At 43.8% G+C, this 44,782-nt stretch carries 52 protein-coding genes and 2 other annotated features (1 of these 54 cut by a window edge); all 52 genes read right to left on the reverse strand.

What is annotated here, in order from left to right; all coding sequences use genetic code 11:
- Positions 1–41, reverse strand: the 5' end (the start) of a protein-coding gene (gene rpmD / locus BK582_RS04485) for a 50S ribosomal protein L30 (protein ID WP_078593176.1). The gene continues 148 nt to the left of window position 1, outside the view; the window shows 41 of its 189 coding nt (coding positions 1–41); its start codon is at positions 39–41; its stop codon lies off the left edge, out of view.
- 13 nt (positions 42–54) lie between these two features.
- Complete coding sequence (gene rpsE / locus BK582_RS04490; protein ID WP_078593177.1) at positions 55–552, reverse strand: 30S ribosomal protein S5; 498 nt, start codon at positions 550–552, stop codon at positions 55–57.
- Between the two features lie 28 nt (positions 553–580).
- Positions 581–943 (reverse strand): 50S ribosomal protein L18, encoded by a 363-nt coding sequence (gene rplR, locus BK582_RS04495; protein WP_078593178.1) that lies wholly within the window; start codon positions 941–943, stop codon positions 581–583.
- Positions 944–976: 33 nt separating this feature from the next.
- On the reverse strand, positions 977–1,513 hold the full coding sequence (rplF, locus tag BK582_RS04500) for a 50S ribosomal protein L6 (RefSeq protein WP_078593179.1): 537 nt from the start codon (positions 1,511–1,513) through the stop codon (positions 977–979).
- A 29-nt stretch (positions 1,514–1,542) separates the two neighbouring features.
- On the reverse strand, positions 1,543–1,941 hold the full coding sequence (rpsH, locus tag BK582_RS04505) for a 30S ribosomal protein S8 (RefSeq protein WP_078593180.1): 399 nt from the start codon (positions 1,939–1,941) through the stop codon (positions 1,543–1,545).
- Between the two features lie 27 nt (positions 1,942–1,968).
- Entirely contained in the window at positions 1,969–2,154 is a 186-nt protein-coding gene (locus BK582_RS04510) for a type Z 30S ribosomal protein S14 (RefSeq protein ID WP_078593181.1), read from the reverse strand.
- 29 nt (positions 2,155–2,183) lie between these two features.
- A complete protein-coding gene (gene rplE / locus BK582_RS04515) occupies positions 2,184–2,723 on the reverse strand; it encodes a 50S ribosomal protein L5 (protein ID WP_078593182.1) in 540 nt (179 codons plus the stop codon).
- A 29-nt stretch (positions 2,724–2,752) separates the two neighbouring features.
- Positions 2,753–3,064: a 50S ribosomal protein L24 gene (gene rplX / locus BK582_RS04520; protein WP_078597788.1), complete on the reverse strand. Its 312-nt coding sequence runs from the start codon at positions 3,062–3,064 to the stop codon at positions 2,753–2,755.
- Positions 3,065–3,120: 56 nt separating this feature from the next.
- A complete protein-coding gene (gene rplN, locus BK582_RS04525) occupies positions 3,121–3,489 on the reverse strand; it encodes a 50S ribosomal protein L14 (RefSeq protein ID WP_078593183.1) in 369 nt (122 codons plus the stop codon).
- A 42-nt stretch (positions 3,490–3,531) separates the two neighbouring features.
- Positions 3,532–3,795: a 30S ribosomal protein S17 gene (gene rpsQ, locus BK582_RS04530; RefSeq protein ID WP_078593184.1), complete on the reverse strand. Its 264-nt coding sequence runs from the start codon at positions 3,793–3,795 to the stop codon at positions 3,532–3,534.
- Between the two features lie 21 nt (positions 3,796–3,816).
- Positions 3,817–4,020 (reverse strand): 50S ribosomal protein L29, encoded by a 204-nt coding sequence (gene rpmC / locus BK582_RS04535; protein WP_078578514.1) that lies wholly within the window; start codon positions 4,018–4,020, stop codon positions 3,817–3,819.
- Positions 4,010–4,444 (reverse strand): 50S ribosomal protein L16, encoded by a 435-nt coding sequence (gene rplP, locus BK582_RS04540; protein ID WP_078593185.1) that lies wholly within the window; start codon positions 4,442–4,444, stop codon positions 4,010–4,012. Before rplP ends, rpmC begins: the two co-directional genes overlap by 11 nt.
- Before the next feature lie 2 nt (positions 4,445–4,446).
- Entirely contained in the window at positions 4,447–5,106 is a 660-nt protein-coding gene (rpsC, locus tag BK582_RS04545) for a 30S ribosomal protein S3 (RefSeq protein WP_078593186.1), read from the reverse strand.
- 2 nt (positions 5,107–5,108) lie between these two features.
- Entirely contained in the window at positions 5,109–5,450 is a 342-nt protein-coding gene (gene rplV / locus BK582_RS04550; protein ID WP_078593187.1) for a 50S ribosomal protein L22, read from the reverse strand.
- A 22-nt stretch (positions 5,451–5,472) separates the two neighbouring features.
- Complete coding sequence (gene rpsS / locus BK582_RS04555) at positions 5,473–5,745, reverse strand: 30S ribosomal protein S19 (RefSeq protein ID WP_078593188.1); 273 nt, start codon at positions 5,743–5,745, stop codon at positions 5,473–5,475.
- A 63-nt stretch (positions 5,746–5,808) separates the two neighbouring features.
- Positions 5,809–6,639 carry a 50S ribosomal protein L2 gene (gene rplB / locus BK582_RS04560; protein WP_078593189.1) on the reverse strand — a complete coding sequence of 277 codons (831 nt, stop codon included), beginning with the start codon at positions 6,637–6,639 and terminating at the stop codon, positions 5,809–5,811.
- Positions 6,640–6,667: 28 nt separating this feature from the next.
- Entirely contained in the window at positions 6,668–6,958 is a 291-nt protein-coding gene (rplW, locus tag BK582_RS04565; RefSeq protein ID WP_078593190.1) for a 50S ribosomal protein L23, read from the reverse strand.
- Positions 6,958–7,581: a 50S ribosomal protein L4 gene (gene rplD / locus BK582_RS04570; RefSeq protein ID WP_078593191.1), complete on the reverse strand. Its 624-nt coding sequence runs from the start codon at positions 7,579–7,581 to the stop codon at positions 6,958–6,960. The genes rplW and rplD overlap by 1 nt, the downstream gene beginning before the upstream one ends.
- A gap of 27 nt (positions 7,582–7,608) precedes the next feature.
- Positions 7,609–8,241 carry a 50S ribosomal protein L3 gene (gene rplC / locus BK582_RS04575; RefSeq protein WP_078593192.1) on the reverse strand — a complete coding sequence of 211 codons (633 nt, stop codon included), beginning with the start codon at positions 8,239–8,241 and terminating at the stop codon, positions 7,609–7,611.
- 36 nt (positions 8,242–8,277) lie between these two features.
- Complete coding sequence (gene rpsJ / locus BK582_RS04580) at positions 8,278–8,586, reverse strand: 30S ribosomal protein S10 (RefSeq protein WP_088036589.1); 309 nt, start codon at positions 8,584–8,586, stop codon at positions 8,278–8,280.
- A gap of 641 nt (positions 8,587–9,227) precedes the next feature.
- Positions 9,228–10,418, reverse strand: coding sequence for an elongation factor Tu (gene tuf / locus BK582_RS04585; RefSeq protein ID WP_078593194.1), 1,191 nt, complete (start codon positions 10,416–10,418; stop codon positions 9,228–9,230).
- Positions 10,419–10,543: 125 nt separating this feature from the next.
- Positions 10,544–12,622 carry an elongation factor G gene (gene fusA, locus BK582_RS04590; RefSeq protein ID WP_078593195.1) on the reverse strand — a complete coding sequence of 693 codons (2,079 nt, stop codon included), beginning with the start codon at positions 12,620–12,622 and terminating at the stop codon, positions 10,544–10,546.
- A gap of 138 nt (positions 12,623–12,760) precedes the next feature.
- Positions 12,761–13,231 carry a 30S ribosomal protein S7 gene (gene rpsG, locus BK582_RS04595; RefSeq protein WP_078593196.1) on the reverse strand — a complete coding sequence of 157 codons (471 nt, stop codon included), beginning with the start codon at positions 13,229–13,231 and terminating at the stop codon, positions 12,761–12,763.
- 65 nt (positions 13,232–13,296) lie between these two features.
- Positions 13,297–13,710, reverse strand: a complete 414-nt coding sequence (gene rpsL / locus BK582_RS04600; RefSeq protein ID WP_078593197.1) for a 30S ribosomal protein S12 — start codon at positions 13,708–13,710, stop codon at positions 13,297–13,299.
- A 112-nt stretch (positions 13,711–13,822) separates the two neighbouring features.
- Complete coding sequence (locus tag BK582_RS04605) at positions 13,823–14,071, reverse strand: 50S ribosomal protein L7ae-like protein (RefSeq protein WP_078593198.1); 249 nt, start codon at positions 14,069–14,071, stop codon at positions 13,823–13,825.
- 84 nt (positions 14,072–14,155) lie between these two features.
- Positions 14,156–17,767, reverse strand: coding sequence for a DNA-directed RNA polymerase subunit beta' (gene rpoC / locus BK582_RS04610; RefSeq protein ID WP_078593199.1), 3,612 nt, complete (start codon positions 17,765–17,767; stop codon positions 14,156–14,158).
- Positions 17,768–17,803: 36 nt separating this feature from the next.
- Complete coding sequence (rpoB, locus tag BK582_RS04615) at positions 17,804–21,343, reverse strand: DNA-directed RNA polymerase subunit beta (protein WP_078593200.1); 3,540 nt, start codon at positions 21,341–21,343, stop codon at positions 17,804–17,806.
- 383 nt (positions 21,344–21,726) lie between these two features.
- Entirely contained in the window at positions 21,727–22,335 is a 609-nt protein-coding gene (locus BK582_RS04620) for a class I SAM-dependent methyltransferase (RefSeq protein WP_078593201.1), read from the reverse strand.
- Positions 22,336–22,535: 200 nt separating this feature from the next.
- Entirely contained in the window at positions 22,536–22,901 is a 366-nt protein-coding gene (gene rplL / locus BK582_RS04625) for a 50S ribosomal protein L7/L12 (RefSeq protein ID WP_078593202.1), read from the reverse strand.
- A gap of 74 nt (positions 22,902–22,975) precedes the next feature.
- Complete coding sequence (rplJ, locus tag BK582_RS04630) at positions 22,976–23,476, reverse strand: 50S ribosomal protein L10 (RefSeq protein ID WP_078593203.1); 501 nt, start codon at positions 23,474–23,476, stop codon at positions 22,976–22,978.
- 35 nt (positions 23,477–23,511) lie between these two features.
- Positions 23,512–23,665: a sequence feature (ribosomal protein L10 leader region), on the reverse strand.
- A gap of 56 nt (positions 23,666–23,721) precedes the next feature.
- Positions 23,722–24,417 (reverse strand): 50S ribosomal protein L1, encoded by a 696-nt coding sequence (gene rplA, locus BK582_RS04635; protein ID WP_078593204.1) that lies wholly within the window; start codon positions 24,415–24,417, stop codon positions 23,722–23,724.
- Between the two features lie 135 nt (positions 24,418–24,552).
- Entirely contained in the window at positions 24,553–24,978 is a 426-nt protein-coding gene (rplK, locus tag BK582_RS04640) for a 50S ribosomal protein L11 (RefSeq protein ID WP_139368211.1), read from the reverse strand.
- Positions 24,979–25,162: 184 nt separating this feature from the next.
- Entirely contained in the window at positions 25,163–25,696 is a 534-nt protein-coding gene (gene nusG / locus BK582_RS04645) for a transcription termination/antitermination protein NusG (RefSeq protein WP_078593205.1), read from the reverse strand.
- A 152-nt stretch (positions 25,697–25,848) separates the two neighbouring features.
- Complete coding sequence (gene secE / locus BK582_RS04650; protein ID WP_078593206.1) at positions 25,849–26,043, reverse strand: preprotein translocase subunit SecE; 195 nt, start codon at positions 26,041–26,043, stop codon at positions 25,849–25,851.
- Positions 26,044–26,070: 27 nt separating this feature from the next.
- Positions 26,071–26,220: a 50S ribosomal protein L33 gene (gene rpmG / locus BK582_RS04655; RefSeq protein ID WP_078593207.1), complete on the reverse strand. Its 150-nt coding sequence runs from the start codon at positions 26,218–26,220 to the stop codon at positions 26,071–26,073.
- Positions 26,221–26,390: 170 nt separating this feature from the next.
- On the reverse strand, positions 26,391–27,041 hold the full coding sequence (gene sigH / locus BK582_RS04660; RefSeq protein WP_078593208.1) for an RNA polymerase sporulation sigma factor SigH: 651 nt from the start codon (positions 27,039–27,041) through the stop codon (positions 26,391–26,393).
- A 153-nt stretch (positions 27,042–27,194) separates the two neighbouring features.
- On the reverse strand, positions 27,195–27,710 hold the full coding sequence (locus BK582_RS04665; protein ID WP_078593209.1) for an NYN domain-containing protein: 516 nt from the start codon (positions 27,708–27,710) through the stop codon (positions 27,195–27,197).
- Between the two features lies 1 nt (position 27,711).
- Complete coding sequence (rlmB, locus tag BK582_RS04670; protein WP_078593210.1) at positions 27,712–28,464, reverse strand: 23S rRNA (guanosine(2251)-2'-O)-methyltransferase RlmB; 753 nt, start codon at positions 28,462–28,464, stop codon at positions 27,712–27,714.
- Positions 28,457–28,879 (reverse strand): Mini-ribonuclease 3, encoded by a 423-nt coding sequence (locus BK582_RS04675; protein ID WP_078593211.1) that lies wholly within the window; start codon positions 28,877–28,879, stop codon positions 28,457–28,459. The genes rlmB and BK582_RS04675 overlap by 8 nt, the downstream gene beginning before the upstream one ends.
- A gap of 2 nt (positions 28,880–28,881) precedes the next feature.
- Positions 28,882–30,282, reverse strand: coding sequence for a cysteine--tRNA ligase (gene cysS, locus BK582_RS04680; protein ID WP_078597792.1), 1,401 nt, complete (start codon positions 30,280–30,282; stop codon positions 28,882–28,884).
- Between the two features lie 14 nt (positions 30,283–30,296).
- Entirely contained in the window at positions 30,297–30,959 is a 663-nt protein-coding gene (cysE, locus tag BK582_RS04685) for a serine O-acetyltransferase (protein WP_078593212.1), read from the reverse strand.
- A gap of 90 nt (positions 30,960–31,049) precedes the next feature.
- Positions 31,050–31,276 (reverse strand) — a binding site (T-box leader).
- 72 nt (positions 31,277–31,348) lie between these two features.
- On the reverse strand, positions 31,349–32,806 hold the full coding sequence (gltX, locus tag BK582_RS04690) for a glutamate--tRNA ligase (RefSeq protein ID WP_078593213.1): 1,458 nt from the start codon (positions 32,804–32,806) through the stop codon (positions 31,349–31,351).
- Positions 32,807–32,899: 93 nt separating this feature from the next.
- Positions 32,900–33,379 carry a 2-C-methyl-D-erythritol 2,4-cyclodiphosphate synthase gene (ispF, locus tag BK582_RS04695; RefSeq protein WP_078593214.1) on the reverse strand — a complete coding sequence of 160 codons (480 nt, stop codon included), beginning with the start codon at positions 33,377–33,379 and terminating at the stop codon, positions 32,900–32,902.
- Entirely contained in the window at positions 33,376–34,071 is a 696-nt protein-coding gene (gene ispD, locus BK582_RS04700; protein WP_078593215.1) for a 2-C-methyl-D-erythritol 4-phosphate cytidylyltransferase, read from the reverse strand. The genes ispF and ispD overlap by 4 nt, the downstream gene beginning before the upstream one ends.
- Before the next feature lie 128 nt (positions 34,072–34,199).
- Positions 34,200–35,297: a PIN/TRAM domain-containing protein gene (locus BK582_RS04705; RefSeq protein WP_078593216.1), complete on the reverse strand. Its 1,098-nt coding sequence runs from the start codon at positions 35,295–35,297 to the stop codon at positions 34,200–34,202.
- Between the two features lie 199 nt (positions 35,298–35,496).
- Positions 35,497–36,579, reverse strand: a complete 1,083-nt coding sequence (gene disA, locus BK582_RS04710) for a DNA integrity scanning diadenylate cyclase DisA (protein WP_078593217.1) — start codon at positions 36,577–36,579, stop codon at positions 35,497–35,499.
- Positions 36,554–37,960, reverse strand: coding sequence for a DNA repair protein RadA (gene radA / locus BK582_RS04715; RefSeq protein ID WP_078593218.1), 1,407 nt, complete (start codon positions 37,958–37,960; stop codon positions 36,554–36,556). The genes disA and radA overlap by 26 nt, the downstream gene beginning before the upstream one ends.
- 154 nt (positions 37,961–38,114) lie before the next feature.
- Positions 38,115–40,562, reverse strand: a complete 2,448-nt coding sequence (clpC, locus tag BK582_RS04720; RefSeq protein ID WP_078593219.1) for an ATP-dependent protease ATP-binding subunit ClpC — start codon at positions 40,560–40,562, stop codon at positions 38,115–38,117.
- A 24-nt stretch (positions 40,563–40,586) separates the two neighbouring features.
- Positions 40,587–41,657, reverse strand: coding sequence for a protein-arginine kinase McsB (locus BK582_RS04725; RefSeq protein ID WP_078593220.1), 1,071 nt, complete (start codon positions 41,655–41,657; stop codon positions 40,587–40,589).
- Positions 41,658–41,659: 2 nt separating this feature from the next.
- Positions 41,660–42,190: a protein-arginine kinase activator protein McsA gene (locus tag BK582_RS04730; RefSeq protein ID WP_078593221.1), complete on the reverse strand. Its 531-nt coding sequence runs from the start codon at positions 42,188–42,190 to the stop codon at positions 41,660–41,662.
- Between the two features lie 13 nt (positions 42,191–42,203).
- Positions 42,204–42,680, reverse strand: coding sequence for a CtsR family transcriptional regulator (locus BK582_RS04735; protein ID WP_078593222.1), 477 nt, complete (start codon positions 42,678–42,680; stop codon positions 42,204–42,206).
- A 209-nt stretch (positions 42,681–42,889) separates the two neighbouring features.
- Positions 42,890–43,603, reverse strand: coding sequence for an MgtC/SapB family protein (locus BK582_RS04740; RefSeq protein ID WP_078593223.1), 714 nt, complete (start codon positions 43,601–43,603; stop codon positions 42,890–42,892).
- Positions 43,604–44,782: the final 1,179 nt, after the last annotated feature.

Consider the following 44,782-nt stretch of genomic DNA (forward strand, 5'->3'; position numbering starts at 1 on the left):
ATCAGACTGCGTGTGAGGGTGATTTCTAATTTCTTTGCCATTCCAAATCCCTCCTTAACCTAGCAACTCTTCTACAGATTTGCCTCGTAGTTTCGCTACGTCTTCAGGACTCTTAACTGACTTAAGCCCTTCCATCGTTGCACGCACCATATTAATAGGGTTGTTTGATCCTAAGGATTTGGACAGGATGTCACCTACACCTGCTAATTCCAATACCGCACGTACAGGACCTCCCGCGATTACTCCAGTACCTTCAGATGCTGGCTTAAGCAGTACGCTTCCTGCACCGTAGTTACCTGTAATCTGGTGTGGGATAGTTGTTCCTTGGATTGGTACGTTGATTAAGTTTTTCTTAGCGTCCTCAATTGCTTTACGGATAGCTTCAGGTACTTCAAGTGCTTTACCCATACCAAAGCCGACATGTCCGTTTTTATCGCCAACTACAACCAGTGCAGCAAAGCGGAATCGACGTCCACCTTTAACTACTTTTGCGACACGGTTGACAGTAACAACTCTCTCTTCAAGTTCCAATTTATTTGGATCGATACGCATGAATGAATTTCCCTCCTTCTAGCCTTGATTAAAACTTCAGACCAGCTTCACGTGCTGCGTCTGCAAGTTCTTGTACCCGACCGTGATACAGATATCCGCCACGATCAAATACTACAGTTTCATGACCTTTTTCCAGGGCACGCTTTGCTACAAGTTCGCCAACTTGGCGCGCTGCTTCTTTATTTCCGCCGTTTTCAAGTTTTAGTTCTTTATCTAAGCTTGAAGCACTAGCTACTGTAACGCCTGCTACATCATCGATCAGCTGTGCATAGATATGCTTAGAAGAACGGAAAACATTCAAACGAGGACGTTCAGCAGTCCCTGTGATCGAACGACGAACGTGTGCGTGTCGTTTCTTACGTACCGCATTCTTGTTTGTCTTAGTGATCATTGAACGTCATTCCTTTCCTTCCGTTATTTAAACTTATTTACCTGTCTTACCTTCCTTACGTCGTACATATTCACCTTCATAGCGAATTCCTTTTCCTTTGTAAGGTTCAGGTTTTCTTACAGCGCGAATATTAGAAGCCAACGCTCCTACGCGTTCCTTGTCAATTCCTTTAACAGTGATTTGCGTATTAGCTGGAACTTCGATTTCTAAACCGTCTTCCGGTACAAATTCCACCTGGTGGGAAAGACCCACGTTAAGAACAAGCTTGTTTCCGGATTTTTGTGCTCTGTAACCTACACCAACAAGCTCAAGTTTCTTTTCGTAACCTTTAGTTACTCCCTCAATCATGTTGTTGATTACACTGCGTGTTGTACCATGCAGGGCACGGTGATCTTTATGATCAGAAGGACGTTCAACAACGATTTGATTATCTTCATGCTTCACAGTCATATCAGCATGAAGCTCTCTGTTCAACTCGCCTTTAGGTCCTTTTACAGTAATGTTGTTTCCTTCGAGTTTCACTTCAACTCCTGAAGGAAGCTCTATAGGTTTTAAACCAATACGAGACATACCTTACACCTCCATTCTTCCGTACGATATTACCAAACGTAGGCTACTACTTCTCCCCCAACCTTTTGTTGGCGGGCTTCTTTATCTGTAATCATTCCATTAGATGATGAAATGATAGCGATTCCCAATCCTCCAAGTACACGTGGAAGCTCATCAGCTTTTGCGTATACACGAAGTCCTGGCTTACTGATTCTCTTAAGTCCAGTGATTACACGCTCGTTGTTAGCACCATACTTAAGGAAAATACGAAGGATACCTTGTTTGTTATCCTCAATAAATTCATAGTCGCGCACGAAACCTTCACGCTTTAAAATCTCAGCAACTTCACGCTTAATCTTTGAAGCTGGAAGCTCCAAACTATTGTGGCGGACCATATTCGCATTTCGAATTCTAGTCAGCATATCAGCAATTGGATCTGTCATGACCATCGTATTTACCTCCTTCCCTAAACGGAATTACCAGCTAGCTTTTTTGACGCCCGGAATTTGACCTTTGTACGCAAGTTCACGGAAGCAGATACGGCAAAGCTTGAACTTACGAAGTACACTGTGTGGTCGTCCGCAGCGTTCGCATCGAGTATATTCTTGCACCTGAAACTTTTTCGGTCTTTTTGCTTTAGCGATCATTGATTTTTTCGCCAAGGTCGTCACTCCTCTCTTTTGGCAGTTTGTTATTTTTGAAACGGCATGCCCATTTGAGTGAGTAGTTCACGTGCTTCTTCGTCTGAATTGGCCGTTGTAACGATGACGATATCCATACCGCGAACTTTATCAACTTTATCGTACTCAATCTCTGGGAAAATCAGCTGTTCTTTAACACCTAATGTATAGTTACCTCGTCCGTCAAAGGCCTTTTTAGATACACCACGGAAGTCACGTACACGTGGTAAAGAAACACTTACAAGTTTATCAAGGAAATCATACATACGCTCTCCGCGCAGCGTTACTTTCGCGCCGATTGGCATACCTTCACGAAGCTTAAAGCCCGCGATTGATTTCTTTGCTTTTGTAATTAAAGGTTTCTGACCGGAGATAGCTGTAAGTTCCTCAACTGCTTTATCAAGCACTTTTGAGTTTTGTACAGCATCACCAACACCCATGTTAATTACGATCTTCTCAACCTTAGGTACTTCCATTACAGAAGCATAATTGAATTTATCAGCTAATGCAGGAACAATTTCCTGTCTGTATTTCTCTTGCAGACGATTCATTGAGTTAACCTCCTTTCAACCACCAGCGATTACTTATCAAGAACTTCGCCGGACTTTTTAGCGACTCTGACTTTTTTTCCGTTTTCCTCTTTATACCCGACACGTGTTGGCTCGTTTGTTTTTGGATCAAGTGGCATTACGTTTGAAACGTGAATTGGAGCTTCTTGATTCAAAATACCGCCTTGCGGGTTAGCTTGTGATGGCTTAGAATGCTTCTTCACCATGTTTACACCTTCAACAAGTACACGGGACTTGCTTGGGTAAGCTTCAAGGATTTTACCTTCCTTGCCTTTGTCTTTTCCAGAGATAACTTTAACAGTATCTCCTTTTTTGACATGCATTTTTACCTGAGACATAAGGGCACCTCCTTAAGACCTATATTTCCGTTCATTTATGATTAAAGTACTTCAGGAGCTAAAGACACGATCTTCATAAACTGATTGTCACGCAGTTCACGTGCAACCGGGCCGAAGATACGTGTGCCTCGAGGGCTCTTATCGTCACGTACAATTACTGCCGCATTTTCATCAAATTTGATATAAGATCCGTCTGGACGGCGAGCACCGCTCTTAGAACGAACGATTACTGCGCGTACAACTTCACCTTTCTTGACAACGCCACCGGGTGTTGCCTGCTTTACAGAACAGACAATAATGTCTCCAATGTTTGCAGTCTTACGGCCGGTGCCTCCAAGAACTTTAATGCACTGTACTTCACGAGCTCCAGAGTTATCAGCTACTTTTAATCGGCTTTCTTGTTGAATCATTGATTCTTTACCTCCCTTCAGGTAAGCAAACGTAAACTTCTATTAGATAATTACCGCTTCTTCAATAACTTCTATGAGACGGAAACGCTTATCCTTTGATAGCGGACGAGTTTCCATAATGCGTACGATATCTCCAGTTTTAGCTGTATTGTTTTCATCATGAGCCTTAAACTTTTTAGAATATCTTACACGTTTCCCATAGAGCGGCGCTTTTTTGTAAGTTTCTACAACAACTGTAATGGTTTTGTCCATCTTATCAGATACGACGCGACCAGTATAAGTCTTGCGGTTGTTACGTTCTGTCATTGCGCAAGCCTCCTCTCAGGATTATTCGTTCGTAATTCCCAGTTCTCTTTCACGCAATACCGTTTTTGCACGAGCGATTGCTTTCTTTACTTCACGAATGCGGGCTGGATTGTCTAACTGTCCAGTCGCAAGCTGAAAGCGTAGGTTGAAAAGCTCTTCTTTAAGAGACTTAGACTTTTGTTCAATCTCGGCAGTGGTAAGGTTGCGAATCTCATTAGCTTTCATTTGCGTCACCACCCACTTCTTCGCGTTTTACAAATTTAGTTTTAACCGGTAGTTTATGAGAAGCAAGACGCAGTGCTTCACGGGCAACTTCTTCAGAAACCCCAGCGATTTCAAACATGATTTTCCCTGGCTTTACTACTGCAACCCATCCTTCAGGAGCACCTTTACCGGAACCCATTCGTACTTCTAGTGGCTTGGCAGTATAAGGCTTATCTGGGAAAATTTTGATCCATACTTTACCTCCACGTTTCATATAACGTGTCATTGCAATACGTGCTGATTCAATCTGACGGTTTGTAATCCATGATGCTTCCAGTGCTTGCAAACCGTATTCACCGAAAGACACTTCCGTTCCGCCTTTCGCACGGCCGCGCATTTTTCCACGATGTTCTCTGCGGTATTTTACACGTTTAGGCATTAGCATGATTATTTTCCTCCTTCCTCTTGTTTCGTTCCTTTCGTTGGAAGGACTTCACCACGATAGATCCATACTTTAACTCCAAGCTTACCGTAAGTGGTATCTGCTTCAGCAGTACCATAGTCGATGTCTGCTCTTAAAGTATGAAGTGGAACTGTTCCTTCGCTGTAAGATTCAGAACGAGCGATATCTGCTCCGCCAAGACGACCGGAAACCTGAGTTCTAATACCCTGAGCTCCAGAACGCATTGTACGTTGAATTGTTTGTTTCATCGCACGACGGAATGAAATACGATTTTCAAGCTGGCGGGCAATGTTGTCAGCAACAAGACGAGCATCCATATCAGGGCTCTTAACTTCATTAATGTTGATGTGCACACGCTTGCCAGTTAATTGATTTAATGCTTTTCTTAATGCTTCTACTTCTGATCCACCTTTTCCGATTACCATCCCTGGCTTACCAGTGTATATTGTAACGTTAACGCGATTAGCTGCACGCTCAATTTCAACTGTGGATAAAGATGCATCTTTTAAACGCTTCTCCAGGTATTCACGAATTTTAATATCTTCGTGAAGCAGGTCAGCATAGTCTTTGTCAGAGTACCATTTAGACTCCCAGTCACGGATAATTCCGACACGGAGTCCGATAGGATTTACTTTTTGACCCACACTTATCCCTCCTTCTTTTCTGTTAGAACAACCGTAATATGGCTAGTACGTTTGTTGATTCTGCTCGCACGTCCCATTGCACGTGGGCGGAATCTTTTCAGTGTAATTCCTTCGTCTACAAAAATTTTATCAACAACCAGGCTGTCTGGTTCCATTTCATAGTTATGCTCAGCGTTCGCGATTGCAGAGTTGAGTAACTTCTCAACAACTGGAGATGCTTTTTTCGGTGTATGACGCAGGATAGAAATTGCTTCTCCTACTCCCTTACCGCGAATTAAGTCAACCACTAGGCGAACTTTACGAGGAGCAATGCGCACTTGTTTCGCAACTGCTTTTGCTTCCATGGAAAGTACCTCCCCTCTTTAATTAACGTCTTGTTTTCTTATCGTCTGCTGCATGGCCTTTATAAGTTCTTGTAGGTGCAAACTCACCTAGCTTATGTCCAACCATATCTTCAGAAATATAAACTGGTACGTGTTTACGTCCGTCATAGACGGCAATTGTATGTCCGATGAATTCCGGGAAAATAGTAGAGCGACGAGACCAAGTTTTTATTAATCTCTTGTCATCTCCCATTGCTTCTACTTTCTTCATTAAATGTTCATCGACAAAAGGTCCTTTTTTCAGGCTGCGACCCATGATTGTACCTCCCTTCGTGATTGACCTACGGCTCTGCCACTTGAGAACCGTAGCACAATCCCGTTATTTTTTGCGACGACGCACAATGTATTTATCCGTGTCTTTGTTTTTCTTACGTGTTTTGTATCCAAGAGTTGGTTTACCCCATGGAGACATAGGTGATTTACGTCCGATTGGCGCACGGCCTTCACCACCACCGTGTGGGTGATCAACAGGGTTCATAACGGAACCACGTACTGTTGGGCGCTTACCTAACCAGCGTGAACGACCAGCTTTACCAATGTTCACAAGTTCGTGCTCAACGTTACCTACCTGGCCGATAGAAGCGCGGCAAGTAGAAAGGATTAAACGAGTCTCACCGGAACGAAGACGAACCAGTACATAATCTCCTTCTTTACCTAAAAGCTGAGCTTCCGCACCTGCAGAGCGCACTAATTGTCCACCTTTGCCAGGACGAAGTTCGATGTTGTGAATGACAGTACCAACTGGAATGTCTCTTAACTGAAGAGCATTACCAATTTTAATGTCAGCATCTTTACCTGACATGATTTCCATGCCTACTTTTAGTCCTTTCGGAGCTAAGATGTAACGCTTCTCACCATCTGCATAGTTGATTAAAGCGATATTAGCAGAACGGTTCGGATCGTATTCGATCGTAGCAACGCGGCCTGGAATTCCATCTTTATCACGTTTAAAGTCAATAACACGATATTGACGCTTATGTCCGCCACCTTGATGACGTACAGTTAATCTACCTTGGTTGTTACGTCCGCCTTTTCTCTTAACTGGTTCAAGCAGAGATTTTTCTGGCTTGTCTGTAGTGATTTCCTGGAAATCAAGTACAGTCATTCCACGGCGGCCGTTAGATGTCGGTTTGTACTTTTTAATAGCCATCAGCTTTCCCTCCTTCTCTTAAAACTTTTTATACACCTTCAAAGAATTCTAGTTCTTTGCTGTCTGGTGTAAGTTGTACAATGGCTTTCTTGCGCTTGCGAGTGTAGCCTGTATGACGTCCGAAACGACGGAACTTACCTTTGTAATTCATAGTGTTAACTTTAGCAACAGTAACTCCGAAGATTTCCTCGATAGCATTTTTGATCTCAGTCTTGTTTGCGCGAGGGTCTACTTCAAACGTGTACTTTTGCTCAGTCATTAGATCAGTAGAACGTTCTGTTATAACGGGGCGCTTAATAATATCACGTGCGTCTGCCATTATGCAAGCACCTCCTCTACCTTTTTCACAGCATCCTGAGTAATGATCAGCTGATCATGGTTAAGAAGATCAAGAACATTAACTCCCTCTGCAGTGATGAATTTTACGCCTGGGATGTTGCGTGCAGATAATGCCACAGCATCGTTGTAATCTGCAGTTACAACAAGCGCCTTTTTCTCCACAGAAAGTCCGCTTAATGTGTTAAGCATTTCTTTCGTCTTAGGAGTTTCAAAGTTTAATCCTTCCAGTACGCGAATTTCTTCTGAATTCACTTTGGAAGAAAGAGCAGATTTCAACGCCAGACGACGTTGTTTTTTCGGTAATTTATATGCGTAGCTGCGTGGTGTTGGTCCGAATGCAACTCCACCGCCAACCCAAATTGGTGAACGGATAGATCCGTGACGCGCACGGCCTGTTCCTTTTTGTCGCCATGGTTTACGTCCGCCGCCGCGAACATCAGAACGACCTTTTACGGCATGTGTACCTTGTCGTTGAGATGCTTGTTGCATCACAACAGCGTCAAACATAACACTTTCATTTGGTTCGATTCCGAACACGTTATCTGAAAGTTCAATATCGCCTACTTGTGAGCCAGCTTGATTGTACAAAGTAACTTTAGGCATCTGGGGCTCCTCCTTTCCTTAACGGTCTTATTGAGCTGCCTTTACTGCTGATTTAACTGTAACAAAGCTCTTCTTAGCTCCTGGTACATTTCCTTTAACAAGCAGTAAGTTGCGCTCTGTATCTACACGAACGATTTCTAAGTTTTGGATAGTCACTTGCTCTCCACCCATACGTCCAGGTAGTAATTTACCTTTTCTAACGTGCATTGGGTCTACAGGACCCATTGAACCAGGACGACGGTGATAACGGGAACCGTGGGACATTGGTCCGCGGGACTGGTTGTGGCGTTTGATTGCGCCGGCAAAACCTTTACCCTTGGATGTTCCGGTTACGTCCACGATATCTCCTTCTGCAAATGTATCAACTTTGACTTCCTGACCAATTTCATATTCCGTTGCTTCTACATTACGGAATTCCTTAACGAAGCGCTTAGGATTTGTCTTCGCTTTCTCCGCATGACCTTTTTGAGGTTTGTTACGGTGGCTTTCTTTCTTGTCAGCAACACCAAGCTGGATAGATTCGTATCCATCGCTCTCAACTGTTTTCTTTTGAAGTACTACGTTAGGAGCAGCTTCGATTACAGTTACAGGAACAACCTCTCCGTTCTCAGCAAAAATCTGAGTCATACCTAATTTAATACCTAAGATTCCTTTGGCCATGAGTCACACCTCCTATTAATCATTGAATTTCATTTATTAAAGCTTAATTTCGATATCTACGCCAGATGGCAGATCTAATCGCATTAACGCATCCACAGTTTGTGGAGTTGGGTTCACGATGTCGATTAAACGCTTATGAGTTCTCATTTCGAACTGCTCGCGGGAATCCTTGTACTTGTGTACCGCACGAAGGATCGTGTATACAGACTTCTCTGTCGGAAGTGGGATCGGACCTGCTACAGCAGCACCAGACCTTTTAGCTGTTTCAACGATTTTCTCTGCGGATTGATCCAGGATTCTGTGATCATACGCCTTTAAACGAATACGAATCTTCTGTTTTGCCATTTTATTACCTCCTTTTTCGCCCATTTTTGGAAATAGACTTGCTCCCTCGGAAATTTCCGGCACACCTGCCATGGCAAAGGGGCCGGGTGTGTCAGCAACCTTCCGGATCATAGCCTGTCAGTGACCAACATTAAATATTATACACAAAATAAGTATCTAAAGCAAGAAATTCTTTAAAATCTTTTTTTGTGCTCACATTTGCTTATTATACATGGGTGTAATCAGGTTTTCAAGGGGGCATTAAGGATTTTCACGGAGAGGAAATCTTACCAGTTTTCAATAGTGATGATACCTTCTATTAATATAGAAGAAAGTATCGCAAAAATTTGCAGATAGTCATTAAGGGCAGCGATCTCCATGTAAGATTTGAGAATCTGCGCTAACTTTTTGTTTATTAACAGGCTTTAGGATTCTGGTTCCGTTATTTGCTAGTTTCACGGCTAAAACCACGAAATTATTTGCTAATAACGGAACGTGGAACCTATACAACTCCTTGAAGTGTCCTTTTTATCTATTTAGCGGAATGAGGATTCGCTTTGCCCGCCCTCGTCCGCTTTTGCTCATTTATTCCCATTATACTTTTTTCAGATCAAAAAAAAACACTGCAGAATAATTCCTGCAGTGTTTCATTAGTTAATTGATTACTCTTGGATTGTAGCTACAACGCCAGCTCCAACAGTACGTCCACCCTCACGGATAGAGAACTTAGTTCCTTCTTCGATAGCGATTGGAGAAATAAGTTCAACTGTCATTTCAACGTTGTCTCCAGGCATTACCATCTCAACGCCTTCTGGAAGGTTACAGATTCCAGTTACGTCAGTTGTACGGAAGTAAAACTGAGGACGGTAGTTAGAGAAGAATGGAGTGTGACGTCCACCCTCTTCTTTTGAAAGAACATAAACTTCAGCTTTGAACTTAGTGTGTGGAGTGATAGAACCTGGCTTAGCAAGTACTTGTCCACGGTTGATTTCGTCACGGGATACACCGCGAAGAAGTGCACCGATGTTGTCTCCAGCTTCAGCATAGTCAAGAAGCTTACGGAACATTTCTACACCAGTACAAGTAGTCTTTTTAGACTCTTCAGCAAGACCGATGATTTCGATTTCGTCACCAACGTTTAACTGTCCACGCTCAACACGTCCAGTTGCAACAGTACCACGGCCAGTGATAGAGAATACGTCCTCTACAGGCATCATGAATGGCTTATCTTTGTCACGCTCTGGAGTTGGGATGTAGCTGTCAACAGCATCCATTAGTTCATAGATTTTTTGTGCATACTCTTCGTCACCTTCAAGAGCTTTAAGAGCAGAACCAGCGATTACAGGAATGTCGTCGCCTGGGAAGTCGTACTCAGAAAGAAGGTCACGCACTTCCATTTCTACTAACTCAAGAAGTTCTTCGTCGTCTACCATATCAACTTTGTTTAAGAAAACAACGATGTAAGGTACACCTACTTGACGAGAAAGAAGAATGTGCTCACGAGTTTGTGGCATTGGGCCGTCAGCAGCGGATACTACAAGAATAGCTCCGTCCATCTGAGCAGCACCAGTGATCATGTTTTTAACGTAGTCAGCGTGACCTGGGCAGTCAACGTGTGCATAGTGGCGGGACTCAGTTTCGTACTCAACGTGTGCAGTTGAGATAGTGATTCCACGCTCGCGCTCTTCAGGAGCACCGTCGATTTGGTCATAAGCCATAGCAGTACCTTTACCGGAACGCTTATGAAGTACGTTAGTGATTGCTGCAGTTAGTGTAGTTTTACCATGGTCAACGTGTCCAATAGTACCAATGTTGGCATGTGTCTTGGAACGATCAAATTTTTCCTTAGCCATGTTTGAATTCCTCCTTAAATTGAGAAAAGTTTTTTTATTTTAGGAAGAAAGGCAAGTGAAGCACTGATGCCCTTTTTACCTTTCTTAGCTTACAACAAAATTAATTGCGAAACAATATTTACTGCTTATTGTCCTGCATTTTTCTTGATAATTTCTTCACCAATACTCTTAGGAACTTCTTCGTAGTGGTCGAAGTGCATAGTATACTGCCCACGGCCCTGCGTGTTAGAACGTAGTGATGTTGCGTAACCGAACATTTCAGCTAACGGTACCATCGCTTTAACGATCTGTGCATTACCACGTGCATCCATACCTTCTACACGTCCACGACGGGATGTGATATCACCCATGATGTCTCCCATATATTCTTCAGGGATTACAACTTCAACGCGCATGATTGGCTCAAGAAGAACAGGATTACACTTGTTCTTTGCTTCTTTCAGTGCCATTGACGCAGCTACTTTAAACGCCATCTCGTTGGAGTCAACATCGTGATAAGATCCGTCAAATAATTTTGCTTTAACGTCAATTAACGGATAACCAGCTAAAAGACCATTATCTAATGAATCTTCAAGACCTGCTTTTACAGACGGGATGTATTCACGAGGAACAACCCCTCCGACAACAGCATCTTCAAATTCAAAACCAGCGCCCTCTTCATTTGGAGAGAACTCTACCCAAACGTGACCATATTGTCCGCGTCCACCAGATTGGCGTACGAACTTACCTTCACATTTAGCAGCCTGGCGAATTGTTTCACGATAAGATACTTGTGGAGCACCAACATTCGCTTCTACTTTGAATTCACGTTTCATTCGGTCAACGATGATATCAAGGTGAAGTTCACCCATACCAGCGATGATCGTTTGTCCAGTTTCTTCATCAGTGTGAGTACGGAATGTTGGATCTTCTTCAGCAAGCTTAGCAAGCGCCATACCCATTTTGTCCTGGTCAGCCTTAGATTTAGGCTCAACGGACAAGCTGATTACAGGCTCTGGGAACTCCATGGACTCAAGAATAACAAGACTCTTTTCATCACAAAGTGTATCCCCAGTGGAAGTATCTTTAAGGCCTACGCCTGCAGCGATATCTCCTGCATAAACTGTTGCGATCTCTTCACGGTGGTTCGCGTGCATCTGAAGGATACGTCCCATTCTTTCACGCTTATCTTTAGAAGAGTTTCGAACGTAAGAACCTGCATTTACTGTTCCGGAATATACTCGGAAGAATGTAAGCTTACCAACGTAAGGATCAGTCATAACTTTAAACGCTAAAGCAGCGAATGGCTCGTCATCACTGGACTTACGGACAACTTCTTCCTCTGAATCCGGTTTGATACCTTTGATTGCCTCAACATCAGTTGGTGCAGGAAGGTAATCAATTACTGCGTCAAGCATTAACTGAACACCTTTGTTTTTGAAGGCAGAACCACAGATAACTGGGTAGAATTCAACGTTTACTGTACCTTTACGGATCGCAGCTTTAATTTCATCAGTTGTAAGCTCTTCCCCTTCAAGATATTTCATCATTAATTCTTCATCCAGCTCTGATACTGCTTCGATAAGCTTCTCGCGGTACTCGTCCGCCTGTGCTTTATACTCTTCCGGAATCTCTTTAGCATCAGTACGAGTGCCAAGGTCGTCTTCATAGAAATAAGCTTTCATTTCTACAAGATCGATGATTCCTTCAAAGTCATCCTCTGCTCCGATTGGAAGCTGAATAGCGTGCGCATTCGCACCAAGACGGTCATGCAGAGTGCCTAGTGAATAAATGAAATCAGCACCCATCTTGTCCATTTTGTTTACGAAAACAACACGAGGAACGCCATAAGTTGTAGCCTGGCGCCAAACTGTTTCTGTCTGCGGCTCAACACCGGACTGGGCGTCAAGTACCGCAACAGCACCATCTAGTACACGAAGAGAACGTTCAACCTCAACTGTGAAGTCTACGTGTCCTGGTGTGTCGATGATGTTTACACGATGGCCTTTCCATTGTGCAGTTGTTGCAGCAGAAGTAATTGTGATTCCACGCTCTTGCTCTTGCTCCATCCAGTCCATCTGGGAAGCACCTTCGTGGGTTTCACCAATTTTATGGATTCGGCCTGTATAGAAAAGTACTCGTTCTGTTGTTGTTGTTTTACCAGCATCAATGTGAGCCATGATACCGATATTACGAGTTTTTTCTAAGGAGAACTCTCTTGCCATTGGTAAATTTCTCCTTCCTGTGTGAAGATAGTATGTTTTTTTGGATTGTCGCAGTCTAAGGAAGGTAACCCTCCCCCAAGACTGACTAATCCTTTTATTCTTTCTCCGGCAAAGAACAATCTTTTCCGGCTGTTACTTTTACCAGCGGTAGTGAGCAAATGCTTTGTTTGCTTCAGCCATGCGGTGAGTGTCCTCACGCTTCTTCACAGCAGCACCAGTATTGTTTGCAGCGTCGATAATCTCGTTAGCTAAACGCTCTTCCATTGTCTTTTCACCGCGAAGGCGAGCATAGCTCACTAACCAGCGAAGACCAAGAGTTGTACGGCGTTCAGGTTTAACTTCGATCGGTACCTGGTAGTTTGCACCACCTACACGACGAGCTTTAACTTCAAGAACTGGCATAATGTTTTTAAGAGCATTTTCGAAAACTTCCTGTGGATCGTTTCCAGTGCGCTCCTGCACTAATTCAAATGCTTTATAAAGAATTGTCTGAGCTTTCCCTCTTTTACCGTCAACCATAATGCGGTTGATTAAACGAGTTACAAGCTTGGAATTATATAATGGATCTGGCAGAACATCTCTGCGAGGTACAGGTCCTTTACGAGGCATCCAGATTCCCTCCTTTCAAGTATCTGAAACCCTGGCGTTTGTCAGCCGGGTCTCTGTTAATGTAATTATTTCTTAGGTCTCTTTGTACCGTATTTTGAACGGCCCTGCATGCGGTTTTCAACACCGGCAGTATCAAGTGCTCCACGTACGATATGGTAACGTACACCCGGTAAGTCTTTAACACGTCCGCCGCGGATCAGTACCACACTGTGCTCTTGAAGGTTATGGCCAATTCCAGGAATATAAGCCGTCACCTCAATTCCGTTAGTTAAACGCACACGAGCATATTTACGAAGTGCTGAGTTCGGTTTCTTCGGTGTCATCGTACCTACACGAGTACATACTCCACGCTTCTGAGGAGAGCTTTGGTCAGTTTGTACCTTTTTGAAACTGTTGTATCCTTTGTTAAGCGCCGGAGAGTCAGATTTTTGGATCTTTGACTTACGGCCGCCACGTACTAGCTGATTAATAGTAGGCATGTTTTTTCCTCCTTCCCTCTAAGGATTTATAAGTCCACTGGTCCAGGTGGTTCATAAATTTGTAAAAGGAAAGTTTTTGCCAGCAGCGAACACCGATGGCAAAAACTCTTTTTTACTTTTTAATAGCTACAGTCGCTGCGCTGACATCAATTCCGCATGCTTTTCCAAGCTTTTTCATAGAGTCCACTTTAATAGTGGGAACCTCCTGCCTGTCAGCTAAAGTAATTACTTTTTGCAACACGCGGGGATCGGCGTCTTCTGCAACGATCAGTTCTTTGACCTGCTTATCTTCCAGTGCTTTAAGCGTCTGTTTCGTGCCCACGACTATTTCCGCTGCCTGCACTACTTTTTCATAAGACATTTTACATCCTCCAAAGCATCAGGTATTTGGCACACTTAGATATATTACCACCGGAGATTTACAGTGTCAATGATTTATTTAAATTTATTCGTTAATTGTAGCACTTTCGAGTGTTTCTTCTGTTTCTGGCTCTGTTGACTTAGCAGCAGAGATTTTACGGTATCGGGCCATTCCGGTACCTGCCGGAACAAGTTTACCGATAATAACATTCTCTTTTAATCCTACTAACTCATCTTTCTTCCCTTTAATAGCTGCATCTGTAAGAACTCTTGTAGTTTCCTGGAATGATGCAGCTGATAAGAAGGAATCTGTTTCCAGGGATGCTTTAGTGATTCCGAGCAGTACAGGCCTTCCTGTCGCAGGCATTCCGCCACGAAGCAGAATATCCCGGTTTGCTTCGTTAAACTGGTGTACTTCAACAAGGGAGCCTGGAAGAACTTCCGTTTCCCCGTTATCAATAACACGGATTTTGCGAAGCATCTGACGAACCATCACTTCTACGTGTTTGTCGCCAATTTCTACCCCCTGCATACGGTAAACCTTTTGCACTTCACGAAGCAGGTATTCCTGTACACCCTGAACACCGGAAACTTGCAGGAGTTCTTTCGGGTCGATTGAACCTTCTGTCAGTTCCTGTCCAGGCTTCACTTCCTGGCCTTCTTCTACTTTCAGGCGCGCTCCATATGGAACAGGGTAGCTTCTTGTTTCAATTCCGCCCTGAACGACTATTTCGCGCTTGTCGTTAACTTCTTTCAGCTCGGCAACAGTACCTTCGATTTCAGAAATTACAGCCTGCCCCTTCGGATTCCGGGCTTCAAAAAGCTCCTGGATACGCGGGAGACCCTGTGTGATGTCGTCACCGGCAACACCGCCTGTGTGGAAAGTACGCATTGTAAGCTGTGTACCTGGCTCACCGATAGACTGAGCAGCAATGATACCTACAGCTTCGCCTACTTCTACTTCTGATCCTGTTGCAAGGTTTCTTCCGTAGCAGTTTCTGCAGACTCCATGCTTCGTATCACAGGTGAATGCTGAACGAATAACGATCGTATCGATACCGCTGTCTTCAATAACTTTTGCTGTATCTTCAAAGATTTCCTCATTTTTCTCAACGAGCACTTCCCCGGTTTCCGGATGCTTAATTGTCTGGAAGGCTACACGGCCAACAAGACGGTCATATAAGCTTTCAATAACTTCGTTTCCTTCTTTAATCGCTTGAACCACGAGGCCGCGGTCTGTTCCGCAGTCATCTTCTCTTACGATTACATCCTGAGCCACATCTACAAGACGGCGTGTCAGATAACCTGAGTCAGCCGTTTTAAGGGCAGTATCCGCAAGACCTTTACGGGCACCGTGTGTGGAAATGAAGTATTCCAGTACTGTTAGACCTTCACGGAAACTCGATTTGATCGGAAGTTCGATAATACGTCCTGACGGGTTAGCCATCAGACCACGCATACCTGCAAGCTGAGTAAAGTTAGATGCGTTACCACGGGCACCAGAGTCACTCATCATGAAGATAGGGTTAAGCTTATCAAGAGTACCCATTAATTTTTCCTGGATTCTGTCTTTCGCGGAACTCCAGATTTCAATTACTTTATCATAACGCTCTTCCTCCGTGATTAAACCACGGCGGAACTGCTTAAGAATACGCTCTACTTTTATCTCAGCTTCCTCGAGAATTTCCTTTTTCTCTTTCAGAACTACGATGTCAGCAACTCCAATAGTAATTCCTGCCTTCGTAGAATAATGGAAACCGAGATCTTTCATCTTATCGAGCATGACAGATGTTTCAGAGACTTTAAACTTCTTAAAGACTTCAGCGATGATATCTCCAAGGAAGCCTTTCTTAAATGGAAGAACCACTTCGCGCTCCTGATATTCTTTTCGCACGTCCGTTGTCATCGGCACGAAATACTTATCCGGTGTAGCGAACTCAAGGTTTTCCCTGGTTGGCTCATTCATATAAGGGAATGATTCCGGAAGGATTTCGTTAAAGATAATTTTACCAACGGATGTGAGCAGAAGTTTGCCCTTATGTTCTTCCTTAAAGTTTGTTTTGTTCACTGAATTTACAGGAATTGCAATTCTTGTGTGCAGGTGAACGTATCCGTTTCTGTATGCAGTCAGTGCTTCATTGCCGTCTTTATATATATTTCCTTCTCCTACAGCACCTTCTCTTTCGAGAGTCAGATAATAGTTTCCTAAAACCATATCCTGGGAAGGAGTTACAACCGGCTTACCATCCTTAGGGTTAAGGATGTTCTGAGCTGCAAGCATCAGAAGACGGGATTCTGCCTGTGCCTCTGCGGAGAGCGGCACGTGAACAGCCATCTGGTCACCGTCAAAGTCAGCATTGTAAGCAGTACATACAAGCGGGTGCAGTTTAATAGCACGGCCCTCAACAAGGGTAGGCTCGAATGCCTGAATTCCAAGTCTGTGCAGAGTCGGTGCACGGTTTAACAGCACCGGGTGCTCTTTAATTACTTCTTCGAGAACATCCCATACTTCCGGCTGGACCCTTTCCACTTTTCGCTTCGCACTCTTAATATTGTGTGCTAAGCCTTTGCTGACAAGCTCTTTCATTACGAATGGCTTGAACAGTTCCAGTGCCATTTCCTTCGGGAGTCCGCACTGGTACATTTTCAGGTGAGGACCTACCACGATAACCGATCGTCCGGAATAGTCCACACGCTTACCTAACAGGTTTTGACGGAAACGCCCCTGTTTCCCTTTCAGCATATGAGAAAGTGATTTTAAAGGACGGTTCCCCGGCCCGGTTACCGGACGGCCGCGGCGGCCGTTATCAATCAGAGCATCTACTGCTTCCTGCAGCATACGCTTCTCATTCTGAACAATAATGTTAGGTGCCCCAAGGTCAAGAAGACGCTTCAGGCGGTTATTACGGTTAATAACACGGCGGTACAGATCATTCAGATCTGAAGTCGCAAAGCGGCCGCCGTCAAGTTGTACCATAGGGCGCAGCTCAGGAGGAATAACCGGCAGTACATCAAGGATCATCCATGCAGGATTGTTTCCTGAATGACGGAACGCTTCGAGAACTTCAAGGCGCTTAATCGCTCTTGTACGGCGCTGCCCCTGGGCTGTTACGAGCTCTTCTTTCAGAATGCCGACTTCTTTATCGAGGTCGATATCCTGCAGGAGCTTTCTGATCGCTTCTGCTCCCATTTGAGCAGTAAATGATCTGCCATACTTATCCCGGTAAGCTCTGTATTCCTTCTCAGAAAGAAGCTGCTTAAGTTCAAGCGGTGTATCTCCTGTTTCAGTTACTACGTAAGAAGCAAAATAAATTACTTCCTCAAGAGAACGGGGAGACATATCCAGCACGAGACCCATACGGCTTGGGATTCCTTTAAAATACCAGATGTGGGAGACAGGGGCAGCTAATTCAATATGCCCCATTCTCTCACGGCGTACCTTTGCCCGGGTAACTTCCACCCCGCAGCGGTCACATACAACACCTTTATAACGGACGCGTTTATATTTTCCGCAATGACACTCCCAGTCTTTTGTGGGACCGAATATTCTTTCACAGAATAAACCATCCTTTTCCGGCTTGAGTGTCCGGTAGTTAATTGTTTCAGGCTTTTTCACTTCTCCACGGGACCATGAACGGATTTTATCCGGAGAAGCGAGGCCAATCTTCATATATTCAAAGTTATTTACATCTATCAAGGGGCAAACCTCCCTTTCAGCATTCAAGTTCTCCCATTAACCGTTAGATTCACTGGATTCAAGATTTAAGTTCAGTTTATCGTTCCCTTGCTCTTCTTCATCATCTAGTTCAAGCATTTCAATTTCCTCTTCATTGCTTGAGAGCATTTTAACATCCATACCTAAACTCTGAAGCTCTTTAATAAGAACTTTGAAAGATTCAGGAACACCTGGTTCAGGGACGTTTTCTCCTTTGACTATCGCCTCGTAAGTCTTCACACGGCCTACAACATCATCCGATTTTACAGTAAGGATTTCCTGAAGCGTATACGCTGCTCCGTATGCTTCAAGAGCCCACACTTCCATCTCACCGAAACGCTGTCCGCCAAACTGGGCTTTACCGCCAAGTGGCTGCTGAGTAACAAGTGAGTATGGTCCTGTTGAACGTGCATGGAGTTTGTCATCTACCATGTGCGCAAGCTTAATCATATACATAATCCCTACTGAGACACGGTTGTCAAACGGCTCACCTGTACGGCCATCATAAAGAACTGTTTTTCCATCACGTGCCATGCCGGCTTCAGACAGAGTTCCCCATACATCTTCCTCGCTCGCACCATCAAATACAGGGCTGGCAACATGAATCCCAAGGTAACGGGCTGCCATTCCAAGGTGCAGCTCAAGCACCTGTCCGATATTCATACGGGACGGTACGCCCAGAGGGTTTAACATGATATCAATTGGTGTGCCATCAGGCAGGTAAGGCATATCTTCTTCCGGTAAAATACGGGAAATTACACCTTTGTTACCGTGGCGCCCTGCCATTTTATCCCCTTCGTGAATTTTACGCTTCTGCACGATATAAACTCGTACAAGCTGGTTCACTCCAGGAGGAAGTTCGTCTCCGTCTTCCCGGTTAAATACTTTCACATCAAGCACGATACCGTCTCCACCGTGCGGAGCACGAAGTGATGTATCACGCACTTCACGGGCTTTTTCACCGAAGATGGCGTGTAATAAACGCTCTTCCGCAGTCAGTTCAGTTACACCTTTAGGAGTAACTTTACCTACTAAGATATCTCCGTCTTTCACTTCCGCACCTACACGGATAATACCTCTCTCATCGAGGTTTTTGAGTGCGTCTTCCCCAACGTTCGGGATGTCCCGTGTAATTTCTTCAGGCCCGAGCTTAGTATCACGGGATTCTGATTCGTATTCTTCTATATGGACAGATGTATACACATCGTCTTTTACCAGGCGTTCACTGAGAATAATAGCATCCTCATAGTTATAACCTTCCCAGGTCATAAAGCCTACCATTACGTTACGTCCAAGAGCCATCTCACCTTTTTCCATTGAAGGCCCGTCAGCGAGTATTTCCCCTTTTGTAACGATGTCCCCTTCACTTACAATAGGGCGCTGGTTGTAGCATGTACCCTGGTTGGAACGGATAAACTTCTGAAGGTTGTAACGAACTACATCCCCTTCTGTTTCTTTTCCATCCACTTCTTCAATCTTACGAATCTGTACATATTTAGCACTGACTCGTTCAACACGGCCGCTCACTTTGGAAACTACAGCTGCACCGGAATCTTTAGCCGAAACATATTCCATTCCTGTTCCTACAAGAGGAGCTTCCGGCTCTAGAAGAGGCACTGCCTGCCGCTGCATGTTCGCTCCCATTAACGCACGGTTAGAGTCATCGTTTTCAAGGAACGGTATACAAGCCGTAGCTGCAGATACTACCTGCTTTGGTGACACGTCCATGTAGTCAACGCGATCCCGTGGAACAATAATGTTCTCACCACGGAAACGGCAGATAATATTCTCGTCAACAAAACTTCCGTCGTCATCGAGCTTTGCGTTTGCCTGGGCAACGACATAGTTATCTTCTTCGTCTGCAGTTAAATAATCAAACTGGGAACTCACCCGGCCTGTCTCATGGTCAACCTTACGGTAAGGGGTTTCCATGAAACCAAATTCGTTCACTTTCGCAAAACTGGACAGGGAGTTTATTAATCCAATGTTCGGGCCCTCTGGTGTTTCAATCGGACACATACGGCCATAGTGGGAATAGTGTACGTCGCGCACTTCAAAGCCCGCACGTTCACGTGTTAAACCACCAGGTCCAAGCGCCGAAAGACGGCGTTTATGCGTCAGCTCTGCCAGCGGGTTCGTCTGATCCATAAACTGAGAAAGCTGGGAGCTTCCAAAGAACTCTTTAATAGAAGCGATAACAGGGCGAATATTAATAAGCGCCTGAGGCGTAATAACATTAGCATCCTGGATAGACATACGCTCACGTACAACACGTTCCATTCGGGATAAACCAATCCGGAACTGATTCTGCAGGAGTTCACCTACTGAACGGAGACGGCGGTTTCCTAAATGGTCGATGTCATCTGTATTTCCTACTCCATGAAGAAGGTTAAAGAAATAGTTAATAGAAGCGATAATATCAGCAGGAGTAATATTCTTAACGCCTTTCTCTACTACCCCGTTACCGATTACACGGATTGGTTCTTCATCTGTACCTGAAGGGCTGTGAATTAATACAGATTGTAATTCAACCTCTTCTTCCTCCACAACTCCGCCACGCAGTGTAAAATGACGGAACCCTACGTTATTTTCCAGATACGGGATCAGCTTATCCAGCAGTCTTCGGTCAATTACCGAACCTTCCTCTGCAAGCACTTCCCCTGTTTCAGGGTCAACGAGTGTTTCAGCGAGGCGCTGGTTAAACAATCGATCCTTTATATGAAGCTTTTTGTTCATTTTATATCGTCCAACGTTTGCAAGGTCATAGCGTTTTGGATCGAAGAAACGTGATTCAAGCAAACTCTTTGCGTTCTCTACAGTTGGAGGTTCACCAGGACGAAGGCGCTCATAGATTTCCAGAAGCGCTTTTTCAGAGCTGTCTGTATTATCTTTTTCGAGAGAATTCCTTAAATACTCATCTTCTCCTAAAAGATCAATGATCTCTTGATCAGTTCCAAATCCAAGCGCACGCAATAGAACGGTGACCGGTATTTTTCTCGTACGGTCAATTCGCACGTATACAATATCCTTTGCATCCGTCTCAAGCTCTAACCATGCCCCGCGGTTTGGTATAACCGTGGCGGTAAATCCCTTTTTCCCGTTCTTATCCATCTTCTCACTAAAGTATACACTTGGTGAACGAACGAGCTGGGATACGATGACACGCTCAGCACCATTTATCACAAATGTGCCTGTGTCTGTCATTAATGGGAAATCTCCCATAAATACTTCCTGCTCTTTCACTTCTCCAGTCTCCTTGTTAATAAGGCGGACCTTTACACGGAGAGGCGCAGAGTAAGTTACGTCTCGTTCCTTCGACTCTTCTACTGAATATTTTGGTTCGCCTAAGCTGTAATCAATGAACTCAAGAACCAAATTTCCAGTAAAGTCTTCAATTGGAGAGATGTCCTGGAACATCTCACGAATACCCTCATCAAGAAACCATTGATAAGAAGCCGTCTGAATTTCAATTAAGTTTGGGAGATCCAGAACTTCACTGATTCTCGCATAGCTTCTTCTCTGGCGGTGGCGTCCATACTGAACTAGTTGACCTGTCAACTGATTCACCCCTCAAAACTAACGTTTTTATCTTCAAAAGGATCACATGCAAAAAACGTGCTCCTTTGACAGACATAGTGGAAAACACTCAAAAATAACGAGATTACAACAAAATTAAAGATATGAAAAGCCGGAAAAATAAGGCACCTCTGTCTGTTCAGCTGTACCAGCTATTTCCCCAATAAATAAAAACATATAGGGCATTATATAACTGAAGTAAAAAAAGGGCCTGAATCCTCATCGAACAAAAACATAAAAGACCTTAATAGTTTGTCCAAATTCACCCTTTTAATACACATCTCCTATATTTTAAGCATATTTACCCAATTTCCATCTTGACATTCATACGCATTATATAACATTAACACAGAGGAAATACGGAGTCAACATTTTTTACCTCTTAAGATAAAATATCCCCTTGACTTTTTCATAACCTCTGTTTCCAAACCTAATTCTTCAAGTTTCTTTATCGTAGAAGGGGCTCCCTGCTTTTTTTGGATTACCACCCAGAGTTCTCCGCCTTCCACTAAGGATTCAGCAGCTTGTTCATAAAGACGGAAAATCACCTGCTTCCCTGCACGGATTGGAGGATTAGTGAGTACTGCTGCAATCTCCCTGTCTTCCATTCCTTCCAGCAAGTCATTCTGCCTTACTTCAATCCTGTCTTCTACTCCGTTCAGCTGTCCGTTCAACTTCGCTAATTCAACAGCTCTTTCATTAATATCAGTCATCAATATTTTCCGGCCGGGATAAGTTTTAGCAAGGAAAATTCCGACAGGCCCCCAGCCGCACCCTGCGTCTGCGTACATCCCTTTCGGTACAGATGGTTCCTCAAATGTTTCAAGCAGCAGCTGTGTACCATAATCCAGCCCTTTTTTCGAAAAAACCCCGCTGTCCGCATAGAAGCGAAATTGTTTCCCTTTTATCATTTCAGTAAGTTCCACTCTTTTGCTTTCAACCTCAGGATTTTTAGAATAATAATGATCCGGCATCTCATCACCTTCTTCTTTCCCTGTTCATTCTTTTACTTTCTCTTACCCTTTCAGAAGGCACCTTATCAGCTTTGCCAATATTATCCGGCCCCATTCATCTTTTCTGCCATCGCTCTGCTTAACTGGCAGTTTTAAGACAGATAAAGAGAAATATAAAACCCGCTTTGTATTCAAAGCGGGTTTCTTTAAACTTAGTAAGATTACTTAACTTCTACAGAAGCACCAGCATCTTCAAGCTTAGATTTCATTTCTTCAGCTTCATCTTTAGATACGCCTTCTTTAACTGGAGCAGGAGCGCCGTCTACAAGAGCTTTAGCGTCTTTCAGGCCAAGACCAGTGATTTCACGTACAACTTTGATAACGTTGATTTTAGATCCGCCAGCAGATTCTAATACTACGTCGAATTCAGTTTGCTCTTCAGCTCCGCCTGCATCAGCAGCGCCGCCAGCTACAGCTACAGGAGCAGCAGCAGTTACACCAAACTCTTCCTCAATTGCTTTTACAAGATCGTTTAATTCTAAAACAGACATTTCTTTAATAGCGTCAATCATTTGTTCTTTAGTCATTTTTCTTCCTCCTGTTAATGTTTTAGTTTGTATTCCGTCAAGCCGCTATACGGCCATTTTTGTTGCTGTAATGCTTATGCGCCTTGCTCTTCTTTTTGCTCTGCAACAGCTTTTGTCGCAAGTGCAAAGTTTCGGATTGGAGCTTGCATAACGCTGAGGAGCATAGAAATAAGTCCGTCGCGTGATGGCAGGTCTGCAAGTGCCTGTACTTCTTCAAGAGAAGCTACACGTCCTTCAATTACACCTGCTTTAATTTCCAGATCCTTATGGTCCTTAGCAAATTTGTTAAGGATTCTCGCTGGAGCAACTACGTCTTCATTACTGAAAGCGATAGCTGTTGGTCCAACAAGCTGCTCGTCTAATTCAGTAAGACCAGCTTTTTCAGTCGCACGACGAGTCATCGTGTTTTTGTAAACTTTGAAATCAACACCAGCTTCACGAAGCTGTTTACGAAGTTCTGTCACTTCAGAAACATCAAGACCGCGGTAGTCAACTACGATAGTAGACTGGCTCTCCTGAAGTTTAGCAGCGATCTCATCGACAACCAGTTGTTTCTTTTCAATCACTTTGCTCATCCTTACACCTCCTGTTGAGTTTGTACATACCGTTCACAAGAATAGGAAAAGCCTCCATGCGCAGACATGGAGGCTGTAATATCGTAACTTTCACATTAAGCGAAAGTGCCATTAATTACGTTATCCACCTCGGCAGGAAATTAAGCGGTATTCCGCACCTGCTGTCTACGGTATGATTTTATAAAATTCACAATGAATAGTATATCCTCTCCAGAAGAAGAAGTCAACTATTGATTTAAAATTAATTACATTTTGAAGCCGGAAACGTTGACTTTAACACCAGGCCCCATTGTAGCGGCGATAGAAACATTACGCATGTAAGTACCTTTCGCTGCCGCAGGCTTAGCTTTAAGAAGTGTTTCGATAATAGTCTGTAAGTTCTCAGCCAGCTTTTCGCTGTCGAAAGATACTTTTCCAATTGGAACATGGATGTTACCAGACTTATCAACACGGTATTCAACTTTACCAGCTTTGATTTCGTTAACAGCTTTCTCTACATCGAAAGTAACTGTTCCTGTTTTAGGGTTTGGCATTAAACCTTTTGGTCCAAGCACACGTCCAAGACGTCCAACCTGAGCCATCATATCAGGAGTAGCAACAACTACATCAAAGTCAAACCATCCCTGGTTAACTTTGTTGATCATGTCGTCTTCTCCTACATAATCTGCTCCTGCTGCTTCCGCTTCTTTCGCTTTATCACCTTTAGCGAAAACAAGAACACGCTGTGTTTTACCAGTTCCGTTAGGAAGCACAACTGCTCCGCGGATTTGCTGGTCTGCTTTCTTCGGGTCTACACCAAGACGTGCAGCAAGTTCAACAGTTTCGTCAAACTTAGCTGTAGAAGTCTTTTTAACTAACTCTATCGCTTCGTTAACGTCATACACTTTTTCGCGGTCAACAAGCTTAAGTGCATCAACGTACTTTTTGCCTTTCTTAGCCATCTTTCTTTTCCTCCTCAATTGTGGTTTTAGCGGTTTTACCTCCCACTAATAAAGGTTGCGAACCTGTAGTTGTACAGGCAGGAAAATTCCCTTTACTCGCAACCTCGATCTTCAAGCTTCAATGCATGGTTAGGATTAGTCCTCGATAACGATTCCCATGCTGCGTGCAGTACCTTCAACCATACGCATTGCTGCATCAACATCAGCTGCGTTCAGGTCAGGCATTTTTGTTTCTGCGATTTCGCGTACTTTATCACGCTTTAACGTTGCCACCTTGTTCTTGTTTGGCTCACCAGAACCAGATTCAAGACCAGCTGCTTTCTTCAGAAGAACTGCTGCTGGTGGAGTTTTTGTGATAAATGTAAAGGAACGGTCTTCAAATACCGTAATTTCTACAGGGATGATTAAGCCCGCTTGTTCTTGCGTACGAGCGTTGAACTCCTTACAAAATCCCATGATGTTTACACCAGCTTGACCTAATGCAGGTCCTACAGGTGGTGCTGGGTTCGCTTTACCAGCAGGAATTTGTAATTTTACCATTTTAATGACCTTTTTAGCCACGCGACACACCTCCTTAAGTCCGTGATGTGGTAACCGAACCGCCGCCAGCAACTGGTCGGCATGCTCTCCCACTCATATGCCTGCTTACTGCAGGAAAAAACGTGAACGAATTGTCCACGTTCATTAACAACATTAAGATTCTAACACTTCAAACGAAAGATAGCAAGTGCTTTTCGTTTAAGAGCTATAATTTTTCTACCTGATTGAACTCAAGCTCAACCGGAGTTTCCCGCCCAAACATATTTACGTGCACTTTCAGCTTATGTTTGTCAGCATAAATATCTTCAATTGTACCGATAAAATTAGCAAAAGGCCCTTCTTTAACCTTCACCGATTCCTTAATTTCGAAATCAACTTCAGCTTTAGGCTCTTCCACTCCCATCTGGCGTAAGATCCGGTCCGCTTCTTCAGGAAGCAAGGCCGTAGGTTTTGAACCAGCTCCCGCGGAACCAACAAATCCTGTTACACCAGGGGTGTTTCGCACTACATACCAGGAGTCATCCGTCATAACCATTTCTACAATAACATAACCTGGGAAAACTTTCTTTGTAACCTGCTTGCTTTTTCCGTTCTTAACTTCTGTTTCTTCTTCAACGGGAACGAGAACACGAAAGATCTTGTCTGTCATGTCCATCGATTCCACACGCTTTTCCAGGTTAGTTTTTACTTTATTTTCGTAGCCCGAATAAGTGTGGACGACATACCAATTCTTTTCCATTCGTTCAGGACAAAATTGTCCTTCCCTCCTCTGACAAAACCATTTTTTAGCAATTTCTTTTATGGCAATATTAAATTCTCAGCTGAATTCCGCTGCAGGACGCTCGCGTCAATCACATCACTTCAAATGTAACATTGCCCTCTAAACAGAACTTAATTTAATATAAACCGGATCAGGGTTGAAATCCCGTAATCTGCAATTGCGAAAAACACCGCAATAAATGCTACTGTAGCAATAACGACACCAGTATATCTGACAAGCTCCTTGCGTTTTGGCCAGGAGACCCGTTTCATTTCAGTTGAAACATCCTTCAGAAATTTTCCGGAACTTTTAACCACATTAGCCACCAGCAGCCACCTCCATTTTCACTTTGCTTATTTAGTTTCTTTATGTGTTGTATGCTTTCCGCAAGTTTTACAGTACTTGTTTATATGAAGCCGGTTTGTCCGATTCTGTTCTGTTTTGTTTGTTGTATAATTACGTGACTTACATTGCTCACATGCAAGGACTATTTTCTGGGCCACCGTCCATACTCCTTTTTCACCTTACGATCATTTCATACATACCTTTAAAATTTATCACAGGCGCTACTTTTGTGTCAAACGCCCTCAGCCATATACATTGTCGACTAATTTCACTGATTTAATAAGCGAAAAGTTTTTAATATATAAAGAAAACAGGGGCTCCCCCTGTTTTAAAGCTTTACACCCTTCAGTTCTACATACCTTTCGAGCTTCCGCTTCACCCTCTGCAGGGCATTATCTATTGACTTTACATGTCGATTTAAGTCGGCAGAAATTTCCTGATAGCTCCGGCCGTCGAGATAATGCATGAGTACTTTTCTCTCAAGGTCACTAAGAATTTCTCCCATTTTCACTTCAATATCATCAAATTCTTCCTGGTTAATTAACAGTTCTTCAGGATCGCTTACTCTGGAGCCGCAAATAACATCCAGAAGTGTACGGTCAGACTCCTCATCATAAATAGGCTTGTCCAGAGACACATAAGAATTAAGGGGGATATGCTTCTGTCTTGTCGCTGTTTTAATAGCTGTAATGATCTGCCTTGTAATACACAGCTCCGCAAAAGCCTTGAAGGATGAAAGCTTGTCCCCTTTAAAATCCCGGATAGCTTTGTATAACCCAATCATCCCTTCCTGCACGATGTCTTCATGGTCAGCCCCGATTAAAAAATAGGAGCGGGCTTTCGCTCTAACAAAGTTTTTGTACTTATTAATAAGGTATTCAAGGGCAGAGCTGTCCCCTTCGCGCACGTATTCTACGAGGCTTTCGTCTTCCATTCCAGCATATTTCTGCAGTCCATTCTCGATGAGGTCTAAAGCCACCGCAATCCCTCCGACCCTTTCTATTTTTCATCGTGTCAAAAGCTTTAATTCTTTCTGGCATGAAAACGCATAATAGATTGAGCTTTTTAAACAAAATGAATTGTCTAAATATAGAAATAGTATACCGTACAAAAATCAAAAGCGTCAAGGTGATCAATTCTCCCCTCGACGCCATTTTTCGAAAATTTCTGCCATTTCTTCACTGATAGGCAATTTTGTTTTTGCTTTCGCCTCGCGTGTTTTTTTTACTTGTTTTTCTATGCCCTTTTCAATCGCAATCATCTCATTCCGCAGTTCCCTTGCGGATTTTCTGAATGCCCCGCTGGCAAAAATGACACGCTGCTCAACGAAGTCAGATGTCGCAACATAGATTTGTTTGTCGACACGTTTAAGCTCTTTGACAAGTTTTTCTATTTTTTCATCCGCGGTTTCTTTTTCCCGCGTATAAATAATATTAAGTTGAAAATTGTTATACTTTTTGCCCAGCCCTGGAACCATATGAGCGTCAAATACGATGATCACTTCTATCCCGGTATAGGCCTGATACTCAGCCATTTTTTGTATAAGAAGGTCTCTTGCACCTTCTAAGTCGTTCACTTGAAGAGCTTTCAGTTCCGGCCAGTCCCCGATTATATTATAGCCATCAACGAGTAAAACTCTCCGTCTCATCCTAACTCAGTCCCTGCGAATTACGCCGCCTGAAAGTCTCGTACATCAGCAGCCCTGCTGCCACTGAAGCATTTAATGATGTGACCTTTCCTGATAAAGGTATGCGCACAAGAAAGTCGCACTTTTCTTTCACAAGCCGGCCCAGGCCTTTCCCTTCACTTCCTATAACAAGTCCTAAAGGCATCGTCAGGTCCGTTTCCCTGTAGTCTTCGGTTCCTTTTGCATCTGTTCCCACAAACCAGAGCCCTTCTTTTTTCAAATCTTCCATCGTACGGGCCAGATTCGTTACCCTCGCTACAGGAACGTGTTCAATTGCACCTGCGGACGCTTTGGCAACCGTAGAAGTAAGCCCGACAGAACGGCGTTTTGGCACAATGACTCCATGGGCGCCCGAAGCATCGGCTGTCCTTAAAATGGAACCTAGGTTATGGGGATCCTCCAGCTCATCCAGGAGAATGAAGAAAGGCGGTTCATTCTTTTCTGCAGCCCTGTCAAACAATACAGATAAGTCCTGGTATTCATAAGCTGCAATTTGCGCCACCACGCCCTGGTGCTGGGATTCAGTCATTTGGTCCAGCTTCTTTTTAGGAACAAACTGAACATTTACTTTCGCATTTTTCGCATGCTGAATGACATTATTCATCTGCCCCCGCTGGGATCCTTCCGCTATCCATATTTTATTAACCGGCCTTCCGCCTTTTAAGGCTTCAATGACCGGATTTTTCCCTGCGATTAAATCCTGCTGTTCACTCATTGTCCCCCTCCTTTCCTTCAATTATTGCAAAAGCTTGTCCGATGAGTTCATCGAGCCGGTTATTTTTTTCTGTTAAGTACAAATAGCCGAGCAGAGCTTCCAGAGCGGTACTCAGGCTGTATGTTGCCGGATCCGTGTTCTTAGGAATAGTGCCTGATTTAGCATTTCTTCCCCGCATCGCAACCGATAACTCTTCAGCGGTGAGAACATTTTCATCCATGAAATTTCGGAGAACTTTTGCCTGGGCCTTCGCAGAAACATACTGTGTAGCGGTTTTATGCAGTCTGTTCGGCCTGACTTTCCCCTGGGAAATGAGGCGGTACCGGACATAGGTTTCCAGCACCGCATCTCCCATGTATGCGAGAGCAAGAGCATTTAACTGCTCCGGATCTTTTACTGTCTTATCAAGTTTCATGGCTACCCCCTCTTCCAGCGAGTCCCTTGAGGAGTATCTTCCAGAATGATATTTTTTTCTTTCAGTTCATCCCTGATCTCGTCTGCCCTGGCAAAGTTTCTGTTCTTTCTTGCATCTATTCTTTCCTGAATTAAAGCCTCTACCTCTTCATCCAGCAAAGCTTTCTCCTGCTTTAGCTGAATCCCCAGAACGAAGGCCATATCATCAAGGCGCTTAATGAAACTCTGAAGCACCTCTTTGCTGGAGTGCTTTTCTCTGAGATAAAGGTTACCAGCTTTCACGAGATCAAACATAGCTGCGACTGCATTGGCACTGTTGAAGTCATCATCCATTTCTTTTATAAAACGGTTGTGGAGCTCTTCAATTTGCCCCTGCCATTTATCTCTGTTCTCACCCAGGTCTGCCGTTTCTTCCAGCCGGTGCTGTAAGTTGGAATATGTGGTCTTGATCCTGTCCAGCCCTGCCTTGGCACTCTCAAGCTGTTCATCGCTGAAGTTGATCGGACTGCGGTAATGGGCGTTAACGATGAAGAAACGGACAACTTCCGGATCAAACTGCTTAATGATATCGTGCACAAGGATAAAGTTTCCTAGTGATTTGGACATTTTTTCGTTGTTAATATTAATATACCCATTGTGTATCCAGTAGTTAGCCATTTGTTTTTCATTTAGTGCTTCCGACTGGGCAATTTCATTCTCGTGGTGAGGAAAAGCCAGATCCTGGCCCCCGGCGTGGATATCGATAGTCTCCCCTAAATATTTCTTAACCATAGCTGAGCATTCTATGTGCCAGCCTGGCCTTCCTTCTCCCCATGGGCTCTCCCATTTGATTTCCCCTGGTTTCGCTTTTTTCCACAGTACAAAATCCAGCGGGTCCTCTTTTTTCTCCCCCACTTCAATCCTTGAGCCAAGCTGAAGGTCTTCAACAGACTGGTGAGAGAGTTTGCCGTAATTGTCGAACTTCTTTGTTCTGAAATAAACATCGCCGCCTGATTCGTATGCATAGCCCTTTTCTGTAAGCCGATCAATAAAGGAGATGATTTCCGGCATGGTGTCTGTCACACGAGGGTGGATATCTGCCTTTTTAACTCCCAGCGCCCCGGTATCTTCATGGTATGCCTGAATAAAACGTTCAGCTATCGCCATCACGTCTTCTCCCATTTCCTCGGCAGCCTTAATGATTTTGTCATCCACGTCTGTAAAGTTCGAGACATAGGTCACCTCGTAACCTTTATACTGGAAATACCTCCGGACCATATCGAAAACCACCGCAGGCCTGGCATTCCCTATGTGAATATAGTTATATACCGTAGGACCGCATACATACATTTTCACCTTACCTTCTTCTATAGGCTTAAATGGCTCTATTTTTCTATTAAGGGTGTTATACAGCTGTATACCCATTATTTCGTCTCCTTTCATATTTCCGATTCGGATTTCTCCTGCTGTTTTCTTAAGTTGTTTAATTCTCTTTTCAGACGGAGTATCTCTCCCTCCAGCTCCCGGAATTTATCGGAAACTGGGTCAGGAAGGTTAATCTGGTCTAAATCTCTCGTTACTTTTACTCCATCCTGTATAACCACTCTGCCAGGTATCCCCACAACAGTGGAATTTGGAGGAATCTCTTTTAAAACAACAGATCCTGCTCCTATACGTGAGTTTCTTCCGATCCTCATGGAGCCAAGAACCTTCGCCCCTGTTGCAATAAGCACATCGTCTTCCACTGTTGGGTGGCGTTTTCCCTTTTCTTTGCCTGTACCCCCTAAAGTGACACCCTGATAAATAGTTACATTATTCCCTATTTCACATGTTTCACCGATTACAACTCCCATACCATGGTCAATAAACAGCCTTTGGCCGATTTTTGCACCAGGGTGGATTTCAATTCCTGTAAAAAAACGGCTTACTTGCGAGATATAGCGGGCAATAAAATAAAACTTTTTCTTCCACAGTGAATGGGCGAGCCGGTGTGCCCAAATAGCATGCACTCCTGAATAATTAATCGCCACCTCCAGACGGTTCCTTGCAGCAGGGTCCTGTTCAAGTACTACGTCAATATCGTTTTTAAGTGTACGGAACATACCTTCCCCCTCCTCTCAGTCTGTATATGAAATCATTTATCGCACTTAATCAGGCTGGAAAAATAAAAAAACGCCTCTGTGCCTGGTTGGCACAGAGACGCTCATCGCGTGGTTCCACTCTGTTTGAGCGTGTAATACGCTCCACTTTAACAGATAACGGTCTGCAACCGCTCCTGCATACTTATCCTCTGTCAGGATGTTCTGCAGAAGGCTCAGAGGTGCATTTCAGAAAGGAAATCCTTAAGCTGCTTACAGCCGGTGGCAGCTCTCTCTTGGAAGGACACTCCATTCTTACTTCTCCTCATCCGCGCTTTCCTGTATGTTATTGATATGTTCATTCTTTCGTTAATGTTCCGCTGCAGAAAGACTCTGCATAACGTACTTATTAGTTATTTTAACAGTTTGCCAAGACGGTCGGAAACTTTTTGTCTTCCAAGCAAAAACAAAGTTTTTGGCAAGTCAGGGCCATGCGTCTGGCCAGTTGCAGCCACCCGGATTGGCATAAATAACTTTTTCCCTTTGTGCCCTGTCTCTTTTTGAACTTCTTTCATGGACTTCTTCAGCTGCTCGGCTGAAAAATCTTCCATGTTGTCCACTTTTTCTTTGAATGCGGTCAGCACTTCAGGAACTTGTTCATCGTTAAGAACTTCATTTGCTTCTTCATTATAGCCGATTTCGTCCTTGAAGAACAACTCTGTTAACTCTACAATCTCTGCTGCAAAGCTCATTTTTTCCTGATGAAGAGCAACGAGGTCCCTGACCCACCCTCTCTGCTCATCTGATAAGTTTTCCGGAAGCCTTCCAGCTTCCTGAAGATGAGGCAGCGCAAGCTCTGTTATCCGGTCAGAGTCAGCATCCTTCATATACTGATTGTTCATCCAGGCAAGCTTTTTTGTATCGAATACTGCCGGCGCTTTAATAATACGCTCAAGGCTGAACTGTTCAATGAGCTGTTCCCCTGAAAGAATCTCTTCTTCGCCGCCTGGAGACCAGCCGAGCAATGATATAAAGTTAACAATAGCTTCAGGAAGATAACCGAGATCACGGTACTGCTCCACAAACTGAATAATAGACTCTTCCCGCTTGCTCATTTTCTGCCTGTCTTCATTCAGGATTAAGGAAGCGTGTGCAAACCTTGGTTTTTCCCAGCCGAACGCTTCGAAAATAAGAAGCTGGCGAGGCGTGTTGGACAGGTGTTCTTCTCCCCGGATTACGTGGCTGATTTCCATAAGATGATCGTCCACAGCTACCGCGAAATTATATGTTGGTATACCGTCAGCTCTTGCAATTACAAAGTCGCCGATCCCTTCCGTTTCGAACGTCACTTCCCCACGTACAATATCGTCCACGATGATTGTCTTATCTTCAGGGACATGAAAACGGACGACTGGTTTGCGCCCTTCTGCTTCATAAGCGTGCTTCTGTTCCTCTGTCAGGTTACGATCCCGGCCGCTGTACTTAGGAGTCAGCCCTTTTGCACGCTGCTCTTCCCGTTCTGCTTCCAGTTCTTCTTCGGACATGTAGCAGTGATATGCTTTTCCCTCTTCAATCAGCTGTTCTACATATTTTCTGTAAATGTCCAGACGTTCCATACTCTGATACGGAGCATAGGGACCTCCTGTATCTACACTTTCATCCCAGTCTATTCCCAGCCATTTCAGGCTATCCATCAGCTTCTCCGTTGCAGTATCCACATTTCGTGCCTGATCCGTGTCTTCAATGCGAAGGATAAACTTTCCGTTCTGATTTCTGGCAAACAGATAATTAAATAAAGCGGATCTCGCTCCTCCGATATGCAAATGCCCCGTTGGGCTTGGAGCAAACCTTACACGTACATTTTGAGTCATTTTAAGGCACCTTCCATTCTCTGATTCATTAAACTTTTTCTTATTTTATCATTAAATTATTACAGGAGGTCAAGAGGAGAGGCAGATTGTCTGCTACTTCTGTTCCTCAAGCAGGATAACAGCCATAGAGGCAATTCCTTCTCCTCTGCCGGTAAAACCCAGTTTTTCCGTAGTGGTTGCTTTCACATTCACCTGGGCTGTCTCTCCTTCGAGAAGTTCAGCTATTCTTTCCCTCATTTCCTGAATATAAGGAGCCATTTTCGGCTTCTGGGCCATTATTGTACAGTCCAGATTTCCCAGACGGTAACCTCTGGACTTCACAATCTCCCAGACATGCCTCAGGAGTTCTGCAGAATCAGCGTCTTTAAATTCAGGATCTGTATCCGGAAAATGTCTCCCAATATCTCCTTCTCCTATTGCTCCCAGACATGCATCCGCAATCGTATGCAGGAGAACATCTGCGTCTGAATGGCCAAGGAGACCCTTTTCATAAGGAATTTCAATACCGCCGATAATGAGAGGCCTTCCTTCTGTCAGCTGGTGTACATCAAAGCCTTGTCCGATTCTAATCATTCGTCCCAGCCCTTTCGTTTTGAAATAATCGCTTCACCGAACATAATATCCTCTGGTGTAGTGATTTTAATATTTTCATAATCTCCTTCAATAATATAAACGTTCCCGCCTGTATATTCAATCAGAGAGGCGTCATCTGTCCCTTCAAAACCATCCTCGGCAGCCTGCTTATGGGCCTTCAGTATTTCCTCATGCCTAAAAGCCTGCGGTGTCTGTACAGCCCACAAGCTTGACCGGTCAATTGTTTTATGTATTTTACCTTCTGCCGCCTGCTTGATTGTATCTTTCACAGGTACGGCAGTGACACAGGCTCCCTTTCCAGTCACCGTATTTACTAACTTATGGACTACATGCTTCTGAACAAAAGGGCGGGCGCCATCATGAATGAGGACGACGGGGTTTCCTTCTATCGCTTTTAATCCCTGGAAAACGCTCTCCTGGCGTTCCTTTCCACCCTCAACAACCTTTATCACTTTCTTAATGTTATAGGAATCTAATAAATTCTTTATTTCCTCTGTTTCATTCTTATTAACCGCAAGAATAATCCCTTCACAAAGAGAATCCTCCTCAAACACATGAAGTGTGTGAATGAGGAGGGGTATGCCGCCAATATTAATGAATTGTTTGTTTTTACCTGCCCGCATACGCTTTCCCTGGCCTGCTGCAGGTATGACAACATTATATTTCTCCATAATATCTATCCCTTATATAATTGCGATAATTTATTTTTATCCCGATATAACCGTCCATAAAACTCCCCCCTCTAAACATGAGTGGAGGCGAAGATGTTTAGGCGGGAGATAACGGACACTAATTCACTTTATAATGCTTTTTCAAGAAGCTTAGGCTTTGCAAAAATCATTCGCCCTGCTGAAGTCTGCAGCACACTTGTTACGATAACTTCTATCTGTTTTCCGATATAATTACGTCCTTCTTCAACAACTATCATTGTGCCATCATCCAGATATGCAATTCCCTGATTTTGCTCTTTCCCGTCTTTTATTACTTGTACTGCCATTTCTTCTCCCGGAAGTACTACCGGTTTTACAGCATTCGCCAGGTCGTTAATATTCAGTACAGCAACTCCCTGAAGGTCGCAGACTTTGTTCAGGTTAAAGTCGTTAGTGACTACTAATCCGTCCAGAACTTTCGCCAGTTTAACGAGCTTGCTGTCAACTTCCTGAATTTCTTCAAAGTCTCCTTCATAAATAACCACATTTACCGGAAGTTCCTTTTGAATCTTATTCAGAATATCAAGCCCCCGGCGGCCCCGGTTCCTTTTAAGTACATCTGAGGAGTCGGCAATATGCTGCAGCTCTTCGAGAACAAATTCAGGTATCATAAGTGTCCCTTCGAGGAACCCGGTCTGGCAGATATCTGCAATTCTTCCGTCAATAATCACGCTGGTGTCAAGAATTTTTAGTGAACCGCCGTACTCTTTCTGTGCATCGTCTTTCTTCTTATCCTTTAACCCCGACCTGTTAGCTATCGGAAATAAATTTATCAGCTCATCACGTTTTTTAAAGCCTACCTGGAAACCTAAGTACCCTAGTAAAAGCGTTATGAATAATGGCAGTATCGTACTTATTACATGAATAGATACAGCTTCTAAAGGCAGGCTGATCAAATAGGCGATAATTAAACCTGCACCGAGCCCCATTGAGCCAAATAATAAATCTGTAACAGGTGCCTTAACAAGCGTTTCCTCTACTAATCGTATAATGCCGACAATGTCATCAACAAGCCAGAAAGTAGATAAAAATAGTATAAGTGCCCCTATTATTGCTCCGGCATATGATGTCGTCAGCCAGAATGGGATTTCCCCCACATTTAATAATTCTAACAGATCCGGAAGAAAGATGAATCCCAGCGTTCCCCCAGTCAAAATAATAAACAATTGTACCATTCTGCGAAGCATACACTTCACCTCCTTTAAACATTATAGACAAGTCTCAAATATTCAAACCTGATCCGGGGAAATCACAAAAAGTTACATACTTTAAAGTAAGAGAATAATACTTTCACATTATCAAATCGTCTGTAAAATGTCAATTACAGTAAATTTACCATTATAACTCATTTTGATTTCATTCGTCAACATACGATCTTCTGTGACACTAAATATGGCGGTCGATAAACAGCTGTTCCTGTATTCGTGTCAGCCCTTCTTTGATTTTTCGCGCTCTCGCTTCTCCAATACCATCTACTTCGTCAAGGTCTTCTGTGGAAGCTCTCATAATTCTAGGTAAATCAATAAACTTCTCTACAAGATTTTCAACGACGAGAGGAGGTATCCGCGGGATTTTATTAAGAATACGATACCCTCTTGGACAAACTGATACTTCGTTGACATTCGTGTTTTTACTGTATCCCAGAAGCTTCACAATCACCTGGTCATCCAGAAGCTCTTCCTTAGACAGTCGTTTGAGCTTTTTCAATATATGCACTGGGTCCTGTCCCTTATCTTTCATATAATCTTTTATAAGCAGAAGTGCTTCTTTCTCCACATTGGAAACTAACTCTTCCAGCTGCATGGAGATAAGCCGTCCTTCATTTCCAAGCTCATTAACATAATTTAATATCTCACTTTTAATCCTGAGAACCATTTCTATCCTGTGCATTACCTGGGAAACTTCCTGGAAAGTTACCAGCTCTTCAAATTCTAAGGCTCCCAGATTAGTAATCCCCTGATCCAGAACAGATTTGTATTTTTCCAGCGTTTGAATCGCCTGGTTCGCTTTCGTAAGAATTACCCCAATGTCTTTTAAAGCATAGCGGTATTCACCCTGGTAAAGGGTAATTACATTCCGGCGCTGGGAGATGGAAATGACGAGATTCCCAGTCTGCCTCGCAACCCGCTGAGCTGTACGGTGGCGAATTCCGGTTTCCGTTGATTCAATAGCATTATTCGGAACCAGCTGGGTATTGGCATATAATATCCTCTCTCCGTCTTCACTCAACACGATAGCTCCATCCATCTTTGCCAGCTCATATAAATACGCAGGGGAAAACTCGCAATTTATAAAAAATCCCCCGTCTACAATATTTATCATTTCATTGTTGTAGCCAAGAACGATCAGGCCTCCGGTTTTTGCACGGAGAACATTGTCTATCCCTTCACGTAAAGCTGTTCCAGGGGATATAAGCTGCAGCACCTCGCTTATAAAATTAAGATTATAATTCGAATCTCGGTGATCCACTTGATGCCCCTCCTATCGTTATCTCTAATGCTTCGCTTACTGTATTTACTCCGACAACTTCAATCCCGTCCGGTATATCCCAGCCCCCAAGGTTCCTCTCCGGGACAATCACCCGCTTAAAACCAAGTTTGCTTGCTTCTGAGACACGCTGCTCTATCCTGGAAACACGACGCACCTCTCCTGTAAGTCCTACTTCCCCAATAATTACATCCGCAGGAGGGGCAGGCGCGTCCCGGAAACTGGAGGCGATAGCTACAGCGATGGCTAAATCTATAGAAGGTTCATCAAGCCTTACTCCTCCGGCGACTTTTACATACGCGTCCTGATTCTGCAGCATCATTCCTACTCTTTTTTCGAGTACCGCCATAATCAGTGAAATCCGATTGTGGTCAATTCCAGTGGCCATACGCCGTGGATTACCGAAACTGGTAGGGGATATGAGCGACTGAATTTCAACAAGAACTGTCCTGGTTCCCTCCATCGAGGCTACTACCGCAGAGCCAGCAGCACCTGCAGAACGTTCTTCGAGAAAAATTTCAGAAGGATTCAGTACTTCCTCCAGGCCAACTTCCTTCATTTCAAAAATGCCCATTTCATTTGTGGAGCCAAATCGGTTTTTTACCGCCCGGAGAATGCGATATGTATGATGTCTTTCTCCCTCGAAATACAGAACGGAATCAACCATATGTTCCAGAAGCCTTGGGCCGGCGATAGAACCTTGCTTTGTAACATGCCCAACTATAAAGATCGCGATTCCTTTTGTTTTGGCGATACGCATAAAAGCAGCTGTAGATTCTCTTACCTGGGCGACGCTGCCTGGCGCACTTGTGACATGATCAAGATATACTGTCTGTATTGAATCTATTACAACAAGCGTTGGGTTTATTTCTTCAATGACTTTTTCAATATGTTCCACGTCTGTTTCTGCAAGCACGAAAAGTTCGTCCGTTGTTATATTCAATCTGTCCGCCCGGAGTTTGGTCTGTTTAACAGATTCCTCGCCTGATATGTACAATACTCTTCTTCCATGCTTCGCTATTTCCGCAGAAACCTGTAAGAGAAGTGTTGATTTACCAATTCCCGGATCGCCGCCGACTAAAACCAGGGAACCAGGTACAATCCCGCCCCCGAGAACACGGTTTAATTCTTTAATATGTGTGTCGAACCTCCGTTCATCCTTACGCTCAATTTTTGTAATCGGCTGAGGTTTGGAAGAAGCGGTTGTCCCGGAGGTCACAAATCCCCGCCTTTTCTCAGCAGGAGCAGCTTCAAATTCTTCTACCAGGGTGTTCCAGTTCTGGCATCCTGGACATTTCCCCATCCACTTTGTTGATTCATACCCGCATTCCTGACACACAAATTTTGTTTTTCTCTTTGCCATTCATATTCCTCCTGCCCAGTGATAGTAGTTATATTTTATCATTATTACAGAGCGTTTAGAAAAATTGGCGCATGGTGACTCGTATTAATATTACAGAAGAAGCCGGAAAAAGTTTCAGCGACTTTTTCCGGCCCGGGTGTACTAAGTGAGATTATTATTTTTTAGTGGATTCCGCTGTAGAAACCACGTACTCTCCATCTTTTACATCCATTTTCACTGACTGGCCTTTTGAAATATTTCCTCTCAGCAGCTCTTCTGAAAGACGATCTTCCACTTCTTTCTGAAGCGCCCGGCGAAGCGGCCTTGCACCATACTCTGCATCAAATCCTTCATCTGCAATTTTCATTTTTGCTGCATCTGTCAGCTCAAAGTCAATTTCCTGCTCAGCAAGACGTTTTTTCAGCTGATCTGACATTAGAGAAACGATCTGTTTAATATGATCTTTTTCTAACGGATGGAATACGATCGTCTCGTCTATACGGTTCAGGAACTCAGGACGGAAGGCTTTCTTAAGCTCAGCCATCACTTTGTTTTTCATATCCTTATAATCCTGTCCGTCACGCATAGCTGTAAAACCAAGGCTCTTTTGCTGTCTCAGCGTGCTGGCGCCCACATTGGATGTCATAATGATAGCAGTGTTTCTGAAATCTACGCGGCGCCCTTTAGAGTCGGTAAGAAAACCATCTTCAAGCACCTGCAAAAGAATATTAAATACTTCCGGGTGAGCTTTCTCTATTTCATCAAGAAGAATAACTGAATATGGCTTACGACGAACTTTCTCGGTTAATTGCCCGCCCTCTTCGTGACCTACATATCCAGGAGGAGAACCTACAAGACGTGAAGTATTATGTTTCTCCATATACTCGGACATATCAATCCGGATGATTGCATCTTCGTCTCCAAATAAAGATTCTGCCACTGCCCGTGCAAGCTCTGTTTTACCTACCCCGGTAGGTCCAAGGAAGATAAATGAGCCAATTGGACGCTTCGGATCTTTTAATCCGGCGCGTGCCCGGCGTATCGCTTTCGACACTGCCTTAACTGCTTCATCCTGCCCGATTACCCGATCGTGGAGGATATCTTCCATACGAAGGAGACGGTCGGTTTCTTCCTCTGCCAGCTTGCTGACAGGAATCCCGGTCCAGCTCGCAACCACGAGAGCAATATCCTCAGTCGTTACCTCTGAATTTTCCTGGCCCTGCTTCTCTTTCCATTCTTTTTTCAGGGTCTCCAGTTCTTCACGAATCTTTTGTTCACTGTCTCTTAAGGAAGCCGCTTTTTCAAACTCCTGGCTTTGCACAGCGGCATCTTTTTCTTTTCTCGTTTCCTCCAGTTTTTGCTCCATTTCTTTGAGATTTGGCGGAGCTGTATAGCTGCGGAGACGCACTTTAGATGCGGCCTCGTCAATGAGGTCGATTGCCTTGTCTGGCAGGAACCGGTCAGAAATATACCGGTCAGAAAGCTTTACTGCAGCTTCAATTGCCTCGTCAGTAATTTCTACCCGGTGGTGCGCTTCATACCGGTCACGCAGTCCTTTTAAAATTAAAACAGATTCCTCTGAAGTAGGTTCATCCACCTGAATTGGCTGGAACCTTCTTTCAAGGGCAGCGTCTTTTTCGATATACTTTCTGTACTCATCAAGTGTAGTAGCCCCGATACACTGGAGCTCGCCTCGTGCCAGTGAAGGCTTAAGAATATTGGAAGCATCAATAGCTCCTTCTGCTCCTCCGGCTCCGATTAAGGTGTGAAGCTCATCAATAAAGAGAATAACGTTCCCTGCCTGACGAATCTCCTCCATCACTTTCTTTAAACGGTCCTCGAATTCACCACGGTATTTCGTACCTGCAACTACCGTTCCCATATCAAGGGTCATTACACGTTTATTTCGAAGGGTTTCAGGCACTTCGTTGTTGATAATCTGCTGTGCAAGACCTTCAGCAATAGCAGTTTTACCTACCCCAGGCTCCCCAATAAGGACCGGGTTGTTTTTTGTTCTTCTGCTTAAAACCTGAATTACCCGTTCAATTTCTTTTGAACGCCCGATAACCGGATCTATCTGATCTTCCTTAGCAATTGCCGTAAGGTCTCTCGCAAGGCTGTCGAGTGTAGGCGTATTCACATTGCTTCCTGCCCCTCCTCCAGCCTGCTGCTGATTGTTGGATGCCTCGTTGCTTCCAAGGAGCTGTAACACTTGCTGCCTTGCTTTATTCAGGCTTACACCAAGATTGTTTAAAACTCTCGCTGCAACTCCTTCTCCTTCACGGATCAGCCCTAAAAGTATATGTTCTGTTCCAACATAAGAATGACCCAGCTTTCTGGCTTCATCCATGGAAAGCTCAATTACTTTCTTCGCTCTGGGAGTATAATGTATTTGCTTCGTCTTTTCTTCCCCGCGCCCAATTAGGTTCTCTACTTCTGACTGAATTTTATCAGGGCTCAATCCCAGGGCAACAAGAGCTTTAGCCGCGATGCCTTCCCCCTCGCGTACAAGACCGAGAAGGATATGCTCAGTTCCAATATTATTATGTCCTAATCGCATTGCTTCTTCCTGTGCTAACGCCAGTACCTTTTGTGCTCGTTCTGTAAATCGGCCAAACATCACGGGCACCCACCTCCATTAGTAGATTTATTTGTCCTTTTCCAGCTTCAGTCTTTCCCTGATCAAGGCAGCTCTGCGCTGGTCTCTCTGTTCAGGAGAGAGAATCTCCCCTGCATACTGCTGCAAAAAACCAGGCTGAGTGAGTATCATCAGCTCATTAAGAATATTCCCGCTCACATTGTCTATCAGACCTAAATCTATACCAAGTCTTACATCAGACAGACGCTGGGTAGCCTCTTTAGACTCCATGTTCCTGCTGTAAGAAAGTATCCCGTATGAACGGTACACCCGGTCTTCAATCTGAAGTTTTGATTCCTGTAGCAGGCTTTCCCGTGCTGCTCTCTCCTGTTGTATAAGCTGGATCACTACACTCCTTAAATCTTCTACAATATCATCTTCTGATTTGCCAAGTGTAATCTGATTGGAAATTTGAAAGAGATTCCCTAAAGCTTCGCTGCCTTCCCCGTAAATTCCTCTAACAACCAGCCCAAGCTGGTTTATCGCCGGAAGTATGCGGTTCATTTGGCGGGTTATTACTAATGCCGGTAAATGCATCATTACAGAAGCCCTGAGCCCTGTCCCTACATTCGTAGGGCAGCTCGTTAAGTAGCCTCTTTTCTCATCAAAAGCAAAGTCTGCTTTTTCTTCCATCCAGTCATCGATCTCATTGGCATATTTTAAGCTTTGGTCAAGCTGAAATCCCGATAATAAAACCTGAATCCGGATATGGTCTTCTTCATTTATCATTATGCTTAATGATTCGTCCTCGCTAAGAAGTGCTGCTCCAGCCTTAGATTCATCGGAAAGATTAGGGCTGATTAAATGCTTTTCTACGAGCACTCTTTTCTCATTCTGTTTCATATCTTCCATCTTCAGTAATTCCAGATTTCCGAATTTACGGTGTGTCCGGTTAGCAAATTTCTCTTCAGCAAGCTTAATCACTGCCTCCAGATTTTCTTTCGAGGCAGCCAGCGGGAAGGGAGTATTATTGAGATTCCTTGCCAGACGTACTCTGCTGCTTAAGACAATATCTGCATCCGGTCCTTCATTTTTCATCCATGGACTGATTGCTTCACTTATAAAATTTTGAAGAGACACCTTTATCCCTCCTTTTTATCCTGCAAACTTTTCTCTAAAGAACGGATGTTATCTCTAAGCTCTGCTGCATGCTCAAATTCTTCATTTGTTACGGCTTCCTGGAGTTTCTGCTTTAATTGCTCAATTTGTCTGTGCACCTGAAGGTCCTTACCTATTCTCTTAGGTATCTTCCCGCCATGGACGGCATTCCCGCTGTGGATTCTTTTAAAAATCGGATCCAGTTTAGGGTTAAAAGTCTCATAGCAGTCTGCACATCCAAATCTGCCTATCTCTGCAAACTGCTGATATGTCATCCCGCAGTTTTTGCATTTTAATTCCTGGGGCGGCTTCTTAACTTCTCCAGCCCCGGCTGAGAAATTAACGTCAAGCAGTCCCGAAAGCAGCTGGTGAATTGAGAAACTATTAGAACCAGGGATATATTCTCCTTTTTCCTTAGCACAAACATCACAAATATGAAATTCAGTTTTTTTACCGTTTATTATTTTTGTAAAATGCAATGTAGCCTGTCGCTGCTGGCACTCCTGACAGAGCATATTTCTCCCTCCTTCAACTCTCATCCCAATCCTTGTATTTAAGTGAGGAAATCATTGCTTTAAGTATTCTTGCCCTTATTTCATCCCTGTAAGGTAAGCTCATATTTATAACCGCCCGGTCAACAATGGCAGTCATTATGTTTGCTTCCCGTTTGGTTATTGCTTCTTCCTCCAGCAGCCTGAGTATAATGTTCTCTGCCGCATTCTGGCTGACCTGGGTGTCAATTAATTTAACAAGCTGGTCAAAAAGCTCCATTTGGTCATTCGGCCTGACCTTGATAATTCTTATATACCCTCCGCCGCCTCGTTTGCTCTCTACTATATACCCTTTTTCTTCGGTAAAACGAGTGCTGATAACATAATTTATCTGGGAAGGAACACATTCAAACTGTTCAGCAAGTTCACTTCGCTTTATTTCAATGATTTCTTTGTTGCTTTTTTCAATTACCATTTTTAAATACTGCTCAATAATATCAGATATATTTCGCACACCAATCCCTCCTGCAGATGGCAAACAGGCTTATTCTTATGGATCGCTTTAGTCAGAAGTTTTTTGACTTTGACTATCTTTGACTTTATATATATTATAGCGAAAATTACTCCCTGTGCAAATAATTTACACTGACCAGCGAGAATGTTATTGCAACAGGATTTACCTTATTACCACTCACAGTATAGCCATCTTACAGGGGGTTAATTCTATTTGCCGTCCATTGTCATCTGTTTCACAAAATCATATTTATGAAGCCGGTCGGAAACTGTCGCTATATCCTTATGGTCTGTGTATTCCACTAACAGACGATATTCAATCATCGGTTTTTCATTATACAACTGATGTTTTTCTGTCTGAATTCCTTTAATTTTTACATTAACCATCTCCAGCTCCCTGATTAAGTCATTCAGACGGCCGGTTTCCTCATCTACCGTGATGGATATAAAATGCTTCTTTTGTTTTGATAAAAAAGCAAAATTTACTTTTGCTAACACATGCAGACTCACCAGAACAAGAACGGTCGTAATAATTGCCGGAGTATACAAACCTGCCCCTACTGTTAATCCAATTCCTGCAACCACCCATATGGAAGCAGCTGTAGTAAGGCCCCTTACAGTGTAGCCTTGCACAAGTATGGTGCCGGCTCCCAGAAATCCTATTCCGCTTACAACATAAGCTGCTAAACGGGAAGGGTCAAAGTTCACCACTTCAGGATTCTCATTTATATAGTTTTGAAAACCGAAAAAAGCCAAAAGCATAATCAGACAGGAACCTGCACTTACTAAAAGGTGGGTTCTGAATCCTGCTGGATGCTGGTGAAACTCCCTCTCTACTCCAATAAGTCCTCCGAGGAAAGCAGCAAGCACCAGCCTTGTTGCCATGATAAAAGTATCACTCTCTGTAATTAACTCCCACTCCATCTAATTATCACCCCTCAGCTAGTCTCTGATACTTATATGTATATGCAGCCTGAGGAATCCTCACCTCTGTAATTCGATGTACGTATATATGCCCCTATGGATTCCCTGTTAGCAGTAAATTAAAACCTGGGCTGTCTTCAGGAGTTATGTAAAAGACAATCTGCTTATCAGATAAGATATTATTTTTTAGTATCTCTCTATTTTAGCAAAGTGTTCAATTTTTAATCTCCCTCTTTTCCACATAATTTAATCTTCCTGGTTGGCGTGGTGGAAGCCTTATTATTTACCTTATGCTCCTTCCCGCAATTTGGCACCGACGGACCGGAGCACATGGACCGGGATCAGCGGTGCCACCTTGAATTGGTAACTTTTTCTTCCGTTTCCTCACTCATACTCCTTCTCTTAACCTGGCACCGGCGGACCGGGTTCAGCGGTGCCAACTTGAATTGGTCGCTTTTTCTTCCGTTTCCTCACTCATACTCCTTCTCTTAACCTGGCACCGGCGGACCGGGTTCACTCGAACCGGGTTCATCAGTGCCACCTTGAGTTGATCCCTTTTTCTCCCGTATTCTCACTCATACTCCTTCCCACAACCTGGCACCGGCGGACCGGGTTCACTCGAACCGGGTTCATCGGTGCCACCTTGAGTTGGAACCTCTTTTTCCTCCCGGTTTAGCCTCACAATACAGCACGCCGTTTAATTTTATCTTTAGCATTTTACTAATGTAAAAATTGCTCCGACTATATAAATAACCCTTTTATCTGCCTCTGGACTTTTCGCGCCTAACAGAGGATTTATCACGCGTAACTTATACTTTATCGCGCCGAATTATCACATATACGCGCCAAAGTCTCTTCTTATTGCGCCAACTTCATAAATCTGTTGCTTACGCAGTGTAAAAGAACACAAAAAAGACACCCTCAAAAGAGAATGTCTTTTTATCTGCCCAGCGGCGTCCTACTCTCACAGGGGCGAGCCCCAACTACCATCGGCTTACTCGATTCCCGATGAACGGCGAATCTCTTCGTCAGCTGCACTCCTTCGATTCTCATGGGCAGAGCCCACTCCGAGTCTCTTTCGCTTGCTTCCTCGACCTTCTTGTTCCTCTGGCCTCTCGTACTTCCTTAACTAATTATAGATAAAACCACATCCACCTTATGGGGGAAGAACACAAAAAA

Origin of the sequence: Evansella clarkii (genome assembly GCF_002019695.1) — a bacterium.
Classification (GTDB): domain Bacteria; phylum Bacillota; class Bacilli; order Bacillales; family Salisediminibacteriaceae; genus Evansella; species Evansella clarkii.

Coding starts and splice junctions, on each gene's coding strand:
- rplL (WP_078593202.1), bottom strand. CDS start 22,901: ATGACTAAAGAACAAATGATTGACGCTATTAAAGAAATGTCTGTTTTA.
- rplC (WP_078593192.1), bottom strand. CDS start 8,241: ATGGCCAAAGGAATCTTAGGTATTAAATTAGGTATGACTCAGATTTTT.
- cysS (WP_078597792.1), bottom strand. CDS start 30,282: ATGGGTATACAGCTGTATAACACCCTTAATAGAAAAATAGAGCCATTT.
- rpsL (WP_078593197.1), bottom strand. CDS start 13,710: ATGCCTACTATTAATCAGCTAGTACGTGGCGGCCGTAAGTCAAAGATC.
- nusG (WP_078593205.1), bottom strand. CDS start 25,696: ATGGAAAAGAATTGGTATGTCGTCCACACTTATTCGGGCTACGAAAAT.
- rplD (WP_078593191.1), bottom strand. CDS start 7,581: ATGCCTAAAGTTACTTTGTACAATCAAGCTGGCTCACAAGTAGGCGAT.
- rplJ (WP_078593203.1), bottom strand. CDS start 23,476: ATGAGCAAAGTGATTGAAAAGAAACAACTGGTTGTCGATGAGATCGCT.
- BK582_RS04740 (WP_078593223.1), bottom strand. CDS start 43,603: ATGGAGTGGGAGTTAATTACAGAGAGTGATACTTTTATCATGGCAACA.
- rpsQ (WP_078593184.1), bottom strand. CDS start 3,795: ATGACAGAACGTAACAACCGCAAGACTTATACTGGTCGCGTCGTATCT.
- rplB (WP_078593189.1), bottom strand. CDS start 6,639: ATGGCTATTAAAAAGTACAAACCGACATCTAACGGCCGCCGTGGAATG.
- rplR (WP_078593178.1), bottom strand. CDS start 943: ATGATCACTAAGACAAACAAGAATGCGGTACGTAAGAAACGACACGCA.
- rpsJ (WP_088036589.1), bottom strand. CDS start 8,586: ATGGCAAAACAGAAGATTCGTATTCGTTTAAAGGCGTATGATCACAGA.
- rpsG (WP_078593196.1), bottom strand. CDS start 13,231: ATGCCTCGTAAAGGACCTGTACCTCGCAGAGATGTTCTGCCAGATCCA.
- rpsS (WP_078593188.1), bottom strand. CDS start 5,745: ATGGGTCGCAGCCTGAAAAAAGGACCTTTTGTCGATGAACATTTAATG.
- rplV (WP_078593187.1), bottom strand. CDS start 5,450: ATGGAAGCAAAAGCAGTTGCGAAACAAGTGCGCATTGCTCCTCGTAAA.
- rplN (WP_078593183.1), bottom strand. CDS start 3,489: ATGATTCAACAAGAAAGCCGATTAAAAGTAGCTGATAACTCTGGAGCT.
- rlmB (WP_078593210.1), bottom strand. CDS start 28,464: ATGAGTGAACAGCAGGATTTAATCGCAGGGAAAAATCCGGTCATTGAA.
- rplF (WP_078593179.1), bottom strand. CDS start 1,513: ATGTCTCGTATTGGTTTAAAACCTATAGAGCTTCCTTCAGGAGTTGAA.
- rpsE (WP_078593177.1), bottom strand. CDS start 552: ATGCGTATCGATCCAAATAAATTGGAACTTGAAGAGAGAGTTGTTACT.
- ispF (WP_078593214.1), bottom strand. CDS start 33,379: ATGATTAGAATCGGACAAGGCTTTGATGTACACCAGCTGACAGAAGGA.
- rpsH (WP_078593180.1), bottom strand. CDS start 1,941: ATGGTCATGACAGATCCAATTGCTGATATGCTGACTAGAATTCGAAAT.
- BK582_RS04605 (WP_078593198.1), bottom strand. CDS start 14,071: ATGTCTTATGAAAAAGTAGTGCAGGCAGCGGAAATAGTCGTGGGCACG.
- rplA (WP_078593204.1), bottom strand. CDS start 24,417: ATGGCTAAGAAAGGCAAAAAGTACGTTGATGCACTTAAGCTTGTTGAC.
- rplW (WP_078593190.1), bottom strand. CDS start 6,958: ATGGCAGACGCACGTGATATTATTAAGCGCCCCGTTATAACAGAACGT.
- radA (WP_078593218.1), bottom strand. CDS start 37,960: ATGGCAAAGAGAAAAACAAAATTTGTGTGTCAGGAATGCGGGTATGAA.
- gltX (WP_078593213.1), bottom strand. CDS start 32,806: ATGACTCAAAATGTACGTGTAAGGTTTGCTCCAAGCCCAACGGGGCAT.
- rplX (WP_078597788.1), bottom strand. CDS start 3,064: ATGCATGTCAAAAAAGGAGATACTGTTAAAGTTATCTCTGGAAAAGAC.
- rplP (WP_078593185.1), bottom strand. CDS start 4,444: ATGCTAATGCCTAAACGTGTAAAATACCGCAGAGAACATCGTGGAAAA.
- rpmC (WP_078578514.1), bottom strand. CDS start 4,020: ATGAAAGCTAATGAGATTCGCAACCTTACCACTGCCGAGATTGAACAA.
- rplE (WP_078593182.1), bottom strand. CDS start 2,723: ATGAATCGTCTGCAAGAGAAATACAGACAGGAAATTGTTCCTGCATTA.
- BK582_RS04620 (WP_078593201.1), bottom strand. CDS start 22,335: ATGCCGGATCATTATTATTCTAAAAATCCTGAGGTTGAAAGCAAAAGA.
- BK582_RS04730 (WP_078593221.1), bottom strand. CDS start 42,190: ATGCTCTGTCAGGAGTGCCAGCAGCGACAGGCTACATTGCATTTTACA.
- fusA (WP_078593195.1), bottom strand. CDS start 12,622: ATGGCAAGAGAGTTCTCCTTAGAAAAAACTCGTAATATCGGTATCATG.
- BK582_RS04665 (WP_078593209.1), bottom strand. CDS start 27,710: ATGAGACGGAGAGTTTTACTCGTTGATGGCTATAATATAATCGGGGAC.
- tuf (WP_078593194.1), bottom strand. CDS start 10,418: ATGGCTAAGGAAAAATTTGATCGTTCCAAGACACATGCCAACATTGGT.
- ispD (WP_078593215.1), bottom strand. CDS start 34,071: ATGGAGAAATATAATGTTGTCATACCTGCAGCAGGCCAGGGAAAGCGT.
- BK582_RS04675 (WP_078593211.1), bottom strand. CDS start 28,879: ATGAAACTTGATAAGACAGTAAAAGATCCGGAGCAGTTAAATGCTCTT.
- BK582_RS04705 (WP_078593216.1), bottom strand. CDS start 35,297: ATGCTTCGCAGAATGGTACAATTGTTTATTATTTTGACTGGGGGAACG.
- cysE (WP_078593212.1), bottom strand. CDS start 30,959: ATGTTCCGTACACTTAAAAACGATATTGACGTAGTACTTGAACAGGAC.